We start from the raw sequence: 57,671 nt of genomic DNA, 5'->3' as shown, positions 1-57,671 counted from the left end.
ATGGAATCTTCACCCGTCAGATGGTCTGGCGCTGGGCGGCCGTGATCTACGTGGCGGTCAAGACCGAGGTCTCGTTGCATGCGATGCCGGATTGGATCGCCGCGCACGGGATCGACAAAATCGCTGCCGATTATAAGCGCATCCGCAACGGTGATGCTCCCGCTCACGCTGTGACGGACCAGGTTCTCGCCGCCAGCATCTGCGTCGAAAAGAGCGAGGCGACCAGGATCCCCGCTACGCCCCTCAGCGCCAACCTCAAAAATTTGAGGGTGTTCATCGTGGACTGTCAGCCCGACGTCAACGAATGGCACGTCAGGGCCGTGCTCCGCCACAATGATGAACAGGTGGAGAAGCTCATGGCCGCCGATGCCCGTAACCGCCTGAAGTTGGGCAGGTAGTCAACCAATCACCTAACGAATGCCCGGTGGCCGGAAGGCCGCCGGGCTTCCGCAGCAGATGTGTCACTGAGATTCCGCCAATGCAGAACATGACCACAATCGAAGCCGCAAATCTGATCCGTTGTCACTATGGCCAGCGCCCGAACGGCGAGGCGCCGCCACGGAAGATGCACTTGATCGCGAGAGCATACGAAGTCCTTGGCCCCTTTATCGTGGACTATCTTTACGCTCTGGCTTGCGGGGATCGTCCCATTCCGCGCCCCCAACCCGGTCAGGACGATGGCGCATACAAACGTTTTCTTCATGAATTGATGCTGAGCGACGAAGGGGGCTGGCGCGGTGGAGTCGAAACACCGGGAGCAGAGCTGGCTGTCGTTACGGACGCGAGCTGGCTTTTCTGCATCTCGGCTGCCGGTGAACGGGGATTGCCCGAACCCACCTCCGTTGCCTCCATCGAAGTGCCACCTCAAAAAGCGATTCGCGGCAGCCGCCTCCACATTTTCGATCGGAGGACCAAGTGCCCCGTGTACAACGCGGTGGTCGGCATGGGAGCCGATGCCCGCGCGGTCCGCGTTCGTCGGAAGAGCGGCGAAATCTCGCATCGCACGATCTACCTCTCAGGTTGGGGTCTTGGTGCCGGCTGGGTCGGCCTCTTCCCGGGTCACGACGCCGAGCAAGGCGGCCCTCCGGATCTCGGCCTGCGGCCCGGACACCCGATTCGCTAAAGCGACACTCAGCCCGCCCGACAAATTGAAGGGAAGCTCAAAAAGCGATGGCGAGCCAAGGAAAGTCGAAGCGAAGCATAAAGAAAGCCGAAGCCAGCGGTGGCGGTAGCACGTTGTACTACCGCCAGACTGCCAAGGGCGAGCCCTGTGGAACCCATGAAAAGTCCTCGCACTAGACCGATCAGCATCAGACTGAACGAGCAAGAACGGACTTCGCTCGAAAACGCAGCGCGTGACGCCGGCATCGGGCCGAGCAGCCTGGTGCGAATGACTGTGATTAAAACGTTGGGTCTAGTGCCCGTTCCTGTGCCACCACAAAAGCGGCAGCCGCGAGAGGGAGCCCGGGATCTAGCGAAATTTCTCAGCGAGCTCGGGCGAATTGGAAACAATATCAATCAAATTGCCCGAGCCCTCAATGCCGGTTGGGACGCTGACCCCGCCGACCTTCGCAGGGCTGCAGCAGAACTGACGCGGCTGCGCGCGGCGATCTTGCAAGAGCCCGGTGCCGAGTGACGATCATCACCGTAAGCAAGCACGGCCGCACCCGGGTCGATTGTAACAACCTCGCCGCCCACCTCCTGAAGCTTGAGAACGTATATGTGGCGATTGCAGAAATTGGCAATTCTGCAGCTAGCGATGTTCGCGGCGTCATTGAGGACATGGAGATCGCGCGCGACGCGAGCACATCGTCGGCATGCTTACATCATTTTTCGATCAACCCGGCCACTCCCTTTACCGACGAGGCTCTGGTAGCCGCCGCGCACCGCGTCCGCCTAGAATTTGATAAGGCAGGTACCCGGCCCTATCTTATCCTGGTGCACGAGAAAGCATGGATCGGAAACGAGCCAGCACGCGGGAAAGAGAGGAAGTGGGACGGAAACGAGAAAGTTCGCAGACATGCTCATCTGGTGCTCGGACATGTCGCAGACGGCGTCGCCCTTAAAGACAAATTTTCGAAAATCAGAACTGAAAAAATAGCAAGGCAAATCGAATTCGACGCGGGCGAACCGCCAACTTTAGGGCGTCACCATAAAGCGGTAATCGCCGAACTGGAAAAGACTGCGCCCGCCACTGCAGCCTGGCTACGCAGCGCATTCGGTCACAACCCAGCCAAGCCAAACTCATCTATGGGGAGCAACAGCCGCCAGCGAGCAAAGCGTTCCGGCGTCTCACTCCCCGCTGTCCGCGAGAAAATACGAAGCCTGTGGTCCGCATCGACGGATAAGTCGGCCTTCATCCGTGAGATGATGGCCTCCTCGCTTCATGTTCTGCCGGGTCAACGGAAGGGTGTCTGGATAGTACAAAATCAAGGCACTACGCTGGGAGCGCTGGATCGGCTTCTGGGTCTAAAACGCGAAGAAGTGCGCAAACTGATGGAGACTCTCGATGAGGAAAGCAAGCGGTCGATTCGACAGCGACATGCCAGCGAGTGTAGCGCAGGCCAGAGAGCTGTGGGAGCAGGCGCAAAGGCTTTCAGCGCAGATCAGCGAGCTACAGCCGCTCCTGGCACTTCTCGAGCCCCCGGAGATCGACAGCGAGAACGATCCGGTGGCGAAAATGCTCTCGTTGTTGGAAGGGATCTCGGCCTCGCAACGGTCGCTTGGCGTGATCCTACAACGTTGCGATCAAAAGCTTACACGCCTCATCGAATTTCTCACCGCAAGGGATTGATCCTGCTGCGCGCGGCTTCCCTGGCGCGCGTAATGGCTATCATCGCGGCTCACGCGCGACATCAAGCCTGGTTAGTGCCTAACGAAATAGAAGTGCCCAGTTTAACAAACCCTTGGGCAACCGACATTTGGGGCATCCCAATACAGCCTCGTCGCCCGCGGTGACGTGGCACCCGCCGAAGCGCTACGCGTTGTCGTTTGGCAGATCTCCCAACCCTCACGCAGCCGAGCTGAACAAACGGCTCGTACGGGCCCTAAGGTCGACGATCAAGGTCCCAGGGGTTTCGACGAAGTCGCGGCCACCTCAAGAGGACGGCTGACGGCCGTTCTAAATTCGCGCCAAAACGAATTGCTTCCAAGAAAACGGCATAACAATTCTCTCCAAAAAGGCGAGAATCCGCTATAGCAATTCCGCGTTGGCTTGCGAGCATTTCGCCCGCTAGGATGGCGCAACGCGTCATGGCGAAATTGGTAGACGCGGCGGACTTAGACGAAGGTTGAATGCCCCCGGCAAGCCGGCGAAAGCTGCAGCGGTACGAAATCCCTCGGCTCGCAAGAGCTAACCCGGCTCAAGTCCGCCCGCCCGCCCCAATTCTCCGTGCCGCGACCAGGAAGCCCAATTTGCCAGGAGACTATTCGTGAGCGATGCGCCTCTTACCTTAAGAAGCCTAACGGCAAAGGAGGTTGCACAGCCTAAGGGAACGCCCACCCCCAGCTCTGCGAAGGTACTTCATGGGCGTTTGATACCACCGCAACAGCAAATTCTCCTCTACTCTGCCGAAGAGTGGGAGGAGTTCATCCTGGAGTGGGTACACTATCAAAGGACGATCTATAAGAAGGTTGTTCGCCTCTCAGGCGCAAACGATATGGGCATCGATGTTGCCGGGTTCACCGATGACTTAGGGTTTCACGGCGTGTGGGACAATTATCAGTGCAAACACTATGATGATCCTCTCACGCCAAGCACCGCGATTCCTGAAGTCGGCAAAATGCTCTTTCACTCCTTCGAGGGGCAGTTCGTCGCGCCCCGAAAGTATTACTTTATGGCTCCAAAAGATTGCGGAATGAGCCTGAAGAAGTTGCTCCTCAGCGCTCATGATCTAAAGGCCAAACTCATCGAAAAATGGAATGACTGGTGCTCAACAAAGATAACAAGCACCAAGGCCATCCCGTTGGACGGCGCATTTCTCGACCATTTGCAGAAGTTCGACTTCTCGATTTTCACTTTTAAGACCGCCCTGGAGGCAATAGACGATCACAGTCATACGCCATACCACGCTGGACGATTCGGCGGCGGCCTTCCTGATCGTCCAAGCGCAGGTGTTCCGCCGGTCGACCCGGCGCCGGCAGAAAGCCGCTACCTTGAGCAACTGTTCGAGGCCTACAGCGATCACAAGAATTCCGAGATCAAGGTTTTTGCTGACCTCCAGCCTTGGGACACTCTCGCCAAGCACTACAATCGTCAGCGCGAGTTCTTCTATCACGCAGAGTCCCTTCGCAACTTCGCACGTGACACTGTGCCATCCGGCACCTTCGAGGAATTGCAAGACGAGGTTCACGCAGGCGTCGTTGAGATCGAGGCAGCGAACCATGCCGACGGCTTTGATCGCGTAAACGCTGTGACGCAAGCAGCGGCCCAGCTACCGTTAACGGCAAGCGGCCTCATTAGCGTGACAAAAATTCAAGACAAACGAGGCATATGCCATCAACTCGCCAACGAAGATCGCTTACGGTGGAAGAAGTGATTAGTTCCGCACCGAAATTTCCTCCGCCGTTCAACTCTCCCTTGGAGACAGGCATTCGATCGGTTGCCATTCTGGTGGAGGCATACCCGAACTCATTTGACCTACAACACCTTGTCGCCTTCGACTACCTGGTCGTCCATACCGGGGATATTGGGGGCCCTCAAAGCCTTCATCCTGAATTGCCGCTAAGATCAACTGAGTTGCTTGTCAGGCGCGGCTTGGTTGAACGAGGCCTTCTGTTAATGATCAGCCGCAATCTTGTGCAGAGAGAAGCACTCCCTCACGGAATTTATTATAGGGCTGGTGAATTCGCCGAGACTTTCCTGGATAGCTTGACTAGTCCATATCTGCGGGCTCTCCGAGAGCGCGCAACGTGGGTAGGCACAACGTTTGGTACCATGGAACAGGATACATTTAGGCAGACGCTCCGCACCGCGTTTGGACAATGGATAGAAGAGTTTCAGTCCGTTGAAAGAAGTGTGGTGGGCGAACGATGACGACCTTGACCCTTCGCCATCTTTGCCTGACAGGGCCCGACAAAGAACCGGCCTACGTAACGTTTGGCCATGGGCTCAACGTCATTTATGGAGCCTCAGAGACAGGTAAGTCATTTATACTTGAAGCTCTCGATTTTATGCTTGGGTCGGGCACCGAATTACGCGACATACCGGAGCGCGTCGGATACGACCGCATGTTCCTTGGCATCGAAGATGGCGACGGCAATACCGTAACCCTTGAACGCAGCTCAAGCGGTGGCCAATTCAGATGCTATGAAGGTCTTCACTTAAGCGTCCCCCGCGATGTCGAGGCGAATGTCCTGGCCGCGAAGCACAACCCTACCCGCCGAGATAATCTCTCGACTTTCTTGCTCGAAAAGATTGGTCTTTCTGACAAACGGGTTAGGAGAAATGCAAGCGGCGATACGAATAGCCTCAGCTTTCGGAATTTGGCGCATCTTTGTCTGATTTCTGAAGGTGATATTCAGAAGCGAGAATCGCCGATTGAAACGGGCCAATTCACGAGCAAGACCCTGGAAATGTCGGTTTTTAAACTTCTTCTTACCGGCGTCGACGATAGCGCGATTGAACCGATAGACCGAGATCGCACGGAGGGATTGTCCCGTGCGGCCAAGGCAGAGGTCATCGCCGAACTGATTGCCGAGAATCGAACCAAGCTTACCGAGTTGGTCGGCGAGGAAGACAGCGTCACCGAACTCAACGACCAGCTTCTGAGACTGGATGAGACATTGTTGCGCGAGAGGTCTGCGCTTCGGGAGAGCGAGGAAGCGCATCGAGCGGTAATACATAAGCGAAACACGATCAGAAGAAATGTCGAGTACGTGGAATCGCGTCGCGTAGAGATTGACGAGCTCATTGCTCGCTTCAATTTGCTCGATCGTCACTATGAATCTGATTTGTCGAGACTCGATGGCGTCCGCGAAGCTGGCACCCTCCTCGGCGCTCTCAGTAAGCAGGCATGCCCGCTTTGCGGCGCGCTGCCTGAAGCGCAACGACATGACAGCGGGTGTGACGGCGATGTCGATCAGGTGGTCAGCGCGGCTGACGCAGAGGCTCAAAAAATTGGTCTTCTTCGTACGGAGCTACAAGATTCGCTTGCACAGCTGCGTGGCGAAGCAAACCGGTTTGACGAGGTGACGCCACGCCTCTTTGAGGATCTGAAGGAAGTCGATGAAGAGCTCGAAAGAGTGAGTCCCTCTCTTTCGGACCAAAGAGCTGCATATACAGATATTTTCGAAAAGCGCTCAACCGTTCAGAGCGCCTTGAATTTGCTTTCCGCGATTGAGGAGCTTGAGGGTCGTAAGGCTGCGATAGAGGCGCCGCCTGTGCGACGCGAAGATAAGGAAGCATCCTCGGCAGATTTGTCCACAAGCACGCTGGATAGTTTCTCGACCGAACTAGAAGGGATATTGAAGAGCTGGAATTTCCCGGACGCTTCGCGCGTGTACTTCGATAAAGCAAGCCGAGATTTCGTGATTGCAGGGAAACCGCGAGGAGCGCGCGGTAAAGGCATGCGTGCCGTTACGCACGCTGCATTTACCGTTGGACTGCTGGAATTCACTCGCATCAACGAACGCTCTCATCCCGGTTTTGTCGTTCTTGACACCCCGCTCCTGGCATACCGAGAACCCGAGGGTGATGAAGATGACCTTTCCGGCACTGACGTGCAGGATCGCTTCTATGATTATCTTAGAACCATGAAGGACCGGCAGGTGATCGTTCTTGAAAACAACGATCCTCCGGAAAACATCAAGAGACTTCCTCAGACCGTTTTCTTCAGCAAGAACGCGCATCGTGGCCGGTACGGCTTCTTTCCGGTCTAGCCAGGCGAGGCTTTGCCGGGACTTGCGGCTTTGGCCGGATATGCCAACTATCAAGGAGGATCGGCGAACGAGAGCGGAAAAGGCTCTGAGGTCGACCGGCCTGCCCCGCTGACGACGGTCGCACTCAAATCCGAACGCGAGCTGACGTGAGTCCCCGGAGGTTCACGTCTCCGCCACCTGGGGCACGCCGCCCTCTAAATACCGAGTAGCTCCTTCAGCTGAAGTTGAATTGACGCCGAGTCGATGCCGCGCTCTTCGCTCGTCGTCACCAGGGTCCCTGACTCGCCGCCGCCTTCGTCGCTCGGAAGGACGCCCTGCGCCCGATACCAATCCAGCTTGCTTTGCCAGCGGCGGCGATACGCAGGCTCGGCCATCATCCCGAGGTGTTCTAGAAAAATTCTTTGACCAGTTTCGGCGTCGTCGATCGTGAAGTCGGGATAACGGACGCTTCCGTCACGACCGGTAAAGGGCTGCTCGTAAGCATACGGGATTTCAAGCCCGTGAAGTAGATTCGCGATTATTACCTCTGACTTTGATCGGACGAGCTCGCCCCTGGCGGTGCGGTGAATCAATCCGTCTTCAAGGAACTTGCCGACGTATTCGACCGGCCTCGGGTCTCTGAACAGGTTGGTGATTCGGCGGAATGTCTCCGAATGCTCAGCAGATGATAGCTTCAGAAGGGAACGCACGTCGCCTTGATGAAGGATAACCACATGCTCCCGTTGGCGGGTCAGAGCTGTGTAGAGCAATTCTCGGGACAGCAGCCGACACGGATTTGGGACCACCACAAAGGTAACACCGAACTCACTGCCCTGGGCTTTGTGAATGGTTAGCGCATAGGCTAACTCCAGAGGCGCATCGCCTTCGTCGCCGAAATCACGCTCTGCGAACCCGTATTTGAAGCCGAGCTGAGACGAAAACTCGACCTCCATCTTCCAAGGCAAGCCCTTCGGCTTCCAATTTCTTCCCTTGAATTGCCCCACGACGAGTCCGATTTCGCCGTTGGCCAAATAGGGTTTGTCGACCTTGGGATACACGTCGTAGCGTCGCGCATTTGAAATATTGATGACCTTGTCCCCGTACAGAATGCCTTGTGGTCCTAAAGGCTTACACGTCTTACGGTCCCAATGCTTTTCGGGCTCTGCCCAGGCACGAGACTGTCGGCGAAACGATTTCTGCAACCATCGGTTCAGACCGTCGACGCCGGTCTCACCTGCGCGCACCGGCGATAGGATTTGCCAGGATTCGACGTCGACGCCCCCGCCCTTGCGGCGCTCGACGCCTTCCGCGTCTGGCTCATTCCTCGAAAGATTGAAATACACAACATCGTTGTAGAGGCGACCTCCCAAGCTTACTTCAAAGCATGCACTGTCAGCAGCACCGGCTGGGACTTCGCCTTCTGCTATCGTGCGGACTGCAGTCTTGATCTCCGCGAGTAGTTTCGATTGGAGATCAACATCGCTCTCCCATCGGATTGCGCGGATACCGACGGCTTTGCCGGACGCCAGTCGATCCCAAGCTTCATCGGCGCCGGGATCTGGCGCTTCATTTCCAAACCATCGAGAGAGAATGATGTCATCGCGCACGCCGCGAGTGCTCGCGTTCATCTGCTCGGTCTGGCGGCGGACGATCTTCAGTTCGGCATAGCCTCGCGGCCCTTTAGCGGCTTCTTTCGAGCCGCTCGCTGCAACAAATGCGACAATATCGACGAATGGCCGTCCGGCTCCTATTGGCGGCAGTTGTCTGGGATCGCCTACAAGAATCAAACGCTCCACCGCAGTGGTCTCGATAGCATCGAGAGTCGCAGCAAGCTGATCTTCCGTTAACATCGACGATTCATCGATGACCACAGTCTTGAAGCCACGCTCTCGGTTAGGAGCGTCCGTGACGCTGTACCTACCCGTTTCCGGATTGTATCGCCTGAGACCCAACAGGAACTGTGCGAGCGTAAAAGCTTGAGCATTCTTCGCGCGCTTCTGCATCTGGACCCGCGCCTTGCCCGTCGGCGCGAGCAGAAGGACGCCGCCTTCGGCGATAGATGAAAGGGAAAGCAGCGCGGTGAGAAGACTCGTCTTACCGGTGCCTGCCGGTCCGATTAGCACTGAGAATCGCGACCGATAAAGCTCCTCTAGCGCAGCCGCTTTCTCGCGCCGGGCGAGCTCTTCCGTCTCAGGATCTGTCGCTTCGGCAAACGGCGGCAGCTGTTCATCTATTAGCGCGCGCCATTCGTACTCGCCTCCGTGGATCTTACCCGCGAGACGTCGCTTCACGCGGGCAGCAATTAGCTCTCGGGATCGATCGTATTCTTTCAACTGCCAGGCAGGCGCGCCATCTGCCATCTGCGCCGGCGTCAGCCGCTCGTGCAAAGACGTGCCAAATGTCTCCACCCAATCGCTGCTTATGCTGCAACCGGGTACAACGTCTAGATCCCGCACCCTCTGAACGAGCCATGACTGTGGCAAGAGGGTGTGCCCTTGACCGGCCGCTTCGTCGAGCGTTGCCATACATAATGCCCGAACGCGCCGAGGGTCGATGGCCTCAGCGCAACGCGATGGTTCTGGAATCGGCAGGGCTTCCGATACTGTAGCGTCGGGGAAAAGACCGCGATCGACTGTTCTCACCGAAATCGGGTCGATGCGCGGCCTATCGTCCTCGAAGCACCGATATGGATTGGCAATAATCTCCGTATCACTTGCCACAATTCCCGCGCGGGCGCGTTCTTCTGGCACAAACCATCGCGTCGCTTGGTCGGACGAAATCTCGAAGCGCGCAAGTAGCTTCAGCAAAGCGCGCCGTTCTGGCTTAAGGCCGTCCCATAATTTTGCGGCACTTGGACCTATGGTGGATGCGAGGTCGGCCGGCAGCGGCTTTGGATCGTGAAGGATTTTGTCGACCGCCGGCCAGGGATCCCGGACTTCGTTAGAACCATCCGCGTGAAGCCGCTGTCCAATGGCGTGCGCAATCAAAGTCCCATGGGTCAGTCCAAACGCCGTTAGGGCTGAGCCGAGTCCGGGAAACGCCCCTCGAAGGCGCCATAGCCGATTAAGTTGCGCATCAACCCAAGCGCGAGCGATGGGCCAATCGCCCGGCACCAGCTTCTCCAGCTTCTCCAGCAAAGAAGCGCATGAGAGAAGGACAGTGATGGCCTGATCGTGAGTGACATGCTCGGACCCCATCGAGAACGCATCCCGATGCTCATCGGGAGCATGCAGGACCAAGCTCGCCAGATCGACGTTCGGATCCTTTGCCGCAAGTTCGAGCAGATCGTGATAGGGCAGTAGAAAACCGTCGCCAATCGTCGGACGAATGGAATGATGTAGATTACCCTCCCACAAAACACAGCGCATCGCGTCAGACGGCGCATCTTTCTCATAAACGTACTCGACCAGCGGATCGACCTTGAGAACGCGACCAATACCGACAATTACCCGCCTGCCATCTTCAGTCAATGGAGTGCGTTTTGCGTAGAAGAAAACAAGCGATTCTTCCGGGTTGACCGCTCCAAAAAACGTCTCCAGCATCGAAAGCTGGTTGCGGCGTTCCTGCACCCACAACTTGTCGAAGGCGAGATCTGGCTCTAATTCAGGCCTGAAGCCAATCTTGTATTGCTCCGCCTTTGCCGGAATGCCCGTCTCGGCTTCCTTCATCATCCATGCGAAAGGAACCGCAGCCGCGGAATATGCGGGATGATGAAATTGACTCCCCACAAAGTGCTTGTAGAGCGGATCGTGGCTATACGGATGTTTAACGCTGCGCGAATAGCCGAAGGGCGACATGAAAGCGCCCCGCTCCGCAGCGCATGCCGGTAGTCCAACTCCGTCAGTGTTCCAGGCTTTGCCTGCAATCTGGGCTTCGAAATCATCCTCTTTCGTTTCGGCAATCCGAGGGAGGATCAAACAGGACGTATTGCCGCGCGGATTGGTGCACACTTTGCCGGCCCATCGCCCGTCGTGCCACGGCACACGAACGGAAACATGCATTGTCGGCAACTGCCTCGCGCCTTGGATCATAAGCCCCCCTTCACCAAGAAGATTTTCTCATTGAACTGCCGGCTTGGGCCAACATACCCTGCATCGCACCGCGCTAACTTGTCTTTCCTGATTCCAGAAGACTCTCAGTCGGATCTTCGGATCTCTGAACCACCGCTCTCCAACCGCCCCTCCCGAAGTAGTCCATTGATCAGCGATCGCGCAGTATCTTCTATCGCCGGCCCCGTTCGACGGAAACCCATCCACCGAGCAAAGGAACGAATGGCCTCTTCGCGTGCGGTCCATTGACGCCCTTGCAAAGAAGCCAAAAACTGCTCCTTCAGAAAGTCGCGGTCGTAATCTTCAATCGCACGTGCGAAGAGACGGATAACCCCACGCTCGCTTGTGGTAATTCCGCGCCGAGCTGCTGCCCGTATGGCATTGTCGAGCTCATCGTAAACCCGCGCTCCGGTGCGCTGGTAACCTAACTCACGCGCAAGCGCGTCAATTGCTGCCTCCCGCTCTCTCTCCTGGCCGCCGAACAGATGGCGAATTCTACAAATCAAGTCCTCCCGATCCAACTCGTCAGGGCCAGGACGGATCGCATCAAGCTCAACCGATACGGCTGCCTCGTAGGAGGGCGCGTCGACCTCAGCGGCTTTGAGCAGCTCCGACGGGGGCCTCCAATACTCGGCAACTGCGGAGCTCGGACGCTGCAAAGTCATCACATTGGCTGCATGCCCCTCCGTTGCCGTACCCCCGTCTCTTTGTGCGAAAGCACGTGGCCAGCCGCCGTATGCGTCTACGACCTCGTCAATCTTCTTCATTAAGCGGATGGTCTCGGCGAGGGCGACTATGATCTCCTGATAGTGCTCAATATCCTTCTTGGAGAGCGTGCGGCCTTTGCGGTCTTTGAGCCATTTCTCGCAGACCTGGTAACCGCCGATGTGAAAATCCCAGACAGTTTCCGGCACGCCTCTGAAGCCAGCGGCCTGTCCTTTGTCGATCCAGACGGTATCTTTAGACCACGAGATCTTTTCGACCTCCGTATTTCGTCCACCGATGAATTCGGTCATGGGCTGGGCGAGCTTGGGCGATTCTAAGAGATGCAATGCGCTAAGTTCTCCGCCGAGACTAACCAACGCGCGAAACAACTCTAGACTTCCAGTCAATGGTAGGCGCGGGAAATCGATCTTCAGGAACTCGGCGTAACGGGTCCGGTAGTTCGGGCTGTGAAACACCGCGTAAGCGTAGTGGAAAATTTCTTCCGGCGTCAGGCCGTCGGGAAGGCTATCCGTTCCCGACTGACGAAGCCCCAAGGCTTGGGCCATTGCTTGCAAGAAGGCAGGTCTTAGGTTCGGCGCTTTGGCGTGACGAAAGGCAAGGCCCTCCTCGGGCGGAAAGATCCAAAGCGGGAAAAAGTAATTTACCTCCTTCAAAGAGACGAAGTGATGTCCAATAACGTTGGTGCTCACAAATACATGCCGGAAGTTCCCAGCCTCGATACTGCGAGTCGTTGAGATCCCAATGTTCTTCTTTCCGAGGACGTGCTGCATTGTCGGCCACGACATGCCCCAAACGAGGGAACGGTGGTAAAAGATCCTCCGCGTATCAAAGGGACGATAATCGATATTGACTATAAGCGACTTCAGGTTTCTCTCTTGACGAATGAGTGCCCGAGCCTTAGCCACGTCCCACCCTTTCTTTTCCGGAATATCTAGTTTCTCACAGACGGCTTTGTCGGAGAGAGAAGAGTCCCGAAACTCCGTTGCGGTGTGAAGCAAGGGCGCATCATCGAACGCAATCGATACATGATCTCGCGCCGTCACGACGCCCATGCTTCCCTGCTGAAAAATATCGCCAATTTTCCAACCGCGATCGTATTCTGCCGCGAAGCTACCATCCTGCGTCTTAAACAAAAAGAACGGCGGCGCAGGTGTAAAGGTCCGATAATCCACAGATCGGATGCTTGATCCGGCTAAGGTCGCGTATTTGCTTTCTCGACTTCCCCATAGGTCCGCACAGGAATTGGCGTCAGCAGTCTCCCCGATGGCCTTGATCCCGTGGAAAATCGCAACACCCTGTTGTATGTCGAAAACATTCTCATCGGCAGATCCATCTGGACATTTCTCCTTTTTTGAAGAATTGCCGTGCAGGTTCAGGCAGAAGATTTTTGGGAACGAACGGAGCAAGGACTCTCGCATTCCCCTCAGCGTCGGATTATCAGCGAATGAGTGATTGGTAATAAGGCCTAGTATGCCGCAACACGCTTGGTCGATCTGCACCTGAGAGAACCGAAAGAACTTGATGTAATCGTCCTGAAGGATCTTCTCGAACTGAAGGGCTCCCCGCTCTTTGATTGGTTCACCGTTAACATAACGATACGGATCAACTATGGCTCGGAGATGCTCAGTCAGATTCTGCGACCATAGAGAATACGGTGGATTGCCGATCACGACAGTGAACCGCTTGTATCTCTTGACTTCATTCACCGCTTCGGCTTCGTGGGCGAGCGCATCTAATCCGACGAGCGGGAGCTGTTTCGACCACGGTTCGAGGGCGTTCGTCAGATAGATGCGGGCACGTTCCTCGGCGCCAAAGCGGTAACCGGTCTCAGCAAGTTTGAGGCCGATTTTCATGTGGGCGATAGCATAGGGCGCCATCATCAGTTCGAAAGCGTGGAGGCGCGGTAGGAGATGCTTCGGCACGTACTCGTTCCACTCCGCGCGCTGTTGGGCGTCGGTGAGGCCTTGTCGCCTCCACTTGGCTATGAGGGCGCGGTGAATGACGTCGATGACTTCGACGAGGAAGGTGGCGGTGCCGGTCGCCGGGTCGAGGATTTGAACAAAGGGCTCATCGGGAGACACGGAGAGCTCTTGGCTCGACCCCTCACTGAGCGGCGGGAGTTTCAGGCCGGCGTGCTTCTTGAGCATCTCGCCCCAAGTGGTGGTGTCGGCGAGACCATCAGCTAAGCCAAACTCGTTTTGGAGTAGTTCGTGGACACCACGGACGATATACGAAACGACGGGCTGCGGGGTATAGAAGACGCCGCGCTGAATTTTGAGCTTCTTGTCGTATTCGTGCAGGAACAGTTCGTAGAAGTGCATCACCGGATCTTCCGCCCGGTTCCGGTCGCCGAAATCGCGAACGACGGCTTCCATATTGGCACTATCAAGCAACTCCACGACCTCGCCTACACCCAGCTCGTCGAAGTCGATACCGGGACCACCCGCCTTACCGCGCCGTCCGCCTACTTTAAGGAAGGTCTCCATAAGCTCGCGCAGGAATGGGTTCGTTCGCATGTGGGCCGCGAAGTCATCAGCCGTTTTCTTGTGCGGATCGGCTATGCGTGCTGAGAGAAGTCCGTATGCGATCGTCTGCGCGTACATATCGGCGAAACCATCGGAATCGAGGTCATGGACCAGCGCTTCCCGGAATGCTTTCATAAGCTTACTGAGCGGGCCCTTGTCAGTCTCGATGGCGAGTGCAGTCTTGATACGATCGCGAATGCTTCGGGCTAACTCGGCCAGCCGAATTGATAGCTCCTTGGAGGTGGTTACAACTTCCCGGTGTCGCAGATTGAAGGCGGTGCGCCAGTTTGCTCGCCAAGCCTCCGCGTCCGTATCGTCCTTGGGCCAGGCGAGATGTTGCGTCAGTTCTTTGGCCACCGCGTCGAGGTGAAGCGCAGTGTCGAGGTTGTCCCAGCCCAGCACCTTAAGAGTTGGAAGGTCACGGCCGTCATCGGCCCTTGAGAAGTGCGCGAAGCTAATTTGTCGCTCCTTGCCTTCCCCGTAGTTAGAGATGAAGAGCAAATCATCCGCTGCCCAAGCGGCGCGTTCAGCAGCATTGGCGGAAGCACGCTTCTTCAGCGCGACGGAGCTGAGGATGCGGCGCAGGGCGACGACCGGAAGGCTCTTCGGTTCGAACTTTACGAAGAATATGCCCCAAGGTTGATTTGCGGACAGTGGGCGTAGGCGCTTTATCTCCTGGATCTTTGCTGCGTTTTTAGCGTCAATCCCGAGCTCTTCTGGCGTGTACTCAAAGGTCAGCTCCTCGAAATCGCCACCATCGATTGGCCACCCCATGGGATCCCGCAGATAGCGGACAAGCTGGTCGAAACGTTTAATGGCGGCGAGTTCAGAACGATGATCAGTCGGCACAAGCTCAACCCTCGTTAATTTCCATCCAGCACTTGAGCGCCGGCTTTATACCCGCAGGCGCGTCTACGCGCTTCAAGTACGTGTTCTTAATGTGTCTCTCGATCTTGCCGCGCAGGTCGATCAGAGCCGTTTCCGTCATCTTGCAATACCGCGGCGTGTCTGGCTTGGAGCGAATACTGGCAACGATCTCACCCGGTTCTTCCAGAATGGCATTTCGGTCGAGATCGTACAGATACCAACGAGTCGTACCGGCTTCATGAGAAAATTCGCCGGTCTCCTTATCGAGCGCGGGCAGGCTGTAGCAAAAGAACACACCCGCCGCGCTCTTCCGCGGCCGCTCCTTTCCACTAAAAAACCCGCCCGGCATTCTCCCGAGGCGATCTTGAAGCGTTGGATCGGTCAGAATCAGCGATTGATATTCGAGGTGCATTTCCTCAACCGCCGTTTTTGTTCCCTCATATGCGTGATTGAACTCTTTGAGCGCATCATAATCATCATCGGGCCTCAGAAGCTTCTTTCCTTCGATTCCAAAAGTCTTCGAAATTAGCAGCGTCTTCTGAGTTACCTTGGTGTACAAAGTCAGAATTTCGTTCAATTCCTCTGGGGGCAGAAAATTCCAGAAACTCACTTTACCACGCGACGAGGCAACATCCGGGTGATCGCCTACAAGGCGCCTCTCAACTTCTGGATTCATACGACGATCAACACGGCCAATGCGTTGCATCAGTCGAACCGGATTCCAGTGAATATCGTAGTTGATCATCCGGGATGCATCTTGGAGGTTCAAGCCCTCTGAAAGAACGTCCGTTGAGATCAACACCCGGATTTCGTCGCGACCGCCATCGAGCAACATCTTACTCGTGTGCGCATTGTAGTACGGCGAGAACCGTTGGATGACATCTGCGCGATTTGTCTTCGTTGCACTGTCAACCTCCGCGACTCCCGTAATGCCTGCCGTCTCCAATTGACGCTTCAAATACCGGGCAGTATCGGCGAATTCGGTAAAGATCAGGACTTTCTGGCTGGCCAGCTCCTTGGATTTCAGAAGACGGATGAGCTTCTGTAGTTTGTCATCGTGTTTCGTTTCGAACTTTCTGGCCTCCTCTATGAACTGAACGATCTGATCCAGGTCTAGAAACGTCTCTGACATCATCTCTGCGACGTCGTAATCCTCTCTCTTGAGGCGTTCCACCGCATCGAGCATCTCCTGCGGCACGACATCGTCGTCAAGATCGCTATCTTCGTCTGGCCAGAGTTCGAGCTGCCGGGCCGCCGCATAGCCCAGGATCTCAGCATTTTGAGATTTCCAACGTTCGAGACGTCTCTTCTCCGAGTCGGTTTCACTGTGCACCTCAAGAAATGCAAGCAATTTCCGGAGCAAGCGATCACAGGACAGCTCGAACGCGGCGACGGAGCTTTCAAAGCGTTTGAGAAAATTGGTCCTGATCAGGCCGACGACCTGTTCCTGGCGTCCCTCTTCGAGAGGGTCTATGCTCTTATCGCGGCCCCTATACCAGGCGAGAGGATAATACATGGGCAGAGTAAACAACGGTTTCTTGCGGGTGAATGCTTTCTCAAACATCTCCAGCAAGCGCCCATAGGTCTTCCGAATGGAATACTCGGCGACTTGGGGCGGCCTTCGATCTGGGAACACCGCCGCATTATTCGACTCGCGCATCTGGCTTTCGCGCGCGTAAGCCCTGCTTCTCTGCACTACCAGACTCTTGAAAATCTCATCGCTCGCGAGAAATTCCTGCACCTCGCCAATATGACCCGACACATCCGCGACTTCAGGGCCAACCGATTTTCGCAATTGCTTTTCGATGTTGTTGAAGTGCGATCGGAGGTTATTAACACCAAGCGTTCGGGCGAAATAGGCTTCGTCCCGCCGAGTAAACAGCTCCGCCATATGACGAAAATCACTGATACGGTTATTGATCGGTGTGGCCGTGAGCATGAAGACGCTCTTCGGACGCACCGTCGAATCCAAGAGATCGTAGAGCTGATAATATCGTGACGGGAGGCTCGCGCCGTCCGACGACCTGCGAACTCCCGGATTGCGAAAATGATGAGCTTCATCGATGATGACGACATCGGCCAATTCTGCAATGCGACGAAATCGCTCCGGAAATTCACCTTTCCGCCCGAGATCAGTATGGCTGAACACTGCCAAATTGCTAAAGTCGGCGTTACCCCCCACTCCGCCAATATGAGGGAGATATTGTCGCAGATGAGGATCCCAAACGCCGTCCTTTGCAGCCTTCGGCGCAAATAGCACGACACGTTTCCCTTCATGTAAAACTAGGCGTTCGATCAACATTAGCCCAACGAAGGTTTTGCCTAGGCCGACGCCGTCACAGAGAAACGCTCCTCCGTGTTGCCTTGCGATCTTCATCAAGGCCCAATACGCCTCCTTCTGGTAGCGATCGATCCTCGAGAACATCTTAGAGCGCGTCTCGTCCCACTCGGTCGCAGTCAGTTCGTGACCACGGAAGAATTCGTGCAACGACTTGGCGTAAACATCGAAAGGCGAGTAGAGCCGCACATGGCGCGATATCGCCTCGAAAATGAGATCGGTTACGTCAACCGCTTCATTCCAGTGGGCATCAAACCACTCCTGGAGCTGGGTGACCTCGCGCGCGCTTTGGATCTGAACGTTAAGTTCAATATTCTTGGTCAAGCCCGGCATCGTGAAATTGCTTGACCCAACCAACGCTTGCGAGCCGACGACATCAAGCCTCGCGTGTGTAATATACGTCTTGGCGTGAAACTTATCACGGTCATAGACCCGACACTCGATCTGCCGGGACTGCAGCGCAGTTAGAATCGCCGGCACACCTCGGAGAAACGGGTTTGGTTCTTTCGTCGCTTCCAGGCTTCTGTCGAGCTCATCAACCGCCTTTTTGACTACAGTGTCCAAGAAAGCCTTTCTCGTTCGATGCGAGGTGTCGGCTCCCATAAGTATTCGAATCTTGTCAAGCGACTGCCACTTGCCGTCAAGCGCCAGAATGGTGCCGACATCGAAATAGCCAGTTGCGATGTCAAAGCCCTTGGCTATTTCGGTCCACTCTTCGAGATACCGCAGGGCGGTCCAACCCGAGACACTGTTGTCGACAATGAAAAGATCGCGGCCCTTTCGTTCCTCGCTCATGACCGAGCTCCGCGAGCAGACGCAACCACGGCATGACGCTTCAGAACTTCGGTCTCGAAGGCATCAAGGATGAGATCGTAGGAGCCCTCATTTTTGCCAACCTTCTGAGGATCCGCACGGAATGCATCGAGGATCACGCGGTATTTCTTCACAATTGCTTCCAAGTGCTCGTCCAAGAACTGGAAAGGATCTTCCTTCCAACGCACGTGCCCATTTGCGTCCTTCTCCATGAGTGCCCGCAGCCCATAGACCAGAGGCATGATCAGGCCGTCTGGATAGGCGTAGTCGACTTCCACATCCGTGAAATGAGCGCGGGGCTTCGATCGCATCCGGTCCGCCATTTTGACCACGGCAAGGCCCCCGAAGCGACCTTCGCGATCGCCATTGTAGGCCGCTGGAAACTCCCGATAGATCTTGTCGTAAAGCTCAGGCAGCTGGCCGGCGATGACAAGCGCGCTGTGCACCGCGGTGTTGTGAAGTTCATGTGTGTAGTCTCCATTGGAGGCTCTGGAGACACGCTCGTCGCCCATCAGCGTATCGAAGTGCTTGGCGAGCTCGCCCTTGTTCCGATAGATATTCTGAGGCGGGATTTTGAATTCCACCGGCAAATCAATTACCGACAACGGAATCCATGCGAGGGCGATCAAATCGCGTACCTTGACCTCGCCACCATCGTTCGTTTTCCACTCGACGCGATTCGCGATTGAGGGCTGAAGGGACTTGCGGAGGTATTCGTAGAACCCCTTCTTGTTTGCCTTGGTCTCCAACGTTAGTTCAACGTTGTTGTTGCGGGCCGCGCAAATATCAAGAAGAGAGCTGTTGAAGTCGTCCACGGTCTCGCTGTTGGTGATGTCGGCGGGGACAAGGACCTCCACCGGGACGAGAAAGTCGAGCGGCCCACCTCCCGCTTCTTCGCCCGCAACGCGTTTGAGCTCGGCAATCTCTTCGCGGTTTGCGGCCCAGGCGTCCTTCAACTCCGTCCATCGCTTGATCTTTTTGAAGATCCGATCATCGCCGAGAGCCCGCGCTAAGACGTAGGTGCCGATAGCAAGCATGTTGTGCCCGCCATCCAAGATTCCCTCGATCTTCGTATTCTCAAAACGGATTTCATACCGCTTGCGCTCAAGCGCGGCGTAGTTTGACGCGCCGACAAGAACCCCCTTTGTCTTGAAGGGAAAAGTGTCGGGCGTCTCGCAAATGCTCTCGATGATATCTGCGGTTACTGGACCAGCCTTGGCTTCGCGAGGGTTCGCTTCGAGATCCGCTGCATCAAACAGCTGCAGCATATTCTTCGCTCTGACAAAGCCCACAATACGGCGGACAGGTCCTTCCGTCTGCTCGGATACCTGCTCAAAACGGATAACGACTTTAGCGGGATTCATTTCGGTTCTCCAAAAAGGAGAGACCGATTCTAGTGCGGACTCACGTAATATGACGGCTCAAGGGGCGCGAAAAAACAAAACTATCCCAATAAAGCCATCGCTATCCAGCGACATCACGACCAGAACCGTCTCGGGTTCTTGTTTCAGCTTCCGTCCGGAAGCATCATCAACATGCACAATCGCCGGTTGTTCGTCAAGATATCTGTCGAATTGTCGAACGGTAACGCTTGTTGCGGCGCGGCACAAAAAGTTGGCGGAGGATTTCTGGGGTGAGCGACCCAGACACCGGTAGCCGGAAGTCTGAGGCGCAGCCTCTGGACGAAACCAAGAAACTGGACCAGTTGTCCTGCTGACCTGACACAGGCCAAGGATTGGGGAATCGCTAGATGCGCGTGGGGGAAACGCCGTCTGAAAAGCCAGCATTGCCATCGCAGACGGTCACTGCGCCATTGACTCATTGGCTCCGGGAGGATTTCGAAATCGGGCCCGAGGCGATGACCGATGTCGACCCTTGGGACCCACTATCGACATTTCCCGCGCCTGCTCCTCCGGATGCCGAGCTTTGTCGCGCTGGCGCAATCGGCTCGGGCGACTTCTGGGACCCAGCACCTGCGGGCCAAACCGACCTGGAGATTGCCAACGTTTCGAGCTGGCAGGCCGATCTACGGCTTCCCGACTTCATTCCACATGCCGCAGAAAATCCCTTCTATCTGAAGCTAAGGGCTCCGAGCAGCAGCGACAAAGCCCTTCAACGAGCTCGGTGGCTTGTGTCGTTGCTGGACCTGCCTCAGATCGAACGCCGGCGACGATTTGAGCAACGCTTTTCGGAATTGTTTTGCCAGTATCCCCATGCAGCAACGTTTTCTGCACTCGCCGACTTGGCCCTAGAAAATGCCGACGCCGACGACGTTTGGTCAGCCTTCGCGCTACGGCAGATTTGGGCGTCGTCGCCTTTGTGGTGGAGTACGCGACGCAGGGGATCCCGTCAGCCGCTCATACCCGATGGCGGCATAAACATGCTCGGCTGGGCACGCTCATATCGGTTCGTGGTGAATCGAAAAGGTCTTCCGCCAGAGGCAATCATTGAATCCGACTGGCTCGATGATTGGTTGGAATTGTCTATAGGCGATCCGCTGTACTGGCGATTTATCGATTACGCGGAGGCAAAGATTGAGGCATTTGCTGCCGGAGTGCTAGCCTCTCCCGCCCCTCCACGGCGCCACGTTAGTGCGCGCCCAATGGTCACTATAGACGGCTTCAATTTGTTCGATAGCTTTTCACGCACTGGGCTTTTGTGCCGCGGTCAAACTGAAGCGGTGGCGGTAACAAATGCAAACTCCGAAGACGTCCTTACTCCTAAGAAGGTCCGCGCATGAACGAGTTAGTACCCATCGAGAATGCGTGGGTGTGCCGAGTCAGCAATCCGTCCGAGATCGGTTTCGTAAGACGCGTTTTCGACCTCGATGATGGACCGATCATCGAGGTCGATTTCGGGCCAAATGGCGTATCACGGCTAAAGTCCGGAGACTGGGGCTGCGGTTTGCGCCCCGGGTTCACGGTGCAAGACGTCCCATTGTCAGGCGTTCGCGAAACCTTCGGAACCGGAACGGTGATGAAGGTCCGAGAACTCGCCACGCGCCATCAAGCCCTCGTTCAATTTCACATGACGGGTCACACGCTTTGGCTGCCATTTGAACGCTTGCGCCGAATCATGGATCCCGACCTGCGCTATCGCCGTTCTGAACCGGCAACACGGGATTCGGCCGATCGTCTCGCACTAAACGTCATGGCCCATCTCCTTCGGTCATGGAATGAGGCGACCGGCGCCTTGGATCGATTGGACGTCGATCCGCTTCCTCACCAAATCGGGCTAGTTCATCGCATCTTAAATTCAGGTCAGACAAATTGGCTGATTGCTGACGATGTTGGGTTAGGAAAGACGATCGAGATCGGCCTCCTTTTAGCTGCGCTCGAAAGACGTCAGAACATCCGTCGTATCCTGATTGTTGTTCCCTCCGGCCTGACCCGGCAATGGAAGGAGGAAATGCTCATCAAGTTTGATCGCCGGTTTCTCATTTATGGAATCGACTTTCGCGTGTCGGATGCTCGGGAGTGGGGTCTCTATGAACGCGTCATTGTGTCTCTTGATCTCGCAAAGCCGCGCAGCGCCCAGGATGACGGACGGGACGCTGATACAAGCTTTGGAATGTTCATGGCGGCCGGCGCGTGGGATATCATAATATTTGACGAAGCCCACCGCCTGTCCCGCGACGAACAGGGTCGATCCACATTGCGGTTTCGGCTTGCCCAAGGGCTACGTGAACGTACCGATGCGCTTGTCTTGCTGACGGGTACTCCTCATCAAGGTGATCAAGGAAAATTTCGCAACTTGCTGACCTTGGTGCGCCCTGATTTGGCAACCTTAATCAGTAACATCGATCACACTCCCGATGTGGTGCGCGAGATCATTCTAAGGAACCGAAAGATTGACGCCGTTGATATGGACGGCAAGTTTCTTTTCCACGGTTTGCTGGTCCGGCGCGTTGAAGTGGAGACTGATGAACAGTTTGCAGATCTGGAAGCGCGTCTAAGACAGTACCTGGCTCGGGGGTATGGCGCAGGCGATGCCATTGGCGGCAAGGAAGGACGAGCTGTCGGCTTCGTCATGACGATCTATCGAAAGCTCGCCTCCTCGTCGGTTGCTGCACTTTGGATTGCCCTACGACGGCGGCTTGATCGATTGTCTGAGCAGCCAGCGGCTCAGGAAGATAAAGCGGATACATTTGATGAAGATGATCAACCCGAGGCCGATGACAGTTTAGACCAGCACGGACCAGCCCAAAAACGTCAGCCGTTCTTCGAAGGCGAAGAGATCATGCTCAAGGATCTGATCGCGCGTGGGGAAGCGTGCATGAGAACGGACAGGAAGGGAGCGGCTCTCGTTGAAATCGTGCGCGAAGTGGTACGCGATCAGGGCGAAAAGATCCTGATTTTCACGGAGTTTCGATCTACTCAGGCCTATCTACTCCATCAAGTTCAGCGTCTCCTGGGAGTGCGACCGGCAATAATTCATGGCGGCATGACTGTGGATGAGAAGCGAGAAGCCGTTCGGTCCTTCGAAAGTGAGGTTCCTGTCCTTATCTCCACCGAGGCGGGTGGCGAAGGTCTGAACCTCCATCGACGGTGCCACATCCTTGTGAACTTTGACTTGCCTTGGAATCCCGCGCGCCTGACCCAGAGGATGGGACGGCTCTACCGCTACGGCCAGAAAGAACGCGTTGTGGCTATCAATTTCCATGCGCGCGATACGATCGACAACGAAATTGTCTCAACTGTCGTTGACCGCATCGATACTATCGTGCGTGAGATGAGGAGCGTTGGACCAGAATTCGACGAGCGGTACGCGGCGGAGGTCATGGGCGAGCTCTTGGAGCGTGTCGACATTTCTGAATTATTGGACGAGGCTCGCAATGGAAATGTCGAACGAACTAAGGAACGCATTGATGCTGCCATCGCGGAGGCAAGTAGGGCCAAAAAACTGCAGGACGAAGTTCTTAGCCAGATTGATCAACTTGATATCGGAAAGCGGTCCCTCGGCGGATACACCACCGCCAACTTAGCCGCATTCGTGCAACGGTCGGCCATCCGGTTTGATATTGAAGTGGTGCCCTCAGCTGACCTCGAACGGTTTACACTGCGTCTACCCTCCCATTTGAAGGGCACTTTTCGCGAATTTGGGAACCGAACAGTTGTAACGGCTACAACTCGGCGAAGAGATTGGAATCCGGAGAGCGATGTGGCCTTGATCGACTTCTCGGGCGCCTTCTTGAGGTATCTTGTAAACTCCGTGACGGCGGCGGAGTTCGGCGGCTCATATGCCACATTTGCGGAAGACGCTCTCCTTCCGAAGTTCTTTGCCGTCTTTTTGGCAAGGTACCAGGATGACCAAGGTCATCACCAAGGAGAAGACTTGATCGTTGTTCAACAAGAGAACGAGTCACTCACCGTCGACGGGAAATTCCTAGGACGCCTTTTTGAGGCTGCTCTCCAGGATGCGGAGCCGATCAGGCGGGACCCGCTAGTGAAAAAAGCAGAATTGGATGCGGCGAGAGATCGCGCAGAACTGGCGATGGCGAAGGCCGTCACACAATTCCGACATCCGAATGACTTGGTTACGTTGGCGGTAGCGGAGCTCGGTTCTCCGGTAAATGCAGCTGGCCGCTCTGTTATCGGTACACCACCGTAACACCTATGAGCATCTTCGTTGCGGCGGCGTCCCGCGCTTAAGGGATATCGGACATCTTCTCAAAGCGCGGGGGAGATCTTAGCGATTCACAAGGTGGGCACAGCTCAATAGCGCCTCAGTATTCGTATCTTGTAGCGCAACAATGCGCCGGCTTCTCGTTGAAAATAGCCCCGGAGAACGAGTTCTCCGGGGCGTTAGCAGTCTACCCCTCTGTGTTGCCTTTCACGGCGAAGCGCACCTCATCAACGAGACGCGTCCGGCGGTGGGTCCAGATCTCGGCATGAAAAACGATGCCTCCATCGGAGGTATACCCATCCGCCTTGGTCAAAGCCTCCGCCGTCCGGCCCCACTTGCGGGCTTTCTGGTTGGCTGCGGCCTGACCGGCAGTGTAGATGTCTTTGACGAGCAGTCCGCCACGAATTTGTCCCTCGCGGATGGCTCGAACCGTGGCATCTCGCTTGAAAAAGTTCGTGAAGGAGCGCTCGCTCTCAACGACCGAGTAGACTTGGTAGTACTTCATGACTTGCCTCCATGAAGCTATGGGTGGGCCACGACGGCCCACCTGACCCGCGCAGGCGCGGACACGGAGGTTATCGGCTTACCCGCGCAAGCGCGGCAGAAGGATCTTTATCTCACCCGCGCGAGCGCGGCCAAATGCGAGCGATGAGAGCCGCTCGTTTATCGAAATAAGATGCCATCGCGGTAACCGCAAGCATGCCGTTACGGTTGTCAACGAGTATCCGCTCGTGAAATTGCAGCGCCTCTGCGGCTCCAACGCTTGGTACGCCAGGTACGATGCCAGCACTCTCTTTTCGCTGTCTTCGTACCATATGGTTAACGCGCGGGCCGGAACGTCTCGACCCGAGACAAATTCTTGTCCTTCTTCGATCGGGATGGCTGTGAGAACGGTGCTACCTGTCGTTCGGCAACCCACGGGATGAGACAAATTTCGTGCGGCTCAAGATCTCGCGTAATAACCGGCAGTTTCAGCACGAACTCCATCAGCGTCTCTAGTTCGTGTGGTTCGCAATAGCGTTCGCTCGTTTCCGAGTCACCACCGTGACCGAGCAAATCCGCTCGCTCTTCTTCCGTAACCAGCTTCTTTTTCAATTGAGCACCAAACAGATGACGAACGGCGTGCGCGCCTAAGCCTTTCTCGGTCACACCCGCAGCCTGCAGGATCGGAGTGAACTCCTTGTAAAAGCGGTCGCCCAGCGGAGAACGACTGGAGGGCGAAAAAAGATCCGGAAAGACAAGATCGTATCCGAGCGCTTTGATGGTCTTGACATAAGCTAGGAAGCCAAGCCGCAGGACTTCCGGATGTAAGGGAATATTGCGTTGCGATTGAGCGTTCTTGATACGGCGACGAGCGTTCCTGGCTATGTGCAAATACGGTATCTTACCATTGTCGACGATCACATCGTCGACCATCAGGCCACAAAGCTCCTCACGTCGGCATCCGGTGTAGTAAATGAGGACGGGGACGAAGTAGAGAGCGCAGTGGAACACGGCCGCGGTACCGCCCGTGCCGGCCTCGGTCATGCGATTCCACCCCGCACAGCCGATGAATGGCGGAGTATTGAATACCGCCTTTAGCTTGTCTAACGGCAACTTCGGCCGAGCGTCGCGCGCTCGCTTGCTCTTTCCTTTCACACGCAGTTTGGAGAGATCAATCTTGTCCAATCCACTGGCACCCCGAATGGCCGCGTGAGAAAAGATCTGGCTCAGGAAACCGAGATGACGGTTCAGCGTGTCGCGCTCGATGCCGCGCTTGTTCTGGCTCTTCTGAGCCGCAATCTCCCTAAGCTCCGCGATGGTGCGGCACTTGTCTCGCGAGGATCTTCCGTAGTGCGTGTAGATGTCGTGACGCAGGAAATCGACAAACCGCGCTAAATTTTCCTGGCTGACCCCGTTGAGGTCCTCAACGCGCTGGTTCTGGAGAAGAAATCGCACGAGCAAATCGGTTATGCTTCTGGCCTGCCGCTGCGTTTTTTCGTCCCACAACTCGTCTTTACTCTTCGCAGCGATGACTCCTTCAGCGAAATTGAGCAGCTCTTTCACATGAATCGAACGCGATCCTACCTCCGCTGACGGCTGTTCGCTGCGGATGGGATCCGCTTCTTGAACCGCCGGCGCATGCGACTGCAGTAGCCGATCGACCGTATCTTGGTCTTCAAGCCGCGAGCCGCCGTAGCGGCGTTCAACAGCGGCAAGCGCGAGCTTCATGCCTCGGAAGTAGATCGACTGAGTTTGCGCCATGTTCATAGCGCTTGGCTGGGCATGGACCTGGTCCAACAAACGGCGAAGAATGTGCGGCTTCGTCGGGACGAACTCATTGATACGAAGCATGGCGAGATGGTCCATGACCGCGTCGATATCGCCGTCTCCCATTCCTTCGGCGGACATTTCCGCGCGATCCTCTGGACGGACGACCGCGCAAAAGCCTTGGGCATCGAGCAGCTTGTAGGCCCAGAAGGCCCGCTTGTCGTCAACCCTCGCCAGGCCGGCGTCGAAGCTTTCAAAACTCTTGGCCGCCGCAGCCACCCGTTCAAGCTTATCGAGGTGGGTCGTCACAACGGCACGCAGCATCCCATCAAGCTGGGCCGGGGAAAGCTGCAAATTAGCATCAGCGGCCAGCATGACGGCGTCTTCGAATAGCGTATCCAGCTTAAGGGTTAGCCTGCGGGCGACGGCAAGACTCGTCGTTCTCAGACTTAAAAAGACATGTGGCCGCTGCAGCACCTTGGCAAGGGGCTGAGGGACCCGACGACGCCAATAGTACGTCGCGTCTCGGCGAACGATGTGGAAGGCCATCGCAAACGACACTCCTGTGCAACAGGATCGTGTCGCAGAGCTGTGGATCACCTCCCCAGCCAGCCCAGATTTGCTGAATTATCAAGGGCATCTGATGATCTGGCTGGGGCGGGAGGGATCGAACCTCCGAATGGCGGGATCAAAAGCTACGGGCGTCCGCAGCAAAATCAACGCCAATTCTGAATTTGGCGCAGATTCTAGCCCTCGTACCCGGCGGACAGAACCTGGGATGCGGCGGTTCCGGCGTCGACTGCGCCACGCTGCACATCCGCAATGTTGGCCGAGACCAACTGCGTTCTCGCGCCCGCGTGCTGGACATTGTGCGAGATCTCCCGGGTGGCAGCGCCCTGCTGCTCCACGGCCGATGCGATCGTCGACGAAATCTCCTGCAGCTTCTCGATCGTGATGCCGATCTCGCGGACGGCACCGACCGATTGCTGGGTGGCGGACTGGATGCTCGAGATCTGCTGGCCGATCTCGCCGGTGGGCCGCGTCGTTCGCGACTTTGACATGGCCGGCAGCCGGAAAGAAGGACGCACGGCGGCTCCCCTTGGTCAAAGCTCGCGGACCCGGCGAGGATGCGCCTTCGTATGCCATGCCCAGGCTGACCTGATGATCGTATGCAGGTCCGATCGCAATGGGCGGAACTGGAGATCGTCGTTGGCAGCTGTGGGGTCCGCCACCAACGTGGAGGGGTCACCGGGGCGACGATCCTTCATCGTTGTGGGCGGCGCAGAACCGGTTTCCCGCTCAATGGCGTGCAACACCTCTTTGACCGAATAACCCTTGCCGGTTCCGAGATTGAACGCTCGTCCGACAATTTTCCTTTCGTTTCTCATCAAGGCATGGATCGCCCTCACATGCGCATCTGCCAAATCGCTGACATGAATGTAGTCCCGGACTGCCGATCCATCGGGAGTATCGTAATCATCCCCGTAGACGGCGAACTCATCCAGGTGTCCCTGAATGACCATCAGCGCCCGCGGAATCAGATGAGTTTCGGGGTCCCGAAGTTCGCCGATGAGCCCGCAATCATCTGCCCCGCAAGCATTGAAATAGCGCAACCGAATCGCGTTGAACCCATATGAAGCCTCGAAGTCCCCGATGATCTGCTCGGCCATCCATTTCGATCTGCCGTATGGATTTACGGCATGCCCTGCTTGGGCTTCTCTGATGGGCATCCTAGGTACTTCGCCATAGACTGCGCCGGTGCTCGAAAAAACAATGTTGGAGCATCCGGCCTTGCGCATGGAGTCGAGCAGCGTCAGCGTGCCGACCACGTTGTTACGATAATATATGTGAGGATGCGATACAGACTCACCCACCAGGCTCGATGCCGCCAAATGAATAACGGCCTGGATCTCAAACTCCCTCAGCGCTGCAACGAGGCTCCGTTCGTCCAGGATGTCCCCCGTAACAAGAGGGCCCCAGTTCACAAACGATCGATGGCCGATTGCAAGGTTGTCGTAGCAGACAGGCTCAAATCCAGCTTCCCTAACTGCCTTGCAACAATGTGACCCGATGTATCCGGCTCCGCCCGTAACAAGAATCCGCCGCCCAGCACCCATGCAAGAACTCGCTTTCTTCAGCCGCAACCTTCCCGCCCCACAACCTCAACCAATGCGATCAAATATCGACACGACACCTTTCGATCGATACCATGGGTTATCGTTGTGGTCGACCGGCTTGCTCGAGTCCCGCTCATTCGGGTGACGGCCTCCAACGTGCTGCAGTCGTCGTAGCGATCCACTCAAGGCAACGATCCGGCCAGTTTGCGACCTCGCCGCCATGAATTCCGAGGCCAAAGCCATGGCCGCCGTGATCACAGATCATGGCCTCCACAGGCACGGCCGCCGCGCGCAGCGCCTCAAGATAGACGAAGCTATTCTCTGGCTTGGCGATGGTGTCGTCCCGAGCGTGAACGACAAATGTCGGACAGACGCCTGGCGTGACGGCCCGCTCAAACGAGTAACGTCCGGCCACGGCATCGGATGGAGACTTCCCGAGCAGGGCCTTGCGTGATCCAGCATGGGTAATGGCTCGATCCATTGAGATTACGGGGTAGACCAGGATGGCAAAGGCCGGCGATCCCGCCGACCGCGAGGCCCATGCCACCATATGCCCGCCGGCCGAGAAGCCCATGGCGCCGATCCGATCGGAGCGAATCCCCCACACCGTCGCATGGGCGCGCGTTACCGCCAGCGCTTCGTCGAGATCGGCCATCGGCAACGGCAGGGCGGTGTCCGCCCGATCCGATTGCGGCAGCCGGTATTTCAGGACAAGGCCGGCGATGCCCCGCGCCGCCAGCCAGCGCGCGACGTCATGACCTTCCTTGTCGATGGTGACGCCGGCATAGCCGCCGCCCGGACAGATGACGATCGCCGTTCCGGTCGCGATCCGCCGCTCGGGGAGGAACACCGTCAAGGTCGGTCGGCCGACGACGCGCACCGACCGGTCGGGACGACTGACGCCACGCTCTTCGATCCGATCGGCCATCGCCGATCCGCCGTTCCTGGTGCCCAGCGCCAACTCGATCGGCAGCCGCCCGTCGCCCGTCGTCGTCCACGACGATCCCATCTGCAGGACCCCGCGCAGAACATGCTCGACGCCCTCGATGGCTGGCAGCGCCAACGTCTTGGCTGAAGACGCCGCTGCATCCAAGCCCACAGCGGCATAGCGGCCACGAACCAGCCGCACGAGGCGCGCAATGCCGGGTTGGGGACTGTCCGTCACGACGGGAATGCCGAACAGGACGCCCAAAACGGCGCCCCAGTTCGCACCGCGCGACGACGGCGCGTAGAGAGCCGCGGGTCGACAGCTACGCAACTGCCAAGCCAGCCGCATCAGGCCGGAGAACCGCGTGAGTCCGGCCGGCCAGAGTTCCGGCGCAAACCAAGTGGGATCGAAACCGTCGCGCAAGGTAGCGGCTCGCGCCAGCGATGCCGCGTCGGCATCGTCGAACAGAATTGCCAATCGGAACGGTGTGGGCGCCTTCATCGCCCCGGCCGAAGCGCACGTTGTGCTGTTCATCGCGTCCGCAGACCGTCAGACCACGTCGGCGAAGCCGCGCTTCGTGCGCATGAAGAAGGCATAGCCAGCGACAGCGACAACGACGCCAGCGGCGAACATCGCGCCCAGCCTCCCCCATTCCGGCGCAAGCCCCAGCACGGCGACCTTGCGCGCATCATCGACCAGCGCGGCAATCGGATTGAGATTGAACAACCATCGGAATTCCGGGGGGACACTGCTCAGCGAATAGAAGATCGCGCTGGCAAACATGAGCACTGTCAGCAACAATGGCACCATCGCGTTGAGATCCCTGACAAACACGCCGAGACTGGACAGCAGCCAGCTAAAGCCCAATGCAAAGCAGATCAACGGCGCGACCACGAGCGGAAGCAGCGTCGCCGTGGCCGGAACCGTACCGTGCGCCAGCAGGACGCCACAGAAGAATGGGACGAAGCTGACGATCATCTGCACGAGCGCGGCCGCCACGGCCGACAGCGACAGAATCTCCAGCGGGAAAACCACCTTGGTGACGAAGTTAGGTTTCGAGACGACCAGAGCGGGCGAGCGTCCGACCGCCTCGGCGAAGAAATCGAATAGGATCAGCCCGCAGAACATCGAGAGCACGAAGTCCAGCTTGCCCGCGCCACCGCCGAGTTGCGGCTGCAGGATGAAGCCGAAGACGACCACATAGACAGTCAGCATCCCCAGCGGCCGCAACAGCGACCAGACAACGCCCAGATACGAGCCGCGGTAGCGCGCCAGAATATCGCGCAAGGTAAACTGCCGAAGCAGCGTGCCGTGCGCGACCAGTCTGCGCACGATTTCCCACGGCAACAGCAGTTGCGGCCAGGAAAAATGATCTCGCGATTGCTGCACGGCCGCCATGTTACGTCGCCCCCGCTACGAAACCATAAGTATCAACAAGTTTGACAGTAGCGCCAAACGAGTGCAAGCAAATAGCTGAATTTCGCAAGCCGACAGCGACGATTCCGCATCCTTCTCAGGCACAGCGCTCATGACGACCGGGCATCAGGATCGCTTTCCGCCTTGGGCTCTGGCGCTCTTGACCTTCGTCGGATCAGCGCTGATCGCGTTGCCCTCGTTTCCCGGACGGATGAATGCCGATGCGCTCGACCTGTATGGCCAGGCACTCGGCGACCGCTTTCACGACTGGCACGCTCCTCTCGTGGCCTGGCTGTGGAGAACGATCGGCGCCTCTCCGGCCCTGGTCGCGGGGCATACCACGCTGATCGTCTTCGCGATCGTTTATGCGGTCGTCCTCACCTTACGCGCCAATGGCCTTTCGTCGCCGGCGGCGTTGCTGGCCGCGTTCGGATTCTCGTTGTTCCCCCCCGTACTCAACCACCTCGTTGCGGTCTCGAAGGACACCTGGGTGGCCGCGCTATTCGTCGCGACCTTCGCGATGTCCTCGGCGGCCGCGCCAACCAGGCTCGTCCATACGCGCGCAGCCCTGATTGCGCTGGCGCCATCGATACGCCCGGAGACCGTTCTCCTGCTGCCGCTGTTCATTTGGGGTGAGTACGTCCTGGCCGGACGAAAATTGCTCCCCGCCGTCCGCTTCGCCGGGGTCTTGCTCCTCACCGCCGCCGCGCTAGGCCTGTTCGTCGCAAAAGTCGTCAAGCCTGAAGCCCGGCATGCCGAGGGCGGGATCTTTCTGTTCGACCTCGCCGGCATTTCGATCCGGACCGATCAGCTCTTGCTGACTCCCGCGAGCTTTCCCGCCAACGATCTTGCTGTGCTGCAGCGGCACTACTGGAGCGACAGCCTGTCTCCGATCGCATGGGCGAATCCCGAAAGCGAAATGGTGCGGTTCGTCGTCGGCGACGACTTGGCAGAACTGCGTCGCCGCTGGGAGAGCGCCGTTGTGGCCTATCCGCTCGCATATCTCGACACCCGTAGCGTCATCGTGCGCGAGTACCTGCGCGGGCATTGGACGTACCATCCCGGCATCGATTCAAATCCTCGTATTCACCTCTTTTGGCCGAAGGCGAACGGAATGGTGAATGCCTATCTCGATGCCGCGCCTCGATGGCTCTCCAGCCATTGGCTGCCGATGATCGGAGCCGTCGTCCTTCTGGCGGCCATAGTGCGGCTGAAGCTGCATCGGCGTCGACCGGAGTGGATGGTCTATCTGGTCGTGGCTATCGCCTATCAGGTCATGCTGCTTCCCCTCATCGTCGTGCCGGATTATCGGTTCGGATATGCGTGCGTGATCCTGTTCTTCCTGATCCTTGGGTTGACGTCGCGCGATCTCGCGCTGATGGAACGAGCGCGGACTGTGGGCGATGACCATGGGACCAAGGCGGAGGGCGTCGCCGGCGGGTTGGCCGCGCCGGCGCCGACGTCCGCGGGATTACCGGGTCAGAAGCCAATAAACCGCGCGCTGCACCGGTGAGCCCCGACGATTGCGGCCGGCGTGCCAATAATCGTGCCGGAGCACCCATCGGAACGACTGCGGTCGCGCCAGCATCCGCAGACTGTGCGGATAGGCCAGCAGTCGTCTTGCGTATACGGCACCGAATCCTTCTCCGTGCGGAATATCGCCGACATGACGCGCCTCGGCTTCGGTCGGATACTGCAGGAAGCGCTTCAATTGCGCCGCCGCCGCGTCCTTGGACAAGGCGAGGTCCGGAAACCGGACCTTCAGCGCCAGATAGTCGTCGACGAATTGCATCGCCCCTTGTTGCATGCGCACGATACTCTCGACCCTGTAGGGCTCGAGATCGGTGGACGCCCTAACGGGAAAATAGTTGCCGTCGGCGTCGCGCTCCATACGAACGATCGTGCCCTCCGTCGCCGAAAACAACAATTCGACGACTTCGACCCCCTCCCAGATCAAGCGCCGGTAGTCGTCCGGTTCGCCCCGCCGGAAAAGATAGGCGTCGTGGGGATATTTCTCGTCGGGCAGAACGATCTCGTGCGCGAACCCATATGTGCCGAGGTAGAGTCCGGTAATCTCCGGGCAATCCCCCCTCTCGCGCAGCATATCGGTGATCGACCGCTGCATCGTACCATGCCACCCGACGTCGATCAGGCCAACGCGGCGGCCCCCCACCAGACCGGAAGCGCTCAAATAGTCCAGCAGAACCTCACGTTCCTCGCGCGCGTTCTCGCAGATCGGTCCTGCAAGCCCGAGGAACAATTGCCGCAGGCGTCCATAGTCCGCTTCCGTCTTGACCTCGTGGTCGGGGCCGCTAAATCCAGCCGCACCGAAAGCTCCCTGATGTTTGCGCCAGTCGACGCCAGCGCGCTCGATGAATTGCGCCGCTGTAAGCACCGATGTCCCGCCCGACAGAAACCGGATGACATCCTCATTGAGGTCCTTGATCGCCGCCACGTTAAGCGCACGCCTCGAACCATAAAGATAGTGCGTCTCTTTGACCGCTCCATCTGCCGCGGCGGCCAGCTTGTCATAGACCTGCTGCATCACGAGCCCTTCACGGGCCAGGAAATACAGGGCGTCCAAGCGGCGCGCCTTAGCCTGCTCAATCAACCATTCCGTGAAGCCGACAAACAGCGGACCGGCCGTTACATAGCCGAAATCCTCCCAAAAGCTCTCCTCGCGCGAGACCGGCACGGCGTCCCGTCTTGCATGGGTGATCCGGTTGGCGATCAGCCCCTGCGCGACCGACCTTGCCGCAGATGCAGGCTCCGATGTCTTCCACACCTTCGAGGCGCGGTGAGAGCTCATATACGCGTCCATGCAGCGCCGGTAATGCCAGGTCGACATTCCATGCTTCCGTCCCATCTCGATATCCGCACGGATGTTGTCGCCGATGTGGAGCCAGCGCTGACCTTCACCGGGCAGGCGCGCTCGCGCTTCGGCATGGAGCTCGCCGGTTGACTTCGTCTTCTTCGAGACCGACGAAACCAGTAAGGCTTCATAGCCGTCATAGCCGGCATTCCGCAGCAGGTCGGCAATCACCTGCTCCGGAAGGTACGAATCGGAGATGAAGGCGATTCGCTTGCCGCGATCGCGGCACCAACGATAGGCATCATGAATGAACGGATTGCGCCGGCAGACGTCGAGCTCCGCCTCGATCTCCATTTGAGCAACAGCCTTAGATAACTCCGAATCGATAGCCAGGGACTCGGAAAGGGTGCCGTAGATTTCGTCCAACGTGACCTCCCGGGCACGATGGCTTTGCCAGGCGCGTTCGCGCGCCAACCGCTCCGCATCGCGCCGCGCCACGCCGAACTGAATTGAATCGGCGCCGAGCCTGCGGCGCACAGCCGGCTCCATCAACAGAAAGAGATCATCGGGCTCCGCCAACGCGCGAAGAATCGACGTATCGAAGACGTCGAATGAAACGACGTCGGCGTCATCAAGTCTGGATTGGAGTTCCGCGTCCATGTCGCTTTGCATGCTCAATCGAATTTTCTTCGGCGAAAGACGCGATGAAGAAAGCCCTTGTCCTGGCGCCGCTTTCGAAGCCACGCCTCCAATAGAAACATCTGCCACGAAATATTGGCCAGGGTGCCGATCCCGGTGCGGCCGCTATTCAGTTCCTGACGAAGCCATTCGTTGCGGAGGAAGACGCTGTAGTTCTCATGCTGGTGGCTCTGATCGACGACCGAATTGCTGTATTCGACCGCGCCTGCCGGCAAACGATGGTGATAATAGGCCAGGCATTCGCACAGCACTCCGATCTCGAAGGATTGCAGGAATCGGACATTAAATTCCCAGTCACCCAGAACCGGAAGATCCTCCCGGAACGGGCCGATCTTCACCAGCGCATCTCTCCTGAACAGGAACGAGATCGGCGGGAACATGTTTTGCGCCAGCATGCGAAACAAATGCACCCCCTTCACCCAGGAATTGAAATCGTGTCGTTGCACGGTCTCGATCCGGTCCTCCCTGATGGACTCGACGACTCTCTCCGTGTGGGTGATCACGCCGGCCAGTTTCGGAAACGTCGCATTCGCCTCCATATAGGCCACAGTCTTACTGAGGAAGTCCGGTCGCCATGCGTCGTCATCGTCGTGAATAACGATATAGCGGCTGGATGTCGCTTCAACGCCTTGATTTGACGCGGCTTCCATGCCGCGCGATGTATTATTGTGGATGACGTGGCAACGACCTGCATAGCGGCCCGTGCGCTGGGCGATCAGTCCGTCGACCGTGGCAGGATCGCCGCCGTCGTTGACCACGACGTGAATCCAATTCTCGAAGCTCTGGCCCAACACGCTGTCCAGGGCGCGCGGCAACAGCAACGGACGGTTCCTGGTCCGCGTGATCACCGCAACAGTGTCATCCATCTGATGATATCCCCAATCCATCCCGTCAATCACCGTCGGAGCGACGAACGAGGCCGATCGCGCGCAACCAGCCAGAAGGCTGCCGTCTTTCCAGCTCGCCGACGCGCTGTTTGAATCTCTCGCTTTCCTGCCACCAGCGGTCGGTCTGCTCCCTCTGCCATTGCAAGTCGATGGCGGCGCGGTAGCGCTCGACGAGCCATTCGCCGCGGTAGAGATAGCCGCGGATCTTGTCCGGCACGCCTTCCGCGAGCCCGGCGCGGTACCAGCGTTCGCCCTTGGGAAAGAGGATGCCGAGCCCCCACCGGTTCAGGAATTCGAAGTGCGGATGGCGCTGCTTGATCTCTGCCCAGAAACGGGCGGACTCGTAGCCCGATGACGGCGCGATATCGTGCATCAGGACGATTCCGTCCGGGGCAAGCTTTGGCAACCAGGTGGTGAAATCGCTGCGAACCGCATCATAGGTGTGCAGGCCGTCGATATGCAGCAGATCGATCGAATCGTCGTCGAACGCTTCCGTCGCCTGATCGAAGCGGGCACGATGCAGCACAAAGCGATCATCGGCGAACGAGCCAGCCATCGTTTTCGCGGCCGTCTCGTACACTTCGCCGCCGTAGTGGCCGCAGTGCTCGTCGCCTTCCCACGTATCGATGCCGACGACCCGGCTCGGCAGATCGCGATCTTTGACCGCCTGGCAGAAGGCAAAATAGGAGCAGCCGTAGTGAACGCCGAGTTCGACGATCAGACGCGGCCGCGAAAAGCCGACAAGATCATACGCGAAGTCGCGGTGCCCCTGCCAGGGGGATATCGCGAGCTGCGGGTTCAGGACATCCGACTCGTAAGCTGGTTCGCTGACGACCCAGACTGGTTGCTGCGACAAGTCGGCGGAATGCTCGGGCTCGATCATACGCCACACCGGATTGATGGAGGCGCTGCCGAACCGGGGGCTGGCCAGGCCGTGGAATCGCCAAACGGCACGATGTCGAGCTTCGTTATCGGGTTGTTGAAGATGCCGTGGATCGCCCGACCAGGACTGATGGCGTTGAGCTTGACGACGCTATGAGCCCAGCATTGGACGACGTGCCGCAGCGGATCCGTCCCCTCGCCAATGCCGACCGTAAGAGTGTAGTCGCCCGGCTGGATTTCCGGCCAGACAAATTCGAGCCGCACCAGGTGTTCGCCGGGATCGAGTGCGACGACGCCGCAGGCGAGGCTACAACTGTTCTCGCCGCAGATTTGATTGCCGTGACGGTCGCTGAGCAGATAGCCGACGATCACGTGCGTCTTCGTTGCGGCGCAGCCAAGCAACAGGTCGACGCTGATCCGGTCGCCCGCCTGAACCGTACCGGCCGGAGCAAGATCAGGTTTGGTGACGGCGACCCGCCTGATCAGAACGTCCCCCGCCCCGCTCAATTGCGACGATTTGAGATCAATCCATGGCAGCCGCTCGAACCTGTTCGCGTCCATGTCCGCGCCCGGCGCGGCGCGTCTGCCGAGCGCTGCGGAGCCGGCGTCCGCCACGGAACGGTCGCGTCCGTCGGAGACGCGGTGCGACATCCTGATGTAGAAATCGACTGCATCCCTGGAGCTTCCGGCGAAGACGATTTCGCCGCGGTCGAGCACATAGGCGTATTCGGTCACGCTGCGGATCGCCTGGAGGTCGTGCGTGACGAAGACCTTGGTGACATCAGCCATCGCCTCCCTCATGTGGCGGATGCACTTCTGCTGGAAGAAGATGTCGCCGACGCTCAGCGCCTCATCAACCAGCAGCACCTCCGGCTTGAGACAGGCGGAGGTGGCGAACGCCAAACGGACGGTCATGCCGCTGGAATAGGTCTTGGTCGGTTGGTCGATGAAGTCGCCGATGTCCGCAAACGCGGCGATTTCGTCGAATTTCGCGTCGGTTTGCCGCCGGCTCATACCGCGGATGGCCGCATTCAGATAGACATTCTCACGCCCCGAAAAGTCCGGATCGAAGCCGCTGCCAAGCTCGAGCATGGCGGCAATGCTGCCGACGACGGCGATCTCGCCCTGGCTCGGCGTCAGCGTCCCAGCGAGCAGCTGCAAGAGCGTGCTCTTGCCTGAACCATTGCGGCCGATGATGCCGACACTGGCGCCGCGCCGCACCTCGAGCGAGACGTCATGCAGGGCGTAGTAGTTGCGCACGGCGCCATGCGACAATCGCTCGCAGGTGTCTCGCACCGCGGCCGGCAGGAACGGCAGTTGGCCAAGCCGCCCGAGCATCGGCCCATGTAGGCGCGCCGCCGGCGACGACCAGACCGTATAGGCTTTGGAGACGTTCTCGACTTTGATGGCGAGTGATGGCATCTGCGCAGACTGCGGACGAGGGCCATGCCATCAAACATCAACGAGCAGGCTCTGGCAATTGCAACCTTGAAGATGTCCGATATCTATCAATCCGGGGCGAAGAACGGTAGAGAAGAACGACAGAATCGTTGAATACAATTCGTACCGGTATTCTTTCTTGATCTGGGACAACACATTGCCCCGCTGGGCGCCGCTTCTGCCGGCCAAGCTTCGCTTCCGGCACATGCTGGCGGCGCATCACGGCGGACGGACAACAGGCCGGTTCGTGGCTGTCCCGGAGGAACCGCCGCCCGACCCGCGCCGCGCGCCACTCCGCATTCACTTCTGGACACCCAATCCGTGGCCCAGCACCGCCATCCATGTCGATCGGGTCGTACCGGAGTTGCGCCGTCAAGTCGCAGCTCTCGGTCTGCCTTGGCAGATCGATGCCGGAGGCCTCCCCACCGCGCCGGTGGATTGGCTGCTCTGCCTCAAGGCCGTCCCGCCGCGTGGCCTGTGCTCACCGCATCGTACCGTCCTGCTGCAGCCCGACGACGCGGACCGGGTCTGGGCGGATCTCGACCGCTTCGCTCATGTCGTCTCGGTTTCCTCTCCGGTATTCGCATCGTTCTTAGGGACTGCCCATTCCCGCACCTGGTTCATCGAGGAGACCGAAACGGTCGATCTCATCGAAAGCGGCGGCGCCGCGCTCGACGCTGCGGCACCCTCGCAACGACCGCCACTCTTGTTGTGGCATGGTACGCGGGAAAGCCTCGATGGTCTCGTCGCCCTGAAGGACGCGCTCGCTTCGCTCGGCCGCGACACCGATGCCGAACTCGTCATCCTCACGAACCTTCCGGAGCGGAGCGAACGGTGGGGCGCTCTGCCGGTCCGCTACGCCGCTTGGTCGCCCAAAGCGCTGTGCGCGCTGGCAGCCCAGGCCCGGCTGGGCATCGTCCCGGCGCGGCCGTCAGTTCCCGATTCCTATCTCAAGTCTGCCGGCCGCATGCGTGGCCTGTTCGCCCGGGGATGTCCGGCCATCGGCGACGCCCGGTCGCCGGATGTTGTCGCCTTCAGCGAGATCTGCGGCATGCCGTCGGCGCAGACCGCGGATCAATGGCGCGACGCGATTCGGCAGATCTGGAACGATGATGTGCGGCTGGATCGCATTGCGCGTCAGGGACATGCCCATATGCGCGCGCATTACAATACGGCTCGAACCGCGGCCCAGTGGCTTTGGTTCCTCGGCGGTGGGGCCGAAGGGCCCAACCGCCACGACAGTACCCATCCCGCTGCCTTGCCCCGAGACCGCACATGACCGCAACCGGCGAGAGCAGCCACTCCTCTTCTGCCGTGGTGCACCGCCGCACGACCTCGTCGCCGCTGACGATCGAGCAGGTCCACACCCGCGCGCAACTACACGATTTCATCGTCCTGCCGCGAGTGATCTACAACGGGATGCCGGGTTTCGTCGCTCCGCTCGATTTCGAACGGCGGCAGATGCTCGATCCCCGGCACAACTCATTCTTCACGCACGGGCAGGCAGCCTATTGGATCGCTATGCGGAATGGTCGGCCGCAGGGACGCATCTCGGCCCAGATCGATTACGCTGCCACCGGGCCGGAAGCGGCCGACATCGGATTGTTCGGGTGTCTCGACGCGATCGACGACGGCGACGTCGTCAACGCGCTGTTCGTGGCCGCGGAGGCGTGGCTGCGTCGGCAGCGGCGCAAGGTGGCTCGGGGACCGTTCCTGCTGTCGATCAATGGCGAATCTGGCCTCCTCCTGGAAGGGCAACAGGAGCCGCCGATGACGCTGTTCCCATGGCATCCCGGCTATCTCGATGGTCGCGTTCGCGACGCCGGATACGCGCTCGTCCGAGAGTTGCTCTGCTTCGAGTACAATAGAATGGACGTCGGCACCGAGGGGCGTTTCGAACGATTCTCCTCCATGCGACGTCACGCCGGCATCACCACGCGCGACATTCATCTCGACGCCCTCGACGCCGACATGGAGCTGGCGAGGCAGATCTTCAATGATGGTTGGCAGGACAATTGGGGCTTCACCCCGACCACGCAGTCCGATGTGCGTGCACTGACGGCCCAATTCAAGCCGATGCTGTTTTCGGACGCTGGATTCTTCATCGAGGTCGATGGCGAGCCCGCAGCATTCATGCTGGCGATTCCCAACTTGTTCGATGTCGCCGCCGGGCTCGGGCCTGTCCCGAGCCTCGTCGGCTGGCTCAAGCTGTTGATCCGCATCAAACGCGCGAAGTACCGTTCCTTCAGAATTGTCCTACTCGGCATGGCCTCGAAATACCGCAGCAGCGCTCTCCGCGCAGCGATTGCGGCCGTCATGGTCGAGGAACTCTGGAAGCGCGGATCGACGCTGGGCATCGACCGGGCAATAGCCGGGTGGGTTCTCGACAACAACCCCCTGGCGCAATCCCTGACCCGGATCGGATTGCGACAGTCCCACACCTATGGAGTCTACGAGAAGAGCATTGTAGACTGACTTGAAGTTGCCGTAACTAGGCAGCGCAACTTGGCACGCAATCGGAGGCACGATTGACCCAATCGAATGTGGAAAAGGCCGCTCTTGCCGCCTCCCTGGCCGACCAGATCCTTGAAGTCATTGTCAGCGAAGGGAAGATCGACCCGGCCAAGACGACCCCCGATGCGACGCTGGAGAGTCTCGAGATCCAATCCATCGACGTCGTCATGATCCTGATGGCGATCGAGGAGAAGTTCGGCGTCTATGTGCCGATCGACGGCGGCATCGCTGACGTCAAGGACCTGAGCGGATTCGTGCAACAGATCGAAGCCCGCATTCTGGTGGAGCGCAGCTGACGTGTCGCGCCCTCGCGTCGTCGTCACTGGCATGGGCGCGGCTTGCGCGACCGGCAAGGGCATTGACGCCCTCTGGCGCGCAGCCCGCGACGGACAAAGCGCCGTGGGACCGCTCGAGTTCGAGCGGCCGGGCTCGAACCAGATCAAGCTCGCAGCGCAGATCAAATCCTTCGCCCCGGAGAGCTATGTCGAGGCCAAGGTTCTGCCGTTCTGCGACCGATACGCGCAGCTTGCCATCGTCGCTGCGGACGAAGCCCTGTCCCAGGCAGGCCTTGCGCGCGAGGAGCGCCAGGGGCCGACGACCGCCGTGATTCTCGGAACCGGCGTCGGCGGCATCACCACCATCGACGAGCAGTGCTACAGCGCCTACGCGACGAAGTCCCGTCTCAATCCGCTGGCCATTCCGCGCATCATGAGCAGCGCCGCCACCTCGCACCTGAGCATACGCTACGGCTGCACTGGCCCGACCTTCACCATCACGAGCGCCTGCGCCTCATCGGCCCAGGCGATCGGAGTAGGTACCTCGCTGGTCCGGTCCGGCGCGGTGGAGCGGGCGATCGTTGGCGGCAGCGAATCGTCGATGACCGCGCTGAATATCCGCACCTGGGAATTGCTGCGAGTGCTGACCCCGGATGCCTGTCGGCCCTTCTCCACCGGCCGCAACGGCATGGTGCTCGGCGAGGGCGCCGCCATCATGGTGATCGAAAAACTCGAGACCGCGCGCCGACGCAACGTCGAACCGCTGGCCGAGATCGTCGGCTATGGCACGTCGAGCGATGCTTTCGACATCGTTCGTCCCGACCCCAATGGCGCTCGGTCCGCGATCGAACAGGCGATCGCCGACGCCGGGCTGACGCCCGGCGATATCGACTATGTCAACGCCCATGGCACCGGCACCGTCGCCAACGATATCGCCGAGGCCGAGGCGCTGCAGCGCGTGTTCAGCGACCGGCTGCCCCGCCTCGCAGTGTCGTCCACGAAGCCGATCCACGGCCACGCACTGGGCGCCGGCGGGGCGATCGAACTGGCGATCACCATCATGGCGATGCGCGACAACATTGCGCCGCCGACCATCAACTGGCTCGGTGCCGATGCGAAATGCGGCATCGACCCGGTCGCCAATGCGGCGCGCGCAATGCCGATCCGCGTCGCCATCTCGAACTCCTTCGCCTTCGGAGGCGTCAACGCATGCCTCGCCGTCGCGCGGGCGGATTGACCCTGAGGGATCTGATGTGAGCGGGCCGGACAGCGCGCAGGATCAGGTCAGCATCGGTCCGATTGCGGTCCGGGCTGACAGGGCGGACGTCGCTGCCTTCGTGTCCGCGCTGGGGCTGCAGCGCCGCTTCGGCCCCGTACCGTTTGCGTTTCCGATCCGCTGGCTCAGCCTTCCCGCAATCCGACCAACCGTGATCGGCAGGCTCGGGCTCACCGATGAAATCGTCGTGCAGCAATCGCAGACCTTCACCTATCATGAAGGCCTCGGCCCCGATCGCGACTACGGCTTCGCAGTCGAAGCCCGTCGCGAGCGGACCCCAACGGACCGGACGCTCTTGCGCGGGACCGTGTGCGATTCCGAAGGGCGGATCGTCGCAACGCTCGACACGCTGTTGCGCACGTTTCGTCCCGACACAGCACGCGACGCCGCACTCCGCTCGCGCCCGATGCCGGACTCGAGCTTTCCAGTGATCGAGACCGGGCCGATCGACATCGCGCAGACCGAGAGCTACGCGGCGGCATCGCTCGACGACAATCCGCTCCACAGCGATCCCGCAACGGCTCGCGCCGCAGGTCTCGACGGCCTGATAATCCACGGCATGCTGGCGATGGGGCAGATCGAAGGCGCGCTCCGCGACTGGATACCGGCACTGCGGATCAATCGCATCCACGGCAATTTCCTGTTGCCCGTTCCAGTTGGCAGCCGCCTCATCTTCTCCGGTCGTGTTGTCAAGCGAATGCCATCGGACATGCCGGGTAGCGGTCGCGCCGAGCAGTTGATCCTGCGCGTCATCGTCTCGACCGATGCGGGGTATGCAGCATGCGTCGCTGAAATCGCGGCGCGCCACGACGGCTGAGGATCGCACATCATGTCCGCCCCAAGCTCGATCGTCATCACGGGAGCCAGCAGCGGCATCGGCCGCGCGCTCGCGATGAACTATGCCGCGCCGGGGATCCACATGGCGCTGTCCGGTCGGGACGAGGGCCGCCTGGAAGAAACGGCAGCACAATGCCGGGCCAAAGGCGCAGCCGTCACGACCGCATCAATCGATGTCCGGGATCGCGATCGAATGGCGGGATGGATCCGCGCCATCGACGACGCCGCCCCGATCGGGCTCGCGATCGCCGGCGCCGGGGTCACCGCTGGGCTCGGCATCGGCCGGCTGCGGGAAGATCCGGCCGTCGTGCGCAACGTGATCGCAATCAACCTGATCGGCGCCATCAACACCATCGATCCCCTGGCGGAGCGGATGTGCATGCGCGGGCGCGGGACGATCGCCGTCATCGGGTCGATCGGCGCCTTGCGCGGCCTGCCCTCCTGTCCCGCATACAGCGCCAGCAAGGCCGGCCTTCACGCCTATGCCGAGTCGCTTCGTCCTACTCTTGCCGCCCAGGGCGTCACCATCAGCACCGTTGCGCCTGGATTCGTCGACACGGCGCTCAACCGCGACACCGTTTGTCCGAAGCCCCTCATCATGAGCGCCGACCGTGCAGCCGCCATCATACGGCGGCGGCTGGAGCGCGGCGATGCGGTAATCGCATTCCCCCGCCTGCTGGCCTTCGGTCTGCATTTGACCCGCCTGTTGCCGCGGCGCTTGACCGACCTTGCGTTCGCCGCAGTCCATGTCGACGTGCCCGAGCGCACCGAACTCTACAACGAGTGACAGGCGACGGCGATGGACGCGCTCTCGATGCTCCCGGTCGCCGCAGCGGCATGGTGGGCGATCTCCTGCGCTCTTCGCATCACGACCATCTCGGCCGCATTGGCGCACCCTCGCTTACGGCACAGGTTGGCTACGCGACATGATCGACCGCCGGTCTCGATCGTGATCCCAATCCGCCGGCTGGAGTTCGAAGCCGAAGCGGCCTTCACGTCCGCCTTCGCGCAAGTCTATCCGCAAAGCGAGATTCTGGTCGCCGCCGCGGAAGTCCGCTCGCCGATGATCGAGATCGCCCGGCAGGTCGCTGCGCAATTCCCGGCGGTCGGCGCGCGGATCCTGATCGGAAACAAGCGCATCACTCCGAACCCGAAAGTCAGCAATCTCGCGCCGGCCATCGCAGCGGCGCAACACGACCTGATCCTGATCAAGGATTCGAACATTCTCCTGAGCCCCGACCAACTCGCCGATCTGATGACGAACCTGACCGCCGGCGTCGGCCTCGTCTGCGCGATCCCGGTTGCCGTCGCCCCGACCGGATTCGCCGCCGAACTCGAGCGAGCATTCCTCAATGGGCAGGCCGCTCCGCTGACGCTGGCACTGTCCGCCGCCGGCGCAAACGTCGGCTTCGGCAAGGTCATGCTGTTCGACCGCCGAGATCTGGCGCGGGCGGGCGGCATCGGATTGATGGCTTCGGCCTTCGGCGACGATCACGCGCTGTCGCAAGGACTGGGACGCATCGGCCTGCGAACGGTGTTCGCAGCCAAGGAGATCCGTCAGGCGATCGGCCGGCGGCCGTTCAGCGAAGTCTGGGACCGCCACCAGCGCTGGATGGTCATTCGTCGAATCCAGGCACCGCTGGCCTTCTGCGGCGAGCCGCTGGTCAGTGGCGCTTTCACGGCCCTGTGCGGCGCCGTGGGCGCTGCAGCCTTCGGAATGCCATGGTGGCTGATGGCGGGCGGGACCCTGCTCGGCTGGGTCTTGCTCGACGTCACCTTCTTCGCGGCCAAAGGCTGGGGCTGGTCCTGGATGTCCCCACTCTCTGGATTGTGCCGGGAAGTCCTGCTTCCCGTGATGTGGCTGAAGGCGCTGCTCGACCGCCGTGTGACCTGGGCCGGACTGCCGTTCGACGTTCCCGCCAAGACCACCTGACTAGACCACCTGACTAGACCACCTGACAAGACCGCCTGATCAGAGGCCCGATCGGACCGCCGCCTGACCGATCGCCACCGGCGGTTCATGCCGCCGCGCAAGGCCGGCATCGATTGATCCGATCTGCCGGTTCAGGCTTGCGATCACCTCTTTGGAGAACGGCCCAACATGGAGGTAGAGTAGAAATAGCGAGACCACCTGTTTGAGCGCCCTCGGATTGCGGATTGCGCATTCGGCGATGGTCGCAAGGAATCCGCTCAGGAGGTCCGGCCGCCGCGCGGCCACGAACCAGAGCAGGCGCACGACCGTCGCCGCATCGTTCAAAACCACCCGCCAGGGCACCGAGGCATTGATGCGAGCCGGGACCAGCAGGCGGGCGACCGCCCGGATCCGGCCGAAGAAGGCCGCAGGCCGATTGACCCGTTCCAATATCGAGCGGTAGTCGCCCAACACGTCGCGCCGCGCCCGGGCGGTTCGGAAATTGAGGCCCTCGGTGCATTGATCGCCGCCATCGGCGCTGCTGACGAAGCTGAAATCGACGTCAGGGTTCAGCCGCCCCTCGCGTTCGAGTCGTCGCGAGAGCTGGGTCTGCGGCAGCGCGGTCAGCAGGCCGACCATACAGATCGGCAGCCCGGCCGTTTCGATGCAGGAGACCATCTCGTCGGCGACCCGCTCGTGTTCGTTGTCGAATCCAACCACGAAACCTGCGGTCACGAACATTCCGGCACGGTAGACCTTGTGGACGCAGTCGGCGAGATTGCGCCGCATATTCTGCTTCTTCTGGGTGGACAGCAGTGCGTCCTCGTTGGGGCTTTCGATCCCAATGAAGACCGCCCCGAAATTCGCGTCGCGCATCAAGTGCAGGAGGACGTCGTCGTCGGCGAGGTTGATCGAGGCCTGCGTGCTGAACGTGAAGGGATAGCCGTGCGCCTTTTGCCAGGCACAGAGATGCGGCAGAAACTGCTTCACCGCTTTCTTGTTGCCGATCAGATTGTCGTCGACGAAATCGACATGGCCGCGATAACCGAGCCAGTAGAGATTCTCCAGCTCGCCGAGCAACTGTTCAACGGTCTTGGCGCGCGGCACCCGTCCGTAGAGCTCGATGATGTCGCAGAACTCGCAGATGAACGGACAGCCCCGCGAAAACTGGACGGACAAAGCCAGATAATGGTCGAGCTTGAGAAGGTCGAAACGCGGGAGCGGACTCCTAGTCACATCGACGGTGAATTTCTCCGCCGCGAACAGCCCCCGGCGCTCGCCCGCATCCCAGGACTCTATGAAGGCGGCCATCGTCGCTTCGACCTCACCCGGCATGCGAAAGTCCGCATGACTGTAGGCATCCGGACTGGAGGTGATGTCCGGCCCGCCGACGACGACCGGTTTGCCGCGGGATTGACCGAGTTCGATTAGGCGCAGCGTATCGGCCCGTTGCGGGATCATGCCGCCGGTCATGACCATGTCGGCCCAGGCGAGATCGGATTCGCCGACCTCCTCCGCATTGCGGTCGATAAGGCGGACCGACCATTCCTTCGGCAGCATCGCCGCGACGGTGATCAGGCCGAGCGGAGGCTCCATGCGCCGCTTGCCGGCGATCCGGCACGTCGTCGTCAGGCTCCAGAACGACGTCAGATCGAAACGAGGATAGACGAGGAGGACGTTGCATCGTGTCGCTGCCATGAATTCCCTCCCGATCCTGCCGACCGCCGCCGCTCAGTATCCCATCAGACCGCAACAGCGGGCGCAGACAGGCATGAGCCCGTCGCGACCGATGCTCGCCCGGAACTTCCTGTACGGCTCGGAATTCCATAATTCGGTGATCGTCGACGTCTTGACGTTGCCGACGACGTAGTCGTGGTAGTCGCGGCACGGCGAGACATCGCCGTTGCTGTTGATCTCGACCGCCTGGAAGATCGCCGCGCATTCGTCATAGCCGAAGTGCTCCTGGTGATCGGTGTAATACGTCGTCAGCTTGTCAGAGCCGGAGATCGGCGGGATCAACGCGACCGCAGGCGATGACCAGCCGGACGATCGTTCCATCACCGCCTGTAGCTGATCGTCCAGCGCCTCCGTGCTGCTGGGCTTCCAGTTTCCGACCCAGCCGTGGTGGCGGGTCGGATAGAAGCCGAAGCGGCGAAAGAAATCCTTCTCGTGCGCCTCCGCGTTACCCTGGTCGATCCACCATGACAGATAGAAGACAAACAGATCGACCTTGTCCCGAAAGGCATCGTAGATGTCGACCAGATGCTTGCAGTTGGCCTGCGAGATCACGGTCAGGGCGGCGATGAAGGGCAGCCCGCGGCCGTGCTTCGCTCGCGCCTCGGCAACCGCATCCAGCCCGCGGCAAAGCTCGTGGAAATTGTCGCCGCCGCCCCCCGCGGCCGGTCGCAGCGCATTGTGCAGGTCAGCGCGATGGCCGTCGACCGACACCTGCAACAGAAAGAGCGGCGCCTTGGCCAGCCGTTCGGCGGAGGCAGCCACCCGCGTACCGTTGGTCGCGATGCTCACCGGCAGCCCGAGTTCGGTAGCGCCCTCGATCAGGTCGAGGATGCCGTCATAGAGCATCGGCTCGCCGCCCCAGAAGTAGACCAGCGGGCCATGACCATGGTCGACGAGGTCGTGCAGCAATTCGAGATAGCGACCGGTCGGGATCTCGCGCTCCTTCAGATGCCGGAGGCTGGAGTTGAGCAGATAGCCATTGTCGCCCCACTGGCCGCAGGTATGGCAGCGCAGATTGCAGCGGTCAGTCAGACGGAAGCTCGCTTGGCGAATCCTACCGGCCTCGCCTTCCGCACGACTGATCCGGAACTTGCTGAAAATCCGCTTGTCAGCCTCCATCTGGATCAGCTTGGTTGCGATCCATGGATGCGGAAGGACTCGTCGCGCGTAGCGCGCCGCAGTTAGTATCCCCAGGCTGCTCGTCTTTGCCATGACTTCCCGACCGTCGTCGTCCCATCAAGCCCGATCCGAAGCCGCGACGCCGTGCGGCGCCAGCATCATCTTCCAATCAAGCCAGCTTCACCAACTTCGACACCTCGGCTACGGCGTCGACCGCCGCCCGGATCTGATCCGGCGTGTGGGCAGCGGAGACGCTGAAGCGCAACACCACGTCTCCGTCGGGTGTCGCCGGCGGCACCAGCAAATTGACGTAGATGCCGCGATCGAGCAGTGCCTTCCAGAATTCATAGCCGGCGGCCAGCCCCGGCATCCGGATGCTCCCCACGGGGCCGGGGTCCGCGCATGGCCGGATGCCGATCCCGGCGAGGCCGTCATGCATGGCTCGCGCGTTGCGCCAGAGGTCGTCCCGCAATTTCGGCTCCCCTCCGATGAGGTGAAGCGCCCGCCGCGCCGCCGCCACGATCGGAGGTGGGAGCGATGCGGTGTAGAGATACGGCCTGCTCATGAAGCGCAGCGCGCGCAACGCACTCGAATCGCTCACGGCGTAGCCACCGATTCCGCCAAGGCTCTTGCTGAAGGTGCCGACGATCACATCGACATTGGCTTCGACGCCGAGGTGTTCGGCGATGCCGCGGCCGTAGCGCCCATAGATGCCGAGCGAATGGGCCTCGTCGACGATGACCACCGCTCCATGGCGCCGCGCGACGGTCGTCAGCCCCTTGAGCTCGCCAAGGTCGCCTCGAACGCTGTAGAGCCCCTCGCAGATCACCAACGTCTGCGGTCCAGGGACGTTGCTGCGCGCAAATCGGCTGTCGAGATCGCTGCGGTCATTGTGAGCGAAGCTCTCCACCTGGGCGCCACTCAACCGACAGGCATCGAAGATGCTGGCGTGGCAATGGGCATCGACAAAAATCATGTCGCCCTTGCGGGCGAGCGCCGAAGTCACGCCCAGATTGGCCATGAATCCCGTGCTGAAAATCACCGCGTCGCGCCGACCATAGAGGGTCGCGATGTCCTCCTCGAGCATCACGTGGAGACGGTGATTGCCTGCAGCGACCCGCGAAGCCGTGGAGCCCGTCCCGTAGTGTCGCGCAGCCTCGACCGAGGCCTCGATGCACGCCGGATTGAAGTTGAGCCCAAGATAGCTGTTGGTACCGAACATCAACGTTCGGCGGCCTGCGACCATAGCGGTGACGGTGTCCACGACATCATCGACGACGATGCTCAGCGGGTTGGTTCGCGAATCGGCCAGCCTCTCCAGCGAGCTGCCGAGGCGATCTGCACGCGCCAATATCCCGTTTCCGCCGTTGTCCATAAGCCGATCCGTCCAAGTAATCGATGAGTCGCCCGAACTACCTGTCAAGGACACGGCGGCGCGATCGCGTTCGGCAATTGATCGTGCGGTCCATTGGCAAGAACGGCGGCGCCCCCGTCCCACAAAGCTAATCCGGCGTGCAGCGCCGGCACGCCGGTCATTCCGAGCCGCATCGAAACGGCGGGCGTGGCGTACGGTGCGGCCATCGCCCCGCCGCGGCGCCTGAGGGCGAGGATGAGTGCCAGCGCCAACTCGGCCAGAAAGAGCCCGCCGACCGCCCATGTCGTCCGCAAGTCCACCAGCGTCTGCTCGATGGTGAGCACCATGAAGAAATGCAGCGCCCCGATCGCGGCGCAGACGAGCAAGGCACGCGGACCTCGGCGGTCGCCGAAGCTGCGCCAGACGGGAAGCAGTTCGAGGCCGAGCCAGGTGTGGAGGAGCGCGAGAAGCGGGATTCCCAGGCGGTTGAGAGCCTCATGAATCCATTCGCGCGCCGTCCCCGGGTCGGCCATGGCCTTGGAGCGGCCATCGAGGAAGTCCTGCAGGGGCACTTCGTCGATGATCGTATAGTCACGCTTGACGCCTCCGAAGCCATATTCGTTCAGTGGTACGAATATACGAGCATAGGCGACGCCCCTGACCTCCGACTGTCCGCTCCGCAAGCTCTGAACGGTCCCGTCGAGCAGCACTAAGCCGCTTTCGTCCCCCTGCCTTTCGAACACCGCGTAACGAGCTTTGAAGACCCGCTCCTCGCCGTCGGACATCGCCTGCCGGATGAAGACATCGGCCAGCTCGTTGCCCTTGATGTAGTTCCTGAAATAGAAGACCTGACGACCATGATCGAACTGATTGAAAACGCCGACCTTGAGCAACGCCGGATTTACCCCGCGCCGCAGCGAGAACAGCACGTCGTGGAGATGCCCTGAGGTTAGCGGAACGACCCAACAGGTCAGCAAATAGCCGAGCGCCACCGCGGCGAACGCGACGGCAAAACCCGGCAACCGCGCAGCGAAGGTCGAGCGACCGCTCGAATAGATCACGATCAGGATCCCATCTGCTGCAAACCTGCCGTAGGACCAGACGATCGCGATCGCAACCAACGCCGGGAGAACATGGAAGAGGATCATCGGCCCCGTGCTGGCGAGCGCGGGCCACACCAAGCTGGTATAGAGCGCCTCTTCGCCCAGATGGCTGATCAGAGAGATCAGAATCACCGGCGCGACGACAGCCGCAACGGCGACGGCCGAAGCAAGCAAAATCTGCCGTGTCAGATATCTGTCAATGACCCCAACTAGCACGCTTCGCCCCTGGCAGCAGTTCCACTCCGGGGGGACGGTCCTTCCTAGGAATCGTTCCCACCACGGCCCCCAAAGCCGTATTGCCGGCGACTGTCTCTTACCGCCGACACTAGACATACGAAAATTATACTATCTTGGCGAGCATGTCATGAAAACGCCGCCGGCCGTCCACATTTCGCGCCGCTCTTGCGGGCAGCGGCCGAATACGGTCAATGGTTCGCGGCAATGACGTCTTTGGACAATTTTCCACGTCCACAGCCATCCGACCCCGCCGTGTGGACGCCCCGACCAACCGCCGACGGAACCGACCGACGCGGTACTGTCGTCACGAAGCGTAGGCTCACTGAGCAGCAATGCAGAAGCTCATCAATCTCGCGATTTTCATCGACGATCTTGGTGTCGGCGGGACCCAGAACTGGCTGACTCTCCTGGTGCCGGCGCTGGCCGCGCGCGGTTTCGCAGTGCGCGTCTACGGCATGCGTGCAATCGCACATCCCGAAATCCTCGAACGTCTGGCGCCTTACGCCGAAGTTCAAATCATCGGCGAAGGCCGTCTGTGGGCAGGACCCGGATTGCTGCGCCTGGCGCAGGAGCTCCGGACCTGGCCGGCACAGGTCGTGCAGACGGCACTGCCGACCTCCGACATGATCGGCCGCTTGCTGGCATGGCTGACGGGGGTACCGGCGGTCTTTTCTACCATCCGTGGCCGGAACGTCGACAAACCAAGCTGGCAGAGGTGGCTCGATCGCCGCACCGCACACTTGGCCAGGGCGGTCGTCTTCAATGACCGCGAGGCGGTGCCGTTTGCGATCCGCCACGAGGGTATACGCGCAGGCCAGGTCGTCTACATTCCCAATGGCGTTTCGATCACGACGGCGCGCCGGCCACCCGGCGACGTGCGCAGGGAACTACAGACGTCCGCGGAAGCGACCGTGCTCGCGACCGTCGCCCGCCTCCATCCGTCCAAGGGACAACAATATCTGTTGCGCGCCTTCCGTCTCGTTCGCGAACGCTACCCCGGCGCGGTTCTGTGGCTCGTCGGCGACGGTGAGTGTCGAGCAGCCTTGGAGCGCGAAGCTGACGAGCTCGGGATAACGACGTTCGTCCGCTTCGCGGGCACCCGGCGCGACGTGCGCGACATCCTCGATGCCGTCGATCTCTTCGCGCTTCCCTCGTTGTGGGAAGGCATGCCCAATGCACTGATGGAGGCCATGGCCGCGAGCCGGCCGGTGGTCGCTTCCGATGTCGACGCCATCCGCGAACTGGTGATCCACGGCAAAACCGGCTGGATGGTCAGGCCGGGCGACGCCGACGCTCTTGCACGCTGCATGATGGATATCCTGGCGGATCCCGCCCGGGCAGCCGACATCGGCCAGGCAGGCTTGCGGCACGTTCGCGAGCATTTCTCACTGGATGGCATGGCGGATGCCTACGCGACATTGTATCGCGACGGCCTGAAGGACGCGGCACTGCGCGTGGGAGCCCCGTTGCGATGAAGATCGTTCATATCCTCGACAATCTCGATCGTGGCGGAGCTCAAACCATGCTGCGGAGCGTGGTAGCCGGCCTCACGGCGCGCGGCCACATCCAGCACATCATTTGCCTCAACGAGATATTCAACGAAGAGGTCGTCGCTGCCATGCGCTCCGCCGGAGCCAGCGTCGAGATCATCGGGCGGCCGCGCCTGTACGGCCTGATCGGTCTTTGGCACCTCGCCGCGGAATTGCGGCGGCGCCGGCCGGATCTCGTCCACACCGAACTCCCGTGGGGCGATCTGATCGGACGTACCGCCGCTCGCGTCGCCGGCATCGCCCCGATTGTCTCGACTGTGACCGCCCGCTACGCGGACAAGCCGCGGCTGCAATTGTGGTTCGATCGCAAGACCGCGGCCTGGGCCGACCGCGTGGCCTTCCAGAGCGCCGAAATCGTTCCCTTCTCGCTCGCGCATGAAGGTGTCCGGCGCGACCAGGTTCAGGTCATTCCGAACGGGGTCGATGCGGACGACCGTGACCGTTCCGTTGCAGCATCCGCCCTGCGCCGAGACCATGGCGGCGGCGCCGCCACCATCCTCGGCATGGTGGCACGGTTGCACCCACAGAAGGCCCACCCCGATCTCCTCGCGGCGTTCGCAAAGCTGGCGGGTTCGGACGTTCGCCTCTGGCTGGTCGGCGACGGACCTGATCGCGCGCAACTCATGGAGCAGGCGCGCGCGCTCGGCATCGCCGATCGCGTGGTCTTCGCCGGTGACCGCGGCGACGTTCGCGACTGGATCGCCGCGATGGATATCTTCGTTCATCCGACTTATTTCGAGGGCCTGCCGCTCGCGGTCCTCGAGGCCATGGCCATGGGCAAACCGGTCATTACCTCGCCGGTCGACGGGCTTCGCAGCCTGATCACCTCCGGCGTCGACGGCTGGCTGGTGCCGCCCGGCAATCCCGACGCGCTCGCCGAGATCATCGGCCATGTCGTCGCCCATCCCGAGGAACGGGCCCGCGTTGCCGCCAGGGGCGCGATCCGCGCGCTGTCGCAATACGGCTCGGATCGCGTGGTCGAAGCCTATGAAACGCTGTTCAAATCCGTGCTCGAGGCCCGGAGCGCGGGGAGCGGCGCCAACGGCCGTCGATGAACGCATTGATCGCCGCAAAGGCCGCATCGTTGCCGCAGAAATCTCCGCAACTGATCCGATCGCGATAGCTCTCCAGCCGCACCTCGAATTCGTGCAGGATCCGCGACGAGAAAGTCGCCAGATCGGCACGCATGCCGTAACCGAGCCGCTCCAGATAGTGCGCGTTGAGAAACTGTTCGAAGGCGCCACGGACCGGAATCGATAACACCGGCTTGCCGAGATGCAGCGCCTCGGAGATGAGCGTATGGCCACCGCCGCAGACGACGAAGGCGCAGGACGCCAGATCATCGAGAAACGATTGCTCGTCGAATGCCTTGAAGTCGACGCGACCCAGGCTGCAGCGCTCGCCCAGTCCGTAGACGCGGACAGGCCGGCCAAGCGTGGCGAGATGCTCGACGAAGGCCGGGAACGTCGGATAGCCCTGATAGGCGACGACGTGGTCACCCGCCGTCGGCCGGCGCGCAACGACGTCGCGCCGCAGCAGCGGCGGCAGTTGCCGAAGCCAGGGGCTCGCCGCCCGCGCGGGAACGTCGAAGAAATTGCAGACGAGGTACTGGTCGGCCGAACTGAACAGAAGCCGGACCGCCGCAGCCGTCGCTAACCGGCTCGACATCTGGCCCAGAGGGCATGTGATCCGTCCCATGGTGATGACATGTTGGTTGTCGAGCGACAGGCAGGCCACTCCCATCCTGCGCGCCACTTGCGGCACGAAGAACTCGTAGTCGGTCATGGCAAAGTCCGGGACGAAGGCCTCGGCCGCCTGCTCGACCCGGCGGCGCCAATGTGCGCCATTGCTGAGTGTCGCGGCGGTACGCAGCAACGCCGCCGGAGCATCGACCCGATGCGAGCTCACGGGCGTGACCGGATTGGGACACTCGAACACCCGGAATTGGCCCCCGAGCAGGCGCGCCGCTTCTCCGTGACAGACGAACAGGAAGTCGTGCTGGGAATAATGCTGGGCCAGGGTCAAGGCGCGGATCGCGTGCCCCCGGCCGGTCCCATGCACGCCATAGAGAATGCGCGCCATGAATTCAGACCGACGCGCCGGCAGACGGGTGGGGCGGCGGCCAGCGCCGCGAAAGATAATTCGCCATCGGCCGGTTCATTCCTTGTGCCGACAGTCCGCAGGACCGTCGCCTTGCCCTTCGACTCATCTTATGGTTGTTATTGGTTGCCGAACATTCTAGCGAGCAAGGATCGTGTCGAGAAGAGCGTCCAGGCGCATCAGCGAGAACAGTTTGGTTACGGGCGGCGCCGGCTTCATCGGTTCGCATCTGTGCGAGCGACTGATTTCCGACGGCCATCAGGTCGTCTGCGTCGACAATTTCTTCACCGGCACACGCCGCAATATCGAGCCCCTTCTCGACGATAGGAATTTCGAGCTGCTTCGGCACGACGTGACGTTTCCTCTCTATGTCGAGGTCGACAGCATCTACAACCTCGCCTGCCCCGCCTCGCCGGTCCATTACCAGCACGATCCCGTGCAGACGACCAAGACCAGCGTTCACGGCGCCATCAACATGCTAGGGCTGGCGAAACGGCTCAAGGCCATGATCCTTCAGGCCTCGACCTCGGAAGTCTACGGCGACCCGGAGAAGCATCCACAGACGGAGGATTATTGGGGCAACGTCAATCCGATCGGTCCGCGGTCCTGTTATGATGAAGGTAAGCGCTGCGCCGAGACGCTGTTCTTCGATTATTGGCGCCAGCACCGATTACAGATCAAGGTGGCCAGAATCTTCAATACCTACGGGCCTCGCATGCACCCCCACGACGGGCGCGTCGTCTCGAACTTCATCGTCCAGGCGCTGCTCGGCAAGCCGATCACCCTGTATGGCAACGGGTCGCAGACGCGATCGTTCTGCTATGTCGACGACATGGTCGATGCGCTCGTCCGCCTCGCCGCGACACCCGACGATGTGACCGGGCCGGTCAATCTCGGCAACCCCGCCGAGATCTCGATCCAGGAACTCGCCAGGACCATCATCGACTTGTGCAATTCGCGGTCTGCCATCGTATGCGGGAAGCGACCGGTGGATGATCCATGTCGGCGACGGCCCGACATAGCGTGCGCCGAAGCTGTCCTGTCATGGCGGCCGAGGATTGGCCTTACCGAAGGCCTGACCAGGACCATCGCCTATTTCGACCGGCTCCTCTCCGAGGATGCTGTCCGCCGATCCCTGCTGGACGACCCGGATTGAGGTGACGGGCCTCGGTGTGGATCGGTCGACGGAATCTCGCTCGCCAGCGTCTGATGCCTGCGCGAGAAGTGGCAAGACGACCTGGGCGAAGCACAGACTCTCGCTCGGGTCCAAGTAAATCGGCTGCCAGAAACAAGCGGGCATCATGAGAGTGCAGGGCAATCTTTTCGCAGCAACCGCCTTCGGAGGGCCAGACTCCTGGCACGCCTGAGAGTTTCAGAACAACAAAATCGCGAAGAAATCTGGCTGGGGCGGGAGGGATCGAACCTCCGAATGGCGGAATCAAAATCCGCTGCCTTACCGCTTGGCTACGCCCCATCAGGCCCGGCGGATCGGCGTGGCGCGCGGGCGCCATGCGATTCCGGGTCGGCGCCCGTGGTCTACAGAGCGCGCCCGCCCATTTCAACCGCGTCGCCGCAGGAATTTTGCAGGCCCCTCCGGTGATCCGCCGCCCAGGCCAATTCGTCAATGCCGGCAAGCCCTTATCCTGCTCGTTGGAAGCCGCCGCGGCGCCCGGCCGCAGCGCCACGCGAAAAAGTTGAGACCCGGCCGGTTTCATGGGATGACGGCGGCCAAACCGGCCACATCGAGCCCCGAGGACACGCCATGACTTATCGCGCCCCGCTCAACGACATGCTGCTCGCCCTCAACCACGGCGCCGGGCTGAAGGCGGCGGTCGAGGCCGGCCATTACGGCGATTTCGACCCCGACATCACCGCGGCCGTGCTCGAGGAAGCCGGCAAATTCGCGAGCGACGTGCTCGCCCCGCTCAACCACATCGGCGACAGGAACGGCGTCAAGCTCGCCGATAAGAAGGTCACCACCGCGCCCGGCTGGCCGGACGCCTACAAGCGCTGGACCGAGGCCGGCTGGAACGCGGTGTCCGGTCCCGAGGCGCATGGCGGCCAGGGCCTGCCGCTCGCCATCAACGCCGCCTGCACCGAGATCTGGAGCGCGGCCAACGTCGCCTTCGGCCTGTGCCCGCTGCTGACCTTGTCGGCCATCGAGGCGCTCGACGCCCACGGCAGCAAGGAGCTGAAGGACATCTATCTCGGCAAGCTGATCTCCGGCGAGTGGACCGGCACGATGCAGCTCACCGAGCCGCAGGCCGGCTCCGACGTCGGCGCCTTGCGCACCCGCGCCGAGCGCGCCGCGGATGGCACCTACCGCATCACCGGCAGCAAGATCTTCATCACCTATGGCGACCACGACATGACCGACAACATCGTGCATTTCGTGCTCGCGCGGTTGCCGGATGCGCCGGCCGGCACCAAGGGCATCTCGCTGTTCCTGATCCCGAAATTCCTCGTCAATGCCGACGGCTCGCTCGGCGCCCGCAACGACATCTATGCCACCGGCGTCGAGCACAAGCTCGGCATGCACGCCTCGCCGACCTGCACCATGACGATGGGCGACAATGGCGGCGCCATCGGCTATCTCATTGGCGAAGAAAACGCCGGCATGCGCTGCATGTTCACGATGATGAACCAGGCGCGGCTCGGCGTCGGCCTCGAAGGTGTCGGCGTCGCCGATCGCGCCTATCAGCAGGCGCTGGCCTACGCGCAGGAGCGCAAACAGGGCCGTGCCGTGGGAGCTAAGGGCACAGGCTCGGACGCGATCATTGCCCATCCCGACGTCAAGCGCATGCTGATGCAGATGCGCGTCCTCACCGCCGCGTCTCGCTCGATCTGCTACGCGACCGCCGTCGCACTCGACGTGTCCGTGCGCGCCAAGGATCCGGCGGTGCGCACTGAAGCCGCCGCGCGCGGCGCGCTGCTGACGCCGATCGCAAAGGCGTTCTCCACCGACATCGGCAACGAGGTCGCCTATCTCGGCGTGCAGATCCATGGCGGCATGGGCTTCATCGAGGAGACCGGCGCCGCGCAGCACTATCGCGACGCGCGCATCACCGCGATCTACGAGGGCACCAACGGCATCCAGGCGATCGACCTCGTCACCCGCAAGCTGGGTGCGAACGGCGGCGCCTCGGTGTTCAAGCTGCTCGACGAGCTCGCCGAGATCGTCCGCCGCGTCGAGGCCTCGAACGATCCGGCCTTCGGCACCACCGGCGCCAAGCTGCGCGAGGCGCTGGGCGCGCTCGACCGCTCCAGCCGCTGGCTGCTGGACAAGCTCGGCACCGCGCCGAACGATGCGCTCGCCGGCGCCACGCCTTACCTGCGCCTGTTCGGCTCGGCGCTCGGCGGCTGCATGCTGGCCAACGAGGCGCTGGCCGCGCGCAGCGAGAACGAGACCGAGGGGGCGCGTCACGTCGCGCTCGCCCGGTTCTTCGCCGAGACCTTCGCGGTGCAGGCCCCGTCCCTGGAAAAGACCGTCACCGACGGCGCCGACGCCGTGCTCGCGGCGGAGGCCGTGCTGGTGGCGTGAGCGGCGAGCGTCGCGACCCAGACCAGCGAGTTCAGCCTCCCGCACCAAAGCTCGCTGCCGGGCTCCCACCCTCCCCTGGAGGGGGAGGGTCGCCTCGCGGGGCGCGCAGCGACGCGTGAGGCGGGGTGGGGTGATCTCTCCGCGGATGCTTGTGCCAACGGAGAGATCACCCCACCCCGATCCCGCGCTACGCGCGCGATCGCCCCTCCCCCGGAGGGGGAGGGTGTCCCGAGTTCGCCGCTTCATTGATCCACATCTCAAACATCTATCCGAACAGCCTGTCGCGATGAGATGAGCATCCGCGTCCTCGCGACGCATTCCGCGCCCGAGCTATGCTCTCGAAACCCGCCCTCACCGAGTGGAGGGCGCAGGGAAGGCCGGGCGCTGGCCGCGCCCGTGGCCCGCCTGCAGAAAAAAAGCAGGCGGCAGTCACCACAGGTCTGGCCGAGAACACCCGGCCTTCCCCGCGCGATGGTTTTAACGGGCTATAGCGCGCTCTTCCTGGTGCACCGGGCTTTCTGGCCACCATGTCGCGACAATGCGCTTCTCGCGCATTGCGCTGGATACTAGCATCGGAGTATCGGAACCACGCGCCTTCACCGTCCGCAGGCTAACGTTCGTCCGTGCCAACAGCACTGCGCCGCCCGCGTCCACCGCATCCCGCTGCCAACGTCCGTGACGACCGCGAACCGTCCCCATACCGTGCAACGGGATGCGCGAACCATAATGCTGATTTGGGCAAGCCGCAAAGCGATTTATGTTTTTCAGAACGACTTGACAGGGGTTGGCCCGACCGAGCTGATTTGGCCGACGAGGCTGGGCAAGAACTCAGTGTTCACGGTAAGATTTGGGGGCATGACGAATCGGCCGTTCAAGAGCGGCGA

General features: G+C 60.2%; 40 protein-coding genes, 1 tRNA gene and 1 pseudogene (1 of these 42 running past the window's edge). 21 read left to right on the top strand and 21 right to left on the bottom strand.

Annotated features, from left to right (window positions below):
* The 7 genes from QX051_RS12375 to QX051_RS12350 form a co-directional block, all read left to right on the top strand.
* Positions 1–398: the 3' portion of a hypothetical protein gene (locus tag QX051_RS12375; RefSeq protein WP_315776312.1), read on the top strand. 343 nt of this gene lie to the left of the window's left edge; the window shows 398 of its 741 coding nt (coding positions 344–741); the start codon falls outside the window, past its left edge; it ends in the stop codon at positions 396–398.
* A gap of 80 nt (positions 399–478) precedes the next feature.
* On the top strand, positions 479–1,123 hold the full coding sequence (locus tag QX051_RS12370; RefSeq protein WP_315776311.1) for a hypothetical protein: 645 nt from the start codon (positions 479–481) through the stop codon (positions 1,121–1,123).
* 156 nt (positions 1,124–1,279) lie between these two features.
* A complete protein-coding gene (locus QX051_RS29480; RefSeq protein WP_409998091.1) occupies positions 1,280–1,636 on the top strand; it encodes a plasmid mobilization protein in 357 nt (118 codons plus the stop codon).
* The gene (locus tag QX051_RS12365; protein ID WP_315776310.1) at positions 1,633–2,958 is read left to right on the top strand and encodes a hypothetical protein; all 1,326 of its coding nucleotides are present in this window, start codon (positions 1,633–1,635) and stop codon (positions 2,956–2,958) included. The genes QX051_RS29480 and QX051_RS12365 overlap by 4 nt, the downstream gene beginning before the upstream one ends.
* Positions 2,959–3,431: 473 nt before the next feature.
* Complete coding sequence (locus tag QX051_RS12360; RefSeq protein ID WP_315776309.1) at positions 3,432–4,538, top strand: ABC-three component system protein; 1,107 nt, start codon at positions 3,432–3,434, stop codon at positions 4,536–4,538.
* Positions 4,493–5,035 carry an ABC-three component system middle component 2 gene (locus QX051_RS12355; protein WP_315776308.1) on the top strand — a complete coding sequence of 181 codons (543 nt, stop codon included), beginning with the start codon at positions 4,493–4,495 and terminating at the stop codon, positions 5,033–5,035. Before QX051_RS12360 ends, QX051_RS12355 begins: the two co-directional genes overlap by 46 nt.
* A complete protein-coding gene (locus QX051_RS12350) occupies positions 5,032–6,879 on the top strand; it encodes an AAA family ATPase (protein ID WP_315776307.1) in 1,848 nt (615 codons plus the stop codon). The genes QX051_RS12355 and QX051_RS12350 overlap by 4 nt, the downstream gene beginning before the upstream one ends.
* A 194-nt stretch (positions 6,880–7,073) precedes the next feature.
* On the opposite strand, the gene QX051_RS12345 is transcribed toward QX051_RS12350, so the two are convergent.
* The 4 genes from QX051_RS12345 to QX051_RS12330 all read right to left on the bottom strand — a co-directional run bounded on the left by QX051_RS12345 (position 7,074) and on the right by QX051_RS12330 (position 19,540).
* Entirely contained in the window at positions 7,074–10,859 is a 3,786-nt protein-coding gene (locus QX051_RS12345) for an ATP-dependent RecD-like DNA helicase (RefSeq protein WP_315776306.1), read from the bottom strand.
* A 134-nt stretch (positions 10,860–10,993) separates the two neighbouring features.
* Positions 10,994–15,007, bottom strand: a complete 4,014-nt coding sequence (locus QX051_RS12340; protein WP_315776305.1) for a type ISP restriction/modification enzyme — start codon at positions 15,005–15,007, stop codon at positions 10,994–10,996.
* A gap of 4 nt (positions 15,008–15,011) precedes the next feature.
* On the bottom strand, positions 15,012–18,158 hold the full coding sequence (locus QX051_RS12335; protein ID WP_315776304.1) for a helicase-related protein: 3,147 nt from the start codon (positions 18,156–18,158) through the stop codon (positions 15,012–15,014).
* A complete protein-coding gene (locus tag QX051_RS12330) occupies positions 18,155–19,540 on the bottom strand; it encodes a hypothetical protein (RefSeq protein WP_315776303.1) in 1,386 nt (461 codons plus the stop codon). The genes QX051_RS12335 and QX051_RS12330 overlap by 4 nt, the downstream gene beginning before the upstream one ends.
* A gap of 386 nt (positions 19,541–19,926) precedes the next feature.
* Between QX051_RS12330 and QX051_RS12325 the strand changes: the two genes are divergently transcribed.
* Together QX051_RS12325 and QX051_RS12320 are read left to right on the top strand one after the other, a co-directional pair.
* Positions 19,927–20,916 (top strand): hypothetical protein, encoded by a 990-nt coding sequence (locus QX051_RS12325; RefSeq protein WP_315776302.1) that lies wholly within the window; start codon positions 19,927–19,929, stop codon positions 20,914–20,916.
* Entirely contained in the window at positions 20,913–23,786 is a 2,874-nt protein-coding gene (locus QX051_RS12320) for a DEAD/DEAH box helicase (RefSeq protein WP_315776301.1), read from the top strand. Before QX051_RS12325 ends, QX051_RS12320 begins: the two co-directional genes overlap by 4 nt.
* A gap of 202 nt (positions 23,787–23,988) precedes the next feature.
* On the opposite strand, the gene QX051_RS12315 is transcribed toward QX051_RS12320, so the two are convergent.
* The 6 genes and pseudogenes from QX051_RS12315 to QX051_RS12290 all read right to left on the bottom strand — a co-directional run bounded on the left by QX051_RS12315 (position 23,989) and on the right by QX051_RS12290 (position 30,494).
* Positions 23,989–24,306 (bottom strand): hypothetical protein, encoded by a 318-nt coding sequence (locus QX051_RS12315; protein ID WP_315776300.1) that lies wholly within the window; start codon positions 24,304–24,306, stop codon positions 23,989–23,991.
* A 314-nt stretch (positions 24,307–24,620) separates the two neighbouring features.
* Positions 24,621–26,600: a DUF6538 domain-containing protein gene (locus QX051_RS12310; RefSeq protein ID WP_315776299.1), complete on the bottom strand. Its 1,980-nt coding sequence runs from the start codon at positions 26,598–26,600 to the stop codon at positions 24,621–24,623.
* Between the two features lie 212 nt (positions 26,601–26,812).
* Positions 26,813–27,151 (bottom strand): annotated as a pseudogene (locus tag QX051_RS12305) (methyl-accepting chemotaxis protein); the annotation flags it as partial.
* Between the two features lie 3 nt (positions 27,152–27,154).
* Complete coding sequence (galE, locus tag QX051_RS12300; protein WP_315758001.1) at positions 27,155–28,168, bottom strand: UDP-glucose 4-epimerase GalE; 1,014 nt, start codon at positions 28,166–28,168, stop codon at positions 27,155–27,157.
* Between the two features lie 133 nt (positions 28,169–28,301).
* Complete coding sequence (locus QX051_RS12295; protein ID WP_315776297.1) at positions 28,302–29,597, bottom strand: alpha/beta hydrolase; 1,296 nt, start codon at positions 29,595–29,597, stop codon at positions 28,302–28,304.
* 48 nt (positions 29,598–29,645) lie between these two features.
* Positions 29,646–30,494 carry an ABC transporter permease gene (locus tag QX051_RS12290; protein ID WP_315776295.1) on the bottom strand — a complete coding sequence of 283 codons (849 nt, stop codon included), beginning with the start codon at positions 30,492–30,494 and terminating at the stop codon, positions 29,646–29,648.
* 130 nt (positions 30,495–30,624) lie between these two features.
* Between QX051_RS12290 and QX051_RS12285 the strand changes: the two genes are divergently transcribed.
* Positions 30,625–32,025: a hypothetical protein gene (locus tag QX051_RS12285; protein WP_315776293.1), complete on the top strand. Its 1,401-nt coding sequence runs from the start codon at positions 30,625–30,627 to the stop codon at positions 32,023–32,025.
* On the opposite strand, the gene QX051_RS12280 is transcribed toward QX051_RS12285, so the two are convergent.
* From QX051_RS12280 to QX051_RS12265, 4 genes are read right to left on the bottom strand one after another with little or no spacing between them, the layout of a single operon-like run.
* Positions 31,984–33,984 carry a hypothetical protein gene (locus QX051_RS12280; RefSeq protein ID WP_315776291.1) on the bottom strand — a complete coding sequence of 667 codons (2,001 nt, stop codon included), beginning with the start codon at positions 33,982–33,984 and terminating at the stop codon, positions 31,984–31,986. The genes QX051_RS12285 and QX051_RS12280 overlap by 42 nt on opposite strands.
* Positions 33,985–33,998: 14 nt before the next feature.
* Positions 33,999–34,889, bottom strand: a complete 891-nt coding sequence (locus QX051_RS12275; RefSeq protein WP_315776290.1) for a glycosyltransferase family 2 protein — start codon at positions 34,887–34,889, stop codon at positions 33,999–34,001.
* Positions 34,890–34,914: 25 nt separating this feature from the next.
* Positions 34,915–35,793 (bottom strand): class I SAM-dependent methyltransferase, encoded by an 879-nt coding sequence (locus QX051_RS12270; protein WP_315776289.1) that lies wholly within the window; start codon positions 35,791–35,793, stop codon positions 34,915–34,917.
* Positions 35,790–37,130 (bottom strand): ABC transporter ATP-binding protein, encoded by a 1,341-nt coding sequence (locus QX051_RS12265; RefSeq protein WP_315776538.1) that lies wholly within the window; start codon positions 37,128–37,130, stop codon positions 35,790–35,792. The genes QX051_RS12270 and QX051_RS12265 overlap by 4 nt, the downstream gene beginning before the upstream one ends.
* A gap of 241 nt (positions 37,131–37,371) precedes the next feature.
* Here QX051_RS12265 and QX051_RS12260 point away from each other — a divergent pair, with 241 nt between their 5' ends.
* Genes QX051_RS12260 through QX051_RS12230 form a run of 7 tightly spaced genes read left to right on the top strand, consistent with a single transcriptional unit; the run spans position 37,372 to position 44,067 of the window.
* Positions 37,372–38,511 carry a glycosyltransferase gene (locus QX051_RS12260; protein WP_315776288.1) on the top strand — a complete coding sequence of 380 codons (1,140 nt, stop codon included), beginning with the start codon at positions 37,372–37,374 and terminating at the stop codon, positions 38,509–38,511.
* Complete coding sequence (locus QX051_RS12255) at positions 38,508–39,707, top strand: hypothetical protein (RefSeq protein ID WP_315776287.1); 1,200 nt, start codon at positions 38,508–38,510, stop codon at positions 39,705–39,707. Before QX051_RS12260 ends, QX051_RS12255 begins: the two co-directional genes overlap by 4 nt.
* A gap of 53 nt (positions 39,708–39,760) precedes the next feature.
* Positions 39,761–40,042: an acyl carrier protein gene (locus QX051_RS12250; RefSeq protein WP_315776286.1), complete on the top strand. Its 282-nt coding sequence runs from the start codon at positions 39,761–39,763 to the stop codon at positions 40,040–40,042.
* Position 40,043: 1 nt separating this feature from the next.
* On the top strand, positions 40,044–41,258 hold the full coding sequence (locus QX051_RS12245; protein ID WP_315717187.1) for a beta-ketoacyl-[acyl-carrier-protein] synthase family protein: 1,215 nt from the start codon (positions 40,044–40,046) through the stop codon (positions 41,256–41,258).
* Positions 41,164–42,114: a MaoC family dehydratase gene (locus tag QX051_RS12240; protein WP_315776285.1), complete on the top strand. Its 951-nt coding sequence runs from the start codon at positions 41,164–41,166 to the stop codon at positions 42,112–42,114. Before QX051_RS12245 ends, QX051_RS12240 begins: the two co-directional genes overlap by 95 nt.
* A 12-nt stretch (positions 42,115–42,126) precedes the next feature.
* Positions 42,127–42,921, top strand: coding sequence for an SDR family NAD(P)-dependent oxidoreductase (locus tag QX051_RS12235; RefSeq protein WP_315776284.1), 795 nt, complete (start codon positions 42,127–42,129; stop codon positions 42,919–42,921).
* Between the two features lie 12 nt (positions 42,922–42,933).
* On the top strand, positions 42,934–44,067 hold the full coding sequence (locus QX051_RS12230; RefSeq protein WP_315776283.1) for a glycosyltransferase: 1,134 nt from the start codon (positions 42,934–42,936) through the stop codon (positions 44,065–44,067).
* A 39-nt stretch (positions 44,068–44,106) separates the two neighbouring features.
* Here the strand turns inward: QX051_RS12230 and QX051_RS12225 are convergent, their stop codons facing one another.
* From QX051_RS12225 to QX051_RS12210, 4 genes are all read right to left on the bottom strand, one after another.
* Entirely contained in the window at positions 44,107–45,744 is a 1,638-nt protein-coding gene (locus tag QX051_RS12225) for a B12-binding domain-containing radical SAM protein (RefSeq protein ID WP_315776282.1), read from the bottom strand.
* A gap of 33 nt (positions 45,745–45,777) precedes the next feature.
* Positions 45,778–46,995: a radical SAM protein gene (locus QX051_RS12220; RefSeq protein ID WP_315776281.1), complete on the bottom strand. Its 1,218-nt coding sequence runs from the start codon at positions 46,993–46,995 to the stop codon at positions 45,778–45,780.
* A 76-nt stretch (positions 46,996–47,071) separates the two neighbouring features.
* A complete protein-coding gene (locus QX051_RS12215) occupies positions 47,072–48,277 on the bottom strand; it encodes a pyridoxal phosphate-dependent aminotransferase family protein (protein ID WP_315776280.1) in 1,206 nt (401 codons plus the stop codon).
* A gap of 44 nt (positions 48,278–48,321) precedes the next feature.
* On the bottom strand, positions 48,322–49,575 hold the full coding sequence (locus QX051_RS12210; protein WP_315776279.1) for an LptF/LptG family permease: 1,254 nt from the start codon (positions 49,573–49,575) through the stop codon (positions 48,322–48,324).
* 353 nt (positions 49,576–49,928) lie between these two features.
* Between QX051_RS12210 and QX051_RS12205 the strand changes: the two genes are divergently transcribed.
* Positions 49,929–51,071: a glycosyltransferase gene (locus tag QX051_RS12205; protein ID WP_315776278.1), complete on the top strand. Its 1,143-nt coding sequence runs from the start codon at positions 49,929–49,931 to the stop codon at positions 51,069–51,071.
* Positions 51,068–52,201 carry a glycosyltransferase gene (locus tag QX051_RS12200; RefSeq protein ID WP_315776277.1) on the top strand — a complete coding sequence of 378 codons (1,134 nt, stop codon included), beginning with the start codon at positions 51,068–51,070 and terminating at the stop codon, positions 52,199–52,201. The genes QX051_RS12205 and QX051_RS12200 overlap by 4 nt, the downstream gene beginning before the upstream one ends.
* Here the strand turns inward: QX051_RS12200 and QX051_RS12195 are convergent.
* On the bottom strand, positions 52,146–53,228 hold the full coding sequence (locus tag QX051_RS12195; protein ID WP_315776276.1) for a glycosyltransferase family protein: 1,083 nt from the start codon (positions 53,226–53,228) through the stop codon (positions 52,146–52,148). The genes QX051_RS12200 and QX051_RS12195 overlap by 56 nt on opposite strands.
* A gap of 4 nt (positions 53,229–53,232) precedes the next feature.
* Entirely contained in the window at positions 53,233–53,595 is a 363-nt protein-coding gene (locus QX051_RS12190; protein WP_315776553.1) for a hypothetical protein, read from the bottom strand.
* Between QX051_RS12190 and QX051_RS12185 the strand changes: the two genes are divergently transcribed.
* Positions 53,476–54,402 carry a UDP-glucuronic acid decarboxylase family protein gene (locus QX051_RS12185; RefSeq protein ID WP_315776537.1) on the top strand — a complete coding sequence of 309 codons (927 nt, stop codon included), beginning with the start codon at positions 53,476–53,478 and terminating at the stop codon, positions 54,400–54,402. The two genes, QX051_RS12190 and QX051_RS12185, sit on opposite strands and share 120 nt — an antisense overlap.
* A gap of 243 nt (positions 54,403–54,645) precedes the next feature.
* On the opposite strand, the gene QX051_RS12180 is transcribed toward QX051_RS12185, so the two are convergent.
* A tRNA-Gln gene (locus QX051_RS12180) sits at positions 54,646–54,720 on the bottom strand.
* 288 nt (positions 54,721–55,008) lie between these two features.
* On the opposite strand from QX051_RS12180, the gene QX051_RS12175 reads away from it, so the two are divergent.
* Positions 55,009–56,787, top strand: a complete 1,779-nt coding sequence (locus QX051_RS12175) for an acyl-CoA dehydrogenase (RefSeq protein ID WP_315776275.1) — start codon at positions 55,009–55,011, stop codon at positions 56,785–56,787.
* The last annotated feature ends 884 nt before the right edge of the window (positions 56,788–57,671 follow it).

This window comes from Bradyrhizobium sp. SZCCHNR1053 (assembly GCF_032381235.1).
GTDB lineage: Bacteria > Pseudomonadota > Alphaproteobacteria > Rhizobiales > Xanthobacteraceae > Bradyrhizobium.
This window is presented reverse-complemented; position numbering and strand designations above follow the sequence as displayed.

Coding starts and splice junctions, on each gene's coding strand:
- QX051_RS12215 (WP_315776280.1), bottom strand. CDS start 48,277: ATGGACAACGGCGGAAACGGGATATTGGCGCGTGCAGATCGCCTCGGC.
- QX051_RS12325 (WP_315776302.1), top strand. CDS start 19,927: ATGCGCGTGGGGGAAACGCCGTCTGAAAAGCCAGCATTGCCATCGCAG.
- QX051_RS12275 (WP_315776290.1), bottom strand. CDS start 34,889: ATGGATGACACTGTTGCGGTGATCACGCGGACCAGGAACCGTCCGTTG.
- QX051_RS12355 (WP_315776308.1), top strand. CDS start 4,493: ATGCCATCAACTCGCCAACGAAGATCGCTTACGGTGGAAGAAGTGATT.
- QX051_RS29480 (WP_409998091.1), top strand. CDS start 1,280: ATGAAAAGTCCTCGCACTAGACCGATCAGCATCAGACTGAACGAGCAA.
- QX051_RS12205 (WP_315776278.1), top strand. CDS start 49,929: ATGCAGAAGCTCATCAATCTCGCGATTTTCATCGACGATCTTGGTGTC.
- QX051_RS12330 (WP_315776303.1), bottom strand. CDS start 19,540: ATGAATCCCGCTAAAGTCGTTATCCGTTTTGAGCAGGTATCCGAGCAG.
- QX051_RS12310 (WP_315776299.1), bottom strand. CDS start 26,600: ATGGCCTTCCACATCGTTCGCCGAGACGCGACGTACTATTGGCGTCGT.
- galE (WP_315758001.1), bottom strand. CDS start 28,168: ATGGGTGCTGGGCGGCGGATTCTTGTTACGGGCGGAGCCGGATACATC.
- QX051_RS12280 (WP_315776291.1), bottom strand. CDS start 33,984: ATGGACGCGGAACTCCAATCCAGACTTGATGACGCCGACGTCGTTTCA.
- QX051_RS12175 (WP_315776275.1), top strand. CDS start 55,009: ATGACTTATCGCGCCCCGCTCAACGACATGCTGCTCGCCCTCAACCAC.
- QX051_RS12335 (WP_315776304.1), bottom strand. CDS start 18,158: ATGAGCGAGGAACGAAAGGGCCGCGATCTTTTCATTGTCGACAACAGT.
- QX051_RS12235 (WP_315776284.1), top strand. CDS start 42,127: ATGTCCGCCCCAAGCTCGATCGTCATCACGGGAGCCAGCAGCGGCATC.
- QX051_RS12240 (WP_315776285.1), top strand. CDS start 41,164: ATGCGGCGCGCGCAATGCCGATCCGCGTCGCCATCTCGAACTCCTTCG.
- QX051_RS12285 (WP_315776293.1), top strand. CDS start 30,625: ATGACGACCGGGCATCAGGATCGCTTTCCGCCTTGGGCTCTGGCGCTC.
- QX051_RS12270 (WP_315776289.1), bottom strand. CDS start 35,793: ATGATCGAGCCCGAGCATTCCGCCGACTTGTCGCAGCAACCAGTCTGG.
- QX051_RS12265 (WP_315776538.1), bottom strand. CDS start 37,130: ATGCTCGGGCGGCTTGGCCAACTGCCGTTCCTGCCGGCCGCGGTGCGA.
- QX051_RS12195 (WP_315776276.1), bottom strand. CDS start 53,228: ATGGCGCGCATTCTCTATGGCGTGCATGGGACCGGCCGGGGGCACGCG.
- QX051_RS12350 (WP_315776307.1), top strand. CDS start 5,032: ATGACGACCTTGACCCTTCGCCATCTTTGCCTGACAGGGCCCGACAAA.
- QX051_RS12370 (WP_315776311.1), top strand. CDS start 479: ATGCAGAACATGACCACAATCGAAGCCGCAAATCTGATCCGTTGTCAC.
- QX051_RS12200 (WP_315776277.1), top strand. CDS start 51,068: ATGAAGATCGTTCATATCCTCGACAATCTCGATCGTGGCGGAGCTCAA.
- QX051_RS12295 (WP_315776297.1), bottom strand. CDS start 29,597: ATGAAGGCGCCCACACCGTTCCGATTGGCAATTCTGTTCGACGATGCC.
- QX051_RS12220 (WP_315776281.1), bottom strand. CDS start 46,995: ATGGCAAAGACGAGCAGCCTGGGGATACTAACTGCGGCGCGCTACGCG.
- QX051_RS12225 (WP_315776282.1), bottom strand. CDS start 45,744: ATGGCAGCGACACGATGCAACGTCCTCCTCGTCTATCCTCGTTTCGAT.
- QX051_RS12320 (WP_315776301.1), top strand. CDS start 20,913: ATGAACGAGTTAGTACCCATCGAGAATGCGTGGGTGTGCCGAGTCAGC.
- QX051_RS12230 (WP_315776283.1), top strand. CDS start 42,934: ATGGACGCGCTCTCGATGCTCCCGGTCGCCGCAGCGGCATGGTGGGCG.
- QX051_RS12290 (WP_315776295.1), bottom strand. CDS start 30,494: ATGGCGGCCGTGCAGCAATCGCGAGATCATTTTTCCTGGCCGCAACTG.
- QX051_RS12255 (WP_315776287.1), top strand. CDS start 38,508: ATGACCGCAACCGGCGAGAGCAGCCACTCCTCTTCTGCCGTGGTGCAC.
- QX051_RS12315 (WP_315776300.1), bottom strand. CDS start 24,306: ATGAAGTACTACCAAGTCTACTCGGTCGTTGAGAGCGAGCGCTCCTTC.
- QX051_RS12345 (WP_315776306.1), bottom strand. CDS start 10,859: ATGCATGTTTCCGTTCGTGTGCCGTGGCACGACGGGCGATGGGCCGGC.